Genomic DNA, 56,240 nt, shown 5'->3' with positions numbered 1-56,240 from the left:
GCCCTGGAGCAGGAACGCCTCGCCGCGGGATGCCGCCGCGAGGCGGTCCCGGAGCATGTCGACCTCACCGGCGAACACCAGCGGCGGGAGGGTGGCGAGCTCGGCGGATGCCGCGTGCGCCGCCTCGGCGTCGGGCCAGGACGGCTGCTGCTTGATCGGCAGGGTCCGCCAATAGTCGAGGCCGGCAATCACGGAGGGATCTGCATTCACGACCGGCTCGACGAGCTGTACCACTGGACTGTCCTGAGGGGTTCGGGCGCACACGGCGCGGAAACGAAGCGGGCGCCGCACGTCGCGACGCCGTCGGTCCAGCCTACCGTGACGCGGCGCCGCGTTACCCGCCTGCGGCCGGCGTCGCGCGCTGCTCGCGCACGGTGCTCGCGTAGACGTCGACGTACTCCTGGTCACTCAGCGCGCGGAGGTCGTACACCAGTTCGTCGGTCACCGAGCGGAGGACGAAGCGGTCGCCCTCCATCCCCTCGAACCGCGAGAAGTCGAGTGCCTCGCCGAACACGATTCCCACGCGCCGCACCTTGGGCAGCCGCGTGCCGATCGGCATGATCTCGGCGGTCCCGATCATCGCCACCGGCACCACGGGTACGCCCGCCTCGAGGACCATGCGGGCGACGCCCGTGCGGCCGCGGTAGAGCCGCCCGTCGGGGCTGCGCGTGCCCTCGGGGTAGATGCCGAGGATGCGCCCCTCGCCCAGGACCCGCAGGCCGGTGTTCAGCGACGCCTCGGAGGCCTTGCCGCCGGAGCGGTCGATCGGGAGCTGCCCCGCGGCCTGGAAGAACATGCGCGTGGCCCAACCCTTGAGGCCCCGGCCCGTGAAGTACTCGCTCTTGGCGAGGAACACCACCGGCCGATCGACCACGATCGGCAGGAAGATCGAGTCGATGAACGAGAGGTGGTTCGAGGCCAGGATGACCGGCCCCTCCTTCGGGACGTGCTGGAGGCCGACCACCCACGGACGGAAGATCGAGAGGAGCAACGGCCCCACCACGATGTGCTTCATGATCCAGTAGAACACCCGGGTCCTCCGTCTCGTCCAGCCGCGCCCAGCCTAACGCGGGGCCGCGTCAGGCGTGCTCCTCGGCCCAGACCCGCGCGAGGTCGGCGGCGCCGACGACGCCGGCGTCGTTGACGAGCTCGGCGATCACGAAGTCGGGCTCCGGGTGGTAACCGCGGGCCGGGAGATGCTCGAGATAGGCCTCGCGGATGGGCGCGAGCAGGAGCTCGCCGGCCACGGCCACGCCGCCGCCGAACACGAAGCGCTGCGGGTCGAGCACCGCCGACAGGCTCGCCGACGCCTCGCCGAGCCAGCGGCCGAGCTGGCGGAGGGCCGCCACGGCGCCCGGATCCTCGGCTTCGATCAGGCCGCCGACGATGGTGCCGTCGAGTGCGCCGTGTTGCGCACGCGCACGCGCCAGGCTCTGGCCTATCCCGCCCGCATCGGCGATCTCGTTGGCCATTCGCATGAGCGCCCGGCCCGATCCGTACTGCTCGAGGCACCCGTGCTGCCCGCAACCGCACGCGATTCCGCCCGGCACGAGCCGCAGGTGGCCGAGCTCGGCGCCGGCGCCGAAGCCGCCGCGGAAGAGCCGGTCACCGGCCACGATCGCGCCGCCGACGCCCGTGCCGATGGTGAGCATCACCATGTCGCTCACCATGCGGCCGGCGCCGAAGCGGAACTCCGCCCATCCGGCCGCGTTCGCGTCGTTCTCGATCACGACGTTGCCGCCGACGCGCGCCTCGAGCCGCTCGCGGAAGGGCTCGTTGCGCCAGTCGATGTTCGGCGCGTAGTAGACGGTCGACTGCGCAGCGTCCACGAAGCCGGCGGCGGCCACGCCCACGGCGTCGATGCGACGTCCGTCGCCGAGGCCCTGGATCATCTCGACCACGGCGTCCTCGAGCGCACCGGTATCCGCGGGGGTCGGGACGCGGGCCGCGCTGACGATGGTCCCGAGTTCGTCCACGACGGCGCCAGCGATCTTGGTGCCGCCGATGTCGATGCCGATCGCGTGCACGTCGAAGCCTTTCGCCGGGAAGCAGTGGTGGATACCGCCGGAGTCGTCCCGGCCGCACCGACTAGAGTGTAGTCAACCCGAAAGCCTCGACCGCCCGGGCCCGAACCCCGAGCGTCACTCCCGGTGCCGAAGGAGCTACCGTGACCGAATTCACCACCGCGCCCCTGGTCCCTGCCGACCCGGACGCCAACACCACCGACCTGCTCGTCGAGCGCGTGAAGGCGACGCCCGACTCGGTGCTGTTCTCCCTGCCGACCGCCGATGGCGGATGGAGCCCGGTCACCACCCGGGAGTTCCACGACCAGGTCGTGCGACTGGCCAAGGGGCTCGTCGCCGCCGGCATCCAGCCCGGCGACAAGATCGGCCTGATGAGCAAGACCCGATACGAGTGGACGCTGATCGACTTCGCCGCCTGGTTCGCGGGCGCCGTCCTCGTCCCCGTCTACGAGACGAGCTCGCCGGCGCAGGTGCGCTGGAACCTCGGCGACTCGGGCGCGATCGCGATGATCCTCGAGACCGCCGACCACTTCGCCCGCTTCGACGAGGTGCACCCCGACCTGCCGGCGATCCGGAGCGTCTGGCAGATCGACCTCGGCGACCTCGACAAGCTCATGGCCTCCGGCGGCGACGTCTCGGACGACGAGATCGAGCGCCGGCGCAACCTGGCCGTCGGCTCCGACATCGCCACGCTGATCTACACGTCCGGGTCCACCGGCAAGCCGAAGGGCTGCGTGCTCACGCACTCCAATTTCGTCGAGCTCTGCCGCAACGCCGCGGTCGCGCTCGACGAGGTCGTGCTCGACCCGAACGGGGCGTCCACGCTGCTGTTCATCACGACGGCGCACGTGTTCGCCCGGTTCATCTCCGTGCTGTGCGTGCACGCCGGCGTTCGCGTCGGCCACCAGCCCGACACGAAGCAGCTCCTCCCGGCGCTCGGCACGTTCAAGCCGACCTTCCTGCTCGCCGTCCCGCGCGTGTTCGAGAAGGTCTACAACGTCTCCGAGCAGAAGGCCGAGGCCGGTGGCAAGGGCCGCATCTTCCACGCGGCGGCCGAGACCGCCGTCGCGTACTCGAAGGCGCTCGAGTCCGGCCAGCGGATCCCGCTCGGGCTGCGCCTGAAGTTCGCGGTGCTCGACCGGCTCGTCCTGTCGAAGCTCCGCGCAGCGATGGGCGGCAACGTGAAGTACGCGGTGTCCGGTTCGGCACCGCTGGGCCCGCGTCTCGGCCACTTCTACCACGCGCTCGGCATCACGATCCTCGAGGGCTACGGCCTCACCGAGACCACTGCACCGGCCACGGTCAACCTCGCGCACAAGTCCAAGATCGGCACGGTGGGCCCGGCGCTCCCGGGCGTCTCCGTGCGACTGGCCGAGGACGGCGAGATCCAGGTCAAGGGCGTCGACGTCTTCAAGGAGTACTGGAAGAACCCCGAGGCCACGGCCGACGCCTTCGACGGCGAGTGGTTCAAGACCGGCGACATCGGCCAGTTCGACTCCGACGGCTTCCTCACGATCACGGGTCGCAAGAAGGAGATCATCGTCACGGCCGGCGGCAAGAACGTCGCACCGGCCGCGCTCGAGGACCCGATCCGCGCCAACCCGCTCGTGGGCCAGGTCGTCGTGGTCGGCGACCAGAAGCCGTTCATCTCGGCGCTCGTGACGCTCGACCCCGAGATGCTCCCCGTCTGGCTGAACAACCACCACGAGGATGCCGCCATGAGCCTCGAAGAGGCGTGCGCCAACCCCAACGTGCTCGCCGAGGTGCAGCGCGCCATCGATGCCGCCAACGAGAACGTCTCTCGCGCCGAGTCGATCCGGAAGTTCGTCATCCTGCCGACGGAGTTCACCGAGGCGAGCGGACACCTGACGCCGAAGATGAGCATCAAGCGCAACGTCATCCTGGACGACTTCTCGGACGAGATCGACGCGCTGTACTCGGCTGCACCGGCCACCGAAGGACACTCGGTCATCAGCTGATCGAGCCACGACGAGAACGGCCCCGCGGGAGTTCCCGCGGGGCCGTTCCCCGTCATCGCGTCGCCGACCGCGCGGGGAGTCGTGCGCGCCGGCTCAGAACCAGTCGGACTCGCGCACCGCTCGCATCGCGGCACGGCGCTCGTCCTTCTCCAGCCGGTCGAGGTACAGCATGCCGTCGAGGTGGTCGGTCTCGTGCTGGAGCGCCTGGGCCATGAGCCCCTCGCCCGCCAGCTCGATCTCGTTCCCGTCCAGGTCGATGCCGCGGACCCTCGCGAAGGGATGCCGCGGTGTCTTGTGCCACAGGCCCGGGACGGACAGGCATCCCTCGTCGATGAGCTCCGGCTCACCGGTGACCTCGACGAGAACGGGATTGATGATGTACCCGACATCGCCGTCGACGTTGTAGCTGAACACGCGGAGGTTGACGCCGATCTGTGGGGCGGCGACCCCGGCCCGGCCGGGGACGCGGACGCTGTCGACGAGATCGGCGACGAGCGAGCGGACGCGGTCGTCGACGTGGTCGACGGGGTTCGAGATGGTCTTCAGGACGGGATCGCCGAACAGGCGAATGGGACGTTCCGGCAATGGGGCTCCGTGTTCAGTGCCCGCGCTCGACAGGCAGGCCTTCCACCACGAGGGCGGCGAGCTCGCGGGCCGAGTGCTGGGTCACCGGTCGCAGGTCGCTCCAGTGCACCACCGATCCCGCCGCCAGCTGAGGATCATACGGGATCCGCACGATCTCGCGCACACGGGACTGGAAGTGCGCCTCGATCTCGTCGACCTTGACGAGATGGGTGCCCTGGGTCGCGAGGTTGATCGCGACGACGGCGTTGCGCACGAGCTCGGCGTAGCCGTTCGCCTCGAGCCAGGTCAGGGTCTCGCTCGCGAGGCGAGCCTCGTCGACGCTGCCACCGGAGACGACGACGATCGAGTCCGCGCGCTGGAGCGTGGCTCGCATCACCGAGTGGACGATCCCGGTGCCGCAGTCGGTGAGCACGAGCGAGTAGTAGCGGGCGGCCAGACCCGCGACGACGTTGTAGTCGTCGTCGTCGAAGGCCTCCGAGAGCGTGGGGTCGGTGTCAGAGGCGAGGATGTCGAGCCGCGTCTCGTCGCGCGAGACGAACCGTGAGAAGTCGGTGTACCCGCCGATCGAGGACGCCTTGGCGACCACGTCCCGGACGGTCTCCCGCGTCTGGCGGTCGACCCGTTCGGCGAGCGTGCCGCGGTCGGGGTTCGCGTCGATGGCGATGACCCGGTCATCGCGCGCATCGGCGAGGGCCATGCCGAGCAGGGTGGTCACCGTGGTCTTCCCGACGCCCCCCTTGCGCGTGAGCACGGGGACGAATCGTGCGCCGCCCTCGAAGCGCCGGCGGATCCGGTCGCTCATCGCCTTGTGGGCACGGACCTTGGCGGAGTCGCCGAGGTTCACCAGGTGGAACGTCGCCTCGTAGAGGAAGCGGTTCATGCCGCCCTGCGGTGCGGGGCGGATGGTGCGATTGAGGTCGATGAGCCGGTCCGGCGTGAGGGACTCCGGCGTCTCCGGCACCTCGGCCGGGAGCATCTCACCGCTGCTCTCCTCCACGATCGCCACGTGGGCCCCGGTGTCGGTGGTGATCCGCTCGCGGCGCAGTCTCGCGTTGTCGGCCGCCAGCAGAGCGCCGTACGGCGACGGGTCGCGGCGCGACGCCGACCGGTAGCCTGCGCCCGCGAGCGCCGGGACCACGTCGACCGACGACGTGCCCGCCGTCATCGCGGACAGGTCACCCGGGTCGACCGCGACGTCGTCGATCGCCACGGCGACCTCGTCGTCCGGCATCGCCCGCGGGGCGGCCGGCGGCAAGTCGACGTGCACGTCGACCGAATCGGCCGCGTGCGCACCGCCCGACCGGGACCGACCCGTGCCGGTCTCGTCGGGGCCGGGCCCCGTGTCCTCCGGATGTACGTCGCGTTCTGCCACCGATTTCCCCTCCCCATCAGTGCGGAACTCTGCCGAGTCTAACCCGGACGTACGACGACGAGCAGATCACCCGCCTCCACCTGCTGGGTCTTCGGGATCGCGACGCGCTCGACGATGCCGGCGACGGGAGAGGTGATCGCGGCCTCCATCTTCATCGCCTCGATCGACGCGACGGCCTGTCCGACCTCGATCGCGGCGCCTTCCTCGACCTGGAGCGTGACCACGCCGGAGAACGGCGCCGCGACGTGGCCCGGCTGCGAGGCGTCGGCCTTCTCCGCCGCGCGCGTCTCGACCGTGATGCTCCGATCCCGCACGAACACGGGGCGCAGCTGTCCGTTGAGGACGGTCATGACGGTGCGCATCCCCTTCTCGTCGGCCTCGCCGATCGCCTCGAGGCCCGCGTACAGGCGAACGCCCTTGTCGATCTCGACGACGTGCTCGGCGCCCGGTCGGAGACCGTAGAGGTAGTCCGCCGTGTCGACCACCGAGAGGTCGCCGAACAGCTCGCGGATCTGCTCGAACTGGCGCGTCGGCGCGGGGAACAGCAGCGAGTTCAGGAGGGCCTGCCGCTCGACGCCGGCCTCGGCGAGCCCGCGCCGCTGCGCGTGCGTGAGCTCTGCGACGCCCACGCGGACGTCGCGTCCGGCGAGCACCTTCGAACGGAACGGCTCGGGCCATCCGCCGGGAAGGTCGCCGAGCTCCCCCGCCATGAACCCGATCACCGAGTCCGGCACGTCGTACTTCTCGGGGTTCGCCGCGAAGTCCGCGGGGTCGGCCCGGACGGCGGCGAGGTGCAGCGCGAGGTCGCCCACGACCTTCGAGGACGGGGTGACCTTGGGCACCCGGCCGAGGATCTCGTTCGCCGCGGCGTACATGTCCTCGATGAGCTCGAAGTCGTCGGCGAGGCCGAGGGCGATCGCCTGCTGTCGCAGGTTCGAGAGCTGTCCGCCGGGGATCTCGTGGTGGTAGACCCGGCCCGTGGGTCCCGGAAGACCCGACTCGAATGGGCGGTAGATGCGCCGCACGGCCTCCCAGTACGGCTCGAGGTCCGAGACGGCGTCGAGCGCGAGGCCGGTGTCGCGCTCGGTGTGCGACAGCGCAGCCACGAGGGCGGACGCCGACGGCTGGCTGGTCGTCCCCGCCATCGGTGCGCTCGCGACGTCGACCGCGTCGACGCCGGCACGGCTCGCGGCCAACAGCGTCGCAAGCTGGCCGCCCGCGGTGTCGTGCGTGTGCAGGTGCACCGGGAGGTCGAAACGCTCGCGGAACGCGGCGACGAGCTTCTCGGCAGCCGCCGGACGGAGCAGGCCGGCCATGTCCTTGATCGCGAGGATGTGGGCACCCGCCGACACGATCTCGTCGGCCAGGCGCAGGTAGTACTCCAGCGTGTAGAGGTCCTCGGCGGGGTCGAGGAGGTCGCCGGTGTAGCAGACCGCGACCTCCGCGACCGCGGTGCCCGTGGCCAGCACTGCGTCGATCGCGGGACGCATCTGCGAGATGTCGTTCAGCGCATCGAAGATCCGGAAGATGTCGACGCCCGTGGCCGCGGCCTCCTCGACGAAGGCGTCCGTCACCTCGGTCGGATACGGCGTGTAACCGACCGTGTTGCGCCCGCGCAGGAGCATCTGGATGTTGATGTTCGGAAGCGACTCGCGAAGGGCGGCGAGCCGCTCCCACGGGTCCTCGCCGAGGAAACGCAGCGCGACGTCGTAGGTCGCGCCGCCCCATGCCTCGACCGAGAGCAGCTGCGGCGTCATCCGCGCGACGTACGGCGCGACCGCGACGAGGTCCTTGGTGCGCACGCGCGTGGCCAGGAGCGACTGGTGCGCGTCGCGGAACGTGGTCTCCGTGACCGCCAGCGGCGTCTGCGCGCGCAGGGCTGCGGCGAACCCGCTCGGCCCGAGCTCGAGCAGCCGCTGCCGTGAGCCCGCCGGGGCGGGCTCGGACAGGTCGATGTCGGGCAGTTTCTCGGCGGGGCTCACGGTCGTCGGCGCGGCGCCGTTGGGCTGGTTGACCGTGACGTCGGCCAGCCAGTTGAGGATCTTGGTCCCGCGGTCCTTGGAGACGCGGCCCCGCACGAGCTGCGGGCGTTCGTCGATGAAGGACGTGCTGAGGTCGCCGGCCATGAAGTGCGGGTCATCCATCACGGCCTGCAGGAACGGGATGTTCGTGGACACGCCGCGGATCCGGAACTCCGCGAGCGCCCGCTTCGCGCGGGTGACGGCCTGCTCGTAGTCACGGCCGCGGCAGATGAGCTTCGCGAGCATCGAGTCGAAGTGCGGGCTGATCTGCGCACCGGGGTTCACGGTGCCGCCGTCGAGGCGGATGCCGGCGCCTCCGGGCGACCGGTAGGTCGTGATCTTGCCCGTGTCCGGCCGGAAGCCGGCGGTCGGGTCCTCGGTCGTGATGCGGCACTGCAGGGCGGCCCCACGCAGGTGGATGGCGTCCTGGACGAGGCCGAGGTCGTCGAGGGTCTCCCCCGCCGCGATCCGGATCTGCGCGACCACGAGGTCGACGTCGGTGACCTCCTCGGTCACGGTGTGCTCGACCTGGATGCGGGGGTTCATCTCGATGAACACGTGCTCGCCGGCACGCTCGCCCGCCGTGTCGAGCAGGAACTCCACGGTGCCCGCGTTGACGTAGCCGATCGAGCGGGCGAAGGCGACGGCGTCGCGGTGCAGGGCGGTGCGGACCTCGTCCGAGAGGTTCGGCGCCGGCGCGATCTCGACGACCTTCTGGTGTCGCCGCTGCACGGAGCAGTCGCGCTCGAACAGGTGGACCGTCTCACCGGTGCCGTCGGCGAGCACCTGCACCTCGATGTGGCGCGGACGCAGGACGGCCTGCTCGAGGAACATGGTCGGGTCGCCGAAGGCGCTGTCGGCCTCGCGCATCGCCTCTTCGAGCGCACGGCGGAGGTCCTCGGGCCGGTCGACGCGGCGCATGCCGCGACCGCCGCCGCCCGCCACGGCCTTGGCGAAGATCGGGAAGCCGATCTCGTCGGCCTGGGCCAGGAGCGCCTCGACATCCGTCGAGGGTTCGGTCGACTTCAGCACCGGCACGCCCGCGGCGATCGCCTGCTGCTTCGCGGTGACCTTGTTGCCCGCCATCTCCAGCACCCGGGTGGGCGGCCCGATGAAGGTGATGCCGGCATCGGCGGCCGCCTGGGCCAGCTCCGGGTTCTCGGACAGGAACCCGTACCCCGGGTAGATGGCGTCCGCGCCCGACTCCTGGGCGACGCGGATGATCTCCGAGACGTCGAGGTAGGCGCGCACCGGGTGGCCGGGCTCGCCGATCTGGTACGCCTCGTCGGCCTTCAGCCGGTGCAGCGAGTTGCGGTCCTCGTACGGGAAGACGGCGACGGTCTTCGCACCGAGCTCGACGGCGGCGCGGAACGCGCGGATGGCGATCTCACCGCGGTTGGCGACCAGGATCTTCGTGAACATGCAGGCCTTTCCGAGGGGGGACGAGCGCACAGCGAACGTTTAGGTATCGCGTTCCGAGTAACGGTAACGTATTCGCTCGTGCACGTTCTCTCGGTCAGTTCCCTGAAGGGCGGGGTCGGCAAGACCACCGTCACCCTCGGGCTGGCGTCCGCGGCCTTCGCGCGCGGCGTGCGCACGCTCGTGGTCGATCTCGACCCGCAGTCCGACGTGTCGACGGGCATGGACATCCAGGTCTCCGGTCACCTCAACGTGGCCGACGTGCTCGCGTCGCCGAAGGAGAAGATCGTCCGCTCGGCGATCGCGCCGAGCGGATGGGCCCGGACGAATCCCCAGTCCACGATCGACGTCATGATCGGCAGTCCGTCTGCGATCAACTACGACGGTCCCCACCCCTCGATCCGCGACATCTGGAAGCTCGAGGAGGCGCTCGCGAACGTCGAGTCCGACTACGAGCTGGTCCTCATCGACTGCGCGCCGTCGCTCAACGCCCTGACCCGCACGGCCTGGGCCGCCAGCGACCGCGTCGCCGTGGTGACGGAGCCGGGCCTGTTCTCGGTCGCGGCCGCCGACCGCGCGCTGCGTGCGATCGAGGAGATCCGGCGCGGTCTCTCGCCGCGGCTGCAACCGCTCGGCATCATCGTCAACCGCGCGCGGGTCCAATCGCTCGAGCACCAGTTCCGCATCAAGGAACTGCGCGACATGTTCGGCCCCCTCGTGCTCAGCCCGCAGCTGCCGGAGCGCACGTCGCTCCAGCAGGCCCAGGGTGCGGCCAAGCCGCTGCACATGTGGCCGGGCGAGAGCGCCGAGGAGATGTCCGCGCACTTCGACCAGCTGCTCGAGCGCGTGCTGCGTGCGGCCAGGATCGCCGATCCCGCACCGGGCGCCGTCCCGCACATGGAGCTCGACGCCCCGCAGCGCTGACCCCGGCGGGGACGTCACGCGACGTCACACTCGGCTCGGGGTGGAGGCGCGCGGTCATGCATGCGCGCGGCGACCGCGCCTCGGACCCCGTCCGGATCGCACCGCCGGACGCCGTGCGGGCAGCGAGGTCAGGAGATCTTGCGCGACGTGCGATTCCGGCGCGCGGCGAGCTCGTCGACCGGCTCGGCGGGCTGCGTGTCGAGCTCGACCAAGGTCGACTCCACCTCACGGAGGACCTTGCCGACGGCGATCCCGAAGACGCCCTGCCCGCGGTTCACGAGGTCGATGACCTCATCGTCTGACGTGCACAGGTAGACGCTCGCGCCGTCGCTCATCAGCGTCGTCTGCGCGAGGTCCTCGATGCCCGCCTCGCGCAGCTGCGTGACCGCGACCCGGATCTGCTGGAGGGAGATCCCCGTGTCGAGCAGTCGCTTGACCAGCTTCAGCACGAGGATGTCGCGGAAGCCGTAGAGCCGCTGCGATCCCGAACCTGCGGCGCCCCGGACGGTCGGCTCCACCAGCTGGGTCCGTGCCCAGTAGTCGAGCTGCCGATAGCTGATGCCCGCGGCCCGGGCGGCCACTGCTCCGCGGTAGCCCACGCCGTCATCGTGCTCGGGGAGGCCGTCGGTGAAGAGGAGTCCGAGGTCGTAGCGTGGACGTTCGCTCCGATCCAGCCCGGTCATCCGTTCGCCCCTCTACTCTCGTGAACGCCCCGTGGGGCGGAGTCCACGCTACCCACGGCGGGCATCGGAGTCGAGGACATCGGGCCGAACGTCACGGCGTGTCGCGCGTCAGCGCCCAGGTCGGTCGAGGTTCTGCCGCAGCACCGCGGCGTGGACGACCGAGATCCGATCGGCGAGCTCGCGCGCACGCTCCGCTGCGCGAGCCCGCCCGGCCGGGTCCGGCCGGCGTTCGGGCGCGATCGCCTGCTCGACGAGGGCGGCCTGGCGCTCGGCCGCCGAGCGGAGTCCGCGCAGGTGGCGCGGTTCGATCCCGCTCCCGCGCAGGACCGCGAGCGCCGCGAGCACCTCGCGGGTCTCGGACCCGTAGACCTCGGCCGGCCGGATGAGCGATGCGGCGATGGCCTCGTCGAGCAGCGACGCCGTCGCACCCGCCTCGCGGATGAGCTCGTCCCTGGAGTAGCGGGGCGAGGCGGCCCGGAACGCTGCACCGTCGACGGCGCCCGGCAGCGCCGGAGTCCGCCCGGCGTCGATCTCCTCCAGGTGCGCCCGGATGACCTTCAGGGGAAGGTAGTGGTCGCGCTGCATCGACAGCACGACCGTGAGCCGCTCCACGTCGTCGGGAGAGAACTTCCGATAGCCCGCCGCGGTGCGCGCCGGCGCGACGAGCCCCTGCTCCTCGAGGAACCGCAGCTTCGACGGGGTCAGTTCCGGGAACTCCGGCTGGAGCTGCGCCAAGACCTGGCCGATGCCGAGCAGCGATGGGGCGTGCGCCGGACGCCGCGCCGCGGCGCCCTCGCTCACCCGCCGCCCGTCGGGGCGAGGTCGTGCCGCGAGGCGTAGAACGTGAGGCGGTACTTGCCGATCTGCACCTCGGCACCGTCGCTGAGCAGGGCGGTCTCGATGCGGACGCCGTCGAAGTAGGTGCCGTTCAGCGAGTTGAGGTCTCGCACCTCGAAGGCGGTGCCGTGTCGGACGAACTCCGCGTGCTTGCGCGAGACGGTCACGTCGTCGAGGAAGATGTCGGCGTCCGGGTGCCGGCCGACCGACGTCGCGTCGGTGTCGAGCAGGAACCGGGCGCCCACGTTGGGCCCTCGACGCACGATGAGCAGTGCGGACGCCGATGGCAGAGCCGCGATCGCCTCCTGCTCGGCGGCGCTCACATCGGCGTCGAGCGCGCTGAGCTGCGCCGCCGCCTCACGGCTGAAGCCCATCGTGGTGTCGTTCGCGTGGTCGGCGCGATGCGCCGACGTCTCAGTCGACGGCTCACGCTCCTCGTCGTTCGCACCGGCCTGGGTCATGTCGGAATCCGCCACCGCTAACCTCCCGGCTCCAGCGTATCGGATGCTGGTGGCCCGGACACCCGCGAGGCACGCACGACTCGCGCGGTCTCGATGGCGTAGATGACGCCGGCCCACCAGTAGAGGAACGCACCCCAGATCGTCACCGCCCAGCCGAACGGCTCGCTCACCGGTTGCAGCACCGGGAAGGCGAGCCCCAGCATGATGATCGGCAGCCCGGAGAACAGCGCGAACGTGGCGGCCTTGCCCAGCTGGTGCACCGGAAGCGGGCCGTAGCCGTGGTTCGCGAGGACGACGCCGAGCACGAGGAGCATGAGGTCGCGCGCGATGATCACGACGACGATCCACCACGGCACGAGCCCGTTCGCGGCGAGCCCCACCAGCGCCGCGAAGATGTAGAGCCGGTCCGCCGCGGGGTCGAGCAGCTGCCCGAGCCGGGTGACCTGGTCGAGCCGTCGCGCGAGGTACCCGTCGAGGAGGTCGCTGAGGCTCGCCACCACCAGCACCGCGAGCGCCGGGACGTACGCGCCGACCACCACGAGCACGAGGAAGACCGGGACCAGGAGCAGTCGCAGCATGCTGAGCACGTTGGGCACGGTCCAGACCCGATCCGAGACCCCCGAGCTCTCCCCGCTCACGTGACGATCCTATCGACCGTGCCCGGCCTCGATCCGGGTGCGCAACGCCGGCCAGGCCTCGGCGAACCTCGGATGCAGCGGGAGCGCCTCCACCGAGGCCACCGGCATCCAGCGCAGCGCGATGCTCTCGGGGTCGGCCAGGCGCGGTTCGAAGCGTCGCGACGAATCCGCGACGACGGTGGTGTAGGACCAGAAGCCGAGGTCGAGCACGCTCTCGAAACGCGCGGCGACGAGCCCCTGCGGCAGGCCGGTCTCCTCCGTCGCCTCGCGCACCGCCGCCTGGATCGCGGACTCGCCGCGGTGCCGGGCTCCCCCGGGGATGCCCCAGGTGCCGCCGAAGTGACTCCAGGCCGCGCGATGCTGCAGCAGCACGGCGCCGGCGGGCTCGAGGAGCAGCAGCCCCGCGGCGCCGAAGCGGCCCCAGTACCTGGCGCCGTCCGGGCCTTCGACCCATCCGTCGCCGCTCTCGCCGGTCATGCTCCCAGCATGCCCCACCCGGTCCAACTTTCGGTTGTTCCCCCCTTCGCGGGGCCGCTGCTAGCTTCGGAGCACGACACACGGGTGCGCAGCAATCGCCCGGGCGACGAGGAGGCCACATGCACCGCACGACCGAAACCGTCGAGGACGAGGTGGTGCTGCTGGACGAGTCCGGCACGCCGATCGGGCGGGCGCCGAAGAGCGCGGCCCACGGGCCCGACACCGCGCTGCACCTCGCCTTCTCCTGTCACGTCCTGAACCCCATCGGCGAGGTCCTCGTCACGCGTCGGGCGCTCTCGAAGCAGGCCTGGCCCGGAGTCTGGACCAACTCGTTCTGCGGCCATCCCAAGCCGGCGGAACCCCTCCTGCACGCCGTCCGCCGCCGCGCCGACTTCGAGCTCGGACTCGACCTCGACGAGGTGGAGCTGGCGCTCCCCCTGTTCCGGTACCGGGCCACCGACGCCAACGGCATCGTCGAGAACGAGGTCTGCCCCGTCTACATGGCGACCACCACCGGCGAGCCGGACCCCAACCCGCGCGAGGTGGCCGAGTACCGATGGGTCGACCCCAAGGCGCTCGCCACGGCGGTCCAGGCGACGCCGTGGGCATTCAGCCCGTGGCTGGTCCTGCAGGCCCGTGAGCTGGAGCTCTTCCGTGCCTGAACTGCTCGACGCCGCGATCGACGACGAACTGCGGACGTTCTTCGCCGACGCCCGACGCCGTGCCGGGGCGTACGGCACGCACTACACGGCGCTGTGGGAGTCGATCGAGCAGCAGAGCTCGGGCGGCAAGCGGATCCGTCCCCGCCTCGTCTGGTCGGCGTACCGCGGATTCGGCGGCACGGAACGCGCGCTCGCCACCCGGGTGGCGCTCGCGTTCGAGCTGCTGCACACGGCGTTCCTCATCCACGACGACCTGATCGACCGCGACACCGTACGTCGCGGGGCGCCGAACGTCGCGGGCCGGTTCGCCGCTCGCGCCGAGGAGTACGGCGGCGACGCGGCGACCGGCGAGGTCTGGGCCGCGACGGCGGCGGTGCTCGCCGGCGACCTCGCCCTCAGCCGCGCGCACCGCGAACTCGCGATGCTGCCGGTCGGGCGCGCGCGGCGCGAGGCGCTGCTCGACATCCTCGACCGGGCGGTCTTCGTGTCCGCGGCGGGCGAGCTCGCCGACGTGGTCGCCTCCCTGCGCGACTCGACGCCGGCGCTCGACGGCGTGCTCGCGACGCTCGAGCAGAAGACGGCGGTCTACTCCTGCGAGGCCCCCCTCGCGGCGGGTGCCGTCCTCGCAGGTGCACCGGACGACGCCGTCGCCGCACTGTGCCGCTTCGGCCGGCTCGTCGGCGTCGCGTTCCAGATCACCGACGACGTGCTCGGGGTCTTCGGCGACCCGGGTGTCACCGGCAAGTCGGCCTCCGCCGACCTCCGGGAGGGCAAGCGCACCGCCCTCATCGCGCACGCGGCGACGACGTCCGCGTGGCCGAGCATCCGCGCCCGCCTCGGCGATCCCGCCCTCGACGACGAGGCCGCGCACGAGCTCCGCGAGCAGCTGCGCGACTGCGGCGCGCTCGACGCCGCGGTCGCGTCGGCGGGCGAACACGTCACCCTGGCCCGCTACGAGCTCGAGACGGCCGATCTCCCCGCGGAGCTTCGCGCCGAGCTCGGCGAGTTCGCACAACGGGCGACGGAGCGGGTCCGATGAGCGGCCGCATCGAGCCGTCACTGCTCGAGCGCTATTCCGACGCCGCCGAGGCCAGCTCGGCGACCGTCATCTCGCGCTACTCGACCTCGTTCGGCGCCGCGGCACGGCTGCTCGACCCCGAGGCTCGGCGCCGGATCCGCTCGATCTACGCGCTCGTGCGGGTCGCCGACGAGGTCGTCGACGGCGCGGCCGCCGAGGCGGGACTCGACCCCGACGAACTGCACGAGGTGCTCGACGGCCTCGAGGCCGAGACAGAGCGGGCGATGGCGCGGGGATACTCGACGAACCTCGTCGTGCACGCGTTCGCCGGCGTCGCCCGGGACACCGGGTTCGGCACCGAGCTGACGCGGCCCTTCTTCGCGTCGATGCGGCGCGACCTCGATCCGACGCCGTTCGCGGCGGACGAGATCGACCCGTACATCCACGGGTCCGCCGAGGTCGTCGGGCTCATGTGCCTCGCGGCGTTCCTCGCCGGCGACGACGTCGATCCGGCGCGGCGCGAGCGGCTCGAGCGTGGTGCCGTCCACCTGGGCGCCGCGTTCCAGAAGATCAACTTCCTGCGCGACCTCGCGGTGGACTGGCGCACCCTCGGGCGCAACTACTTCCCCGGTGTCGACCCCGACGCGTTCACCGAGGACGACAAGTCGACGATCCTCGACGACATCGACCGCGACCTCGCGATCGCCGAGGCCTCGCTGCCGGAGCTCCCGCGACGGGCGCGGAGCGCCGTCGCGACCGCGCACGGCCTGTTCGCGCGGCTCACCGCGCGCTGCCGCGCCACACCGGCCGCCGAAATCATCGCGACCCGCATCCGCGTGCCCGACGGCGAGAAGTTCGCCATCGCGGTGCGCTCCGCACTGAGCACCGGAGGTGGACGTCGATGATCGGCGAATCCGAACGCATCGTCGTCATCGGCGGCGGGATCGCGGGACTGGCCAGCGCCGCGCTGCTCGCGCGCGACGGCCACCGGGTCACGCTGCTCGAGGCGCGCGACGAGCTCGGCGGACGCGCGGGCACGTGGAGCCAGGGCGGCTTCCGGTTCGACACCGGGCCGTCGTGGTACCTGATGCCCGAGGTCTTCGACCACTTCTTCCGGCTGTTCGGGACGAGCTCGGCCGAGCAGCTCGACCTGGTGCGACTCGACCCCGGTTACCGCGTGTGGTCGGACGGCTACGACGAGCCGCTCGACGTGCTGCCGACCCGGGCCGAGAACGTGGCGCTGTTCGAGTCGATCGAGCCCGGCGCAGGCGCCGCCCTCGAGCGGTACCTCGACTCCGCGTCCTCCGCCTACGACATCGCGCGGCGGCGCTTCCTCTACACGAACTTCGACGACCCGCGCACGCTGCTCGCGGGCGAGGTGCTCCGGCAGTCCGGGCGGCTGGCGCACCTGCTGACGACGTCGCTCGAGCGCTTCGCCGCGCGATCGGTCCGAGACCGGCGGCTCCGCCAGGTCCTCGGGTATCCGGCGGTGTTCCTGGCCTCGTCGCCGGATGCGACGCCCGCCATGTACCACCTGATGAGCCACATGGACCTCGAGCAGGGCGTGTTCTACCCGCGCGGCGGGTTCGCGGAGCTCATCGAGCGGATCGCCGCCATCGCGGTGTCGGCGGGCGTCGACATCGTCACCGGCGCGAGGGTCGAGGCGATCGAGCTGTCCGCCGCGGGCGCGGGGCCGGCGGTGGCGGGTGCACGCTTCCGGGACTCGTCCGGCCGAACCGTGGTCGCCCCGGCGCACCGCGTGATCTCCGCCGCGGACCTGCACCACACCGAGACGGAGCTGCTGCCGCGCGCCGCCCAGACCTACCCGGAGACCTGGTGGCGGCGGCGCACGTCGGGCCCCGGTGCGGTGCTCGCCCTCCTCGGCGTCCGCGGCGAGCTGCCCGCGCTCGCGCACCACTCGCTGTTCTTCACCGAGGACTGGCACGCGAACTTCGGCGCGATCTTCGGCTCGGATCCGCATGTCCCCGACCCGGCCTCGTTCTACGTCTGCAAGCCGAGCGCCTCCGACGCCTCGGTCGCCCCGGCCGGGGACTCGAACCTCTTCGTCCTCGTCCCGGTTCCCGCCGATCCCGCCATCGGACGCGGGGGCGTGGACGGCACCGGCGACCGCCTCGTCGAGGAGACCGCCGACCGCGCCATCCGCCGCATCGCCGAGGTCTCCGGCGTCGACGACCTGTCGGAGCGCATCGCGGTGCGCCGCACGATCGGCCCGGCGGACTTCGCCGACGACCTGAACTCCTGGCAGGGCGGCGCGCTCGGGCCTGCGCACACGTTGCGCCAGTCCGCCTTCCTGCGCGGCACGAACCGGTCGCGGCGCGTCGACGGCCTGTACTACGCCGGCGGATCGTCGGTGCCGGGGATCGGCCTGCCGATGTGCCTGATCAGCGCGGAGAACGTCCTGAAGCGGGTGCGCGGCGACCGCTCGTCCGGTCCGATCGCGGAGCCGATGCCCACGGACGAGGAGACGCCGGCGCGTCCCCGGCCGACCCGCGCATGACCGCCGTCGCCTACCTCGCGGGGCTGCTCGTCGTCATCGGGTGCATGGCGCTCATCGATGCGCGCTGGAAGCTCGTGTTCTGGCGTGCTCCGCTGGCGGCGACGCTCACGATCACGATCGGCCTGGCGTTCTTCCTCCTGTGGGATGCCGCCGGAATCCTCGCGGGCGTGTTCTTCCGCGGCGATTCCGCGATCGTCACCGGGATCGAGCTCGCCCCGGAGCTGCCGCTCGAGGAACCGGTCTTCCTGCTGTTCCTGTGCTATCTGACCCTCGTGCTCGTGCTCGGCACCGAACGGGTCCTGGCGGCGCGCGGCGCCGGCGGCCGGGACGGGCGCCGACACGAGGAGGGCGCCACCACCCCCGCCCCCGACCCGGAGGGATCCGCGTGACCTACCTGCTGATCAGCGTTCCGTTCCTCGCGCTCGCGGTCGTCGCCGCCGTCGTCGCCGCGCCGCGCGGTCGCGATGAACGCCGCCGGCGACTCGCCGCGACGGCCGTCGCCGTCGTCGTCCTCGCCCTGCTCACGGCGGTCTTCGACTCGGTCATCGTGGGCACCGGCATCGTCGCGTACGACGACGCGCACCGGCTCGGCTGGACGATCGGGCTGGCACCGGTCGAGGACTTCCTCTACCCGCTCGCGGGAGTGCTGCTGCTGCCGGCGACATGGTCGCTGGCGATGCGCGCGCGTCGCGGAGTGCGTGGGCCGGCCGCCGGTACGGCCGGGGCGGACGAGGCGGGCGCCCGGTGAGCGGCGCGGACGCCCGCGACGGGCTTCGACACCGGGCGGGTCAGGTGCTGCTCTCCTCGCGCCCGGTCAGCTGGATCAACACGGCGTTCCCGTTCGCCGCCGCCTACGTCCTGACGACCGGGCGGGTCGATGCGCTGCTCGTCGTCGGCACCCTGTTCTTCCTCGTCCCGTACAACCTGCTCATGTACGGCGTCAACGACGTGTTCGACTACGAGTCCGACCTGCGGAACCCGCGCAAGGGCGGCGCGGAGGGCGCGCTGCTCGATCCGAGCCTGCACCGCACGGTCGTGTGGGCGGGCGTGGCGACCGCGCTGCCCCTGCTGGCCTGGATGCTCTGGCTCGGTGGCACGGGCGAGCCGGCATCGTGGATCGTCCTCGCGGTGAGCCTCTTCGCGGTGTTCGCCTACTCGGTGCCGGGGCTCCGCTTCAAGGAGCGGCCTGTGCTCGACTCCATCACCTCGAGCACGCACTTCACGAGCCCGGCGGTCTACGGCCTCGCCGTCGCCGGCGCGGACTTCACCTGGCCGCTCGTCGCGCTGCTCGTGGCGTTCTTCTTCTGGGGGATGGCGAGCCACGCCTTCGGCGCCGTGCAGGACGTCGTTCCGGACCGCGAGGGCGGCATCGCCTCGATCGCGACCGCCTTCGGCGCCGCCACGACCGTCCGGATCGCGCTCGCGCTGTGGGCGGCGGCGGGTGTCCTCATGCTCGCGACCGAGTGGCCCGGTCCGCTCGCCGCGGTGCTCGTGGTCCCCTACCTCTGGGCGGCGTGGCCGTTCCGCTCGGTGACGGATGCGGCGTCGGGCGAGTCGAACCGCGGGTGGCGGCACTTCATCCTCATCAACTACGTGGTCGGGTTCCTGGTCACGATGCTGATGATCTGGTGGTCCCTCGTTCGCTGACCCGCGCGGCGGCGCGCCGTAGGCTGGTGGGATGGCCGAACTCGAGTCGGCCCGCGTCGACGCGTGGCTCTGGGCGGTGCGCGTCAGCAAGACGCGCTCGGCCGCGACGGCGGCCTGCCGCGCGGGCCACGTGCGCGTGAACGGAGAGCGCGCCAAGGCCGCCCAGCCGGTGCGGCCGGGCGACGAGGTGCGCGTGCGGCTGCACGGGTTCGACCGGATCCTGATCGTGCGCCGGCCGATCGTGAAGCGGGTGTCGGCGGAGCTCGCCGCGGCCGCCGCGGACGACCGCACGCCCCCGCCGCCACCCCGCGAGGCGGTCCCGGCGGCGCCGGTGCGCGACCGCGGCGCGGGACGACCGACCAAGCGGGACCGACGCGAACTCGACCGGCTCCGCGGCCGATGAGCCGCATTGCGCCCGGCGCGGCGTAGCCTTGTGCAGGTGACGAAGGAACTCGCCCACGAACCCGACCTCCGACGCTACGTGCTCCGGGTCGACGGCCAGATCGCGAGCGTGCTCGACTACCGCGAGCTGGGCGACACCGTGGCGTTCGTCCGCACGTTCACGAATCCGCCCTACCGCGGGTGCGGGATCGCGGCGCAGTTGGTCGGCTTCGCGGTCGACGACGTCGAGCAGCGGACCTCGAACCGCATCGTGCCCAGCTGCTGGTACGTCGAGCAGTGGTTCGACCGCCATCCGTCGCGGCGGGCGCTGCTCGATCCTCGGACGGCGTGACCGCGCGCCCGCGGCTGAGCCGCGGGCACCCGCGGCTCAGTACCAGTTGACGGCCTGCGAGTGGCCCCACGCGGCGCACGGCGAGCCGTACGAACGCGCGATGTAGTCCAGGCCCCACTTGACCTGGGTGGCGGCGCTGGTCTTCCAGTCGGCCCCGGCCGTGGCGAGCTTCTCCGCGGGCAGCGCCTGGACGATGCCGAACGCGCCGCTCGAGGCGTTCACGGCCTGGTAGTTCCAGCCGGACTCCTTGGTCCACAGCTGCACCAGGCACTGGAACTCGCCCTCTCCCCAGCCGTACTGCGACGACGCGAGCTGGCGTGCCGTCGCCTGGGCGCCGGCGGGCGTGTTCGCCTGCGCCAGCGCCTCGGCGGCGCGCTGCTCGGCGACCTTCCGGTCGTGCACCGCCGCGGCGCGCTCGGCGGTGTGGATCTGGGCGCGGACCGACGTCGTGAGGTCGCGGACCTCGTCGACCGGCAGGGCCTCGTACGCACCGAGCGAGGCCACTGAGGAGGCCAGCTCGTCGGCGTCGACCTTGCCCTCGACCTCGGCGAGGGTGTCCTCGGCGAGGGTGAGCGTGTCCTGGGCCTCGGCGTGGACCTTCGCCTCGGCGATGCCGGCGTACGCGCCGAGCTGGTCCTTGGCCAGGCCGGTGGACTGGGCGAGCGAGGCGGTCTGCGCCGCTCGCTCCGCGGCGAGCGAGGCGTTGACGGTCAGGCCGGTGCCGGCGACCGCGCCGAGGGCCACGAGGGCGCCGGCGCCGAGGAGGCGACGGCGACGCGACAGGCGGGCGCGGCGGGACGCGCGCCGGGTGGCGGCGTCGGTGCGGTACGGCTCGGGGGCAGGCGTGATCGGATTCGAAGGCTGCATAGCGTTGGGGGCGCTCGGAACCTCTGAGATCGGGGGCCCTCCGAGCTGGGGCATGGACGGGCCCGGACCGACGGCCCGGGCGCACGATCTCCCACGATGCACGACGATTCTGAATGAAACCTCGACTTCGGCTGGGCGAACCATGTCCATGGTGCGCGAGACTGGTCGACATGCCCGACCGCTCGAGCTTCCCGAACCCCGGTCCCCGCGATCGCTGCCCGTGCCTGAGCGGCCAGTCGTACGGCGAGTGCTGCGCTCCCCTGCTGGGCGGCGCCGAGGCCCCGACGGCGGTCCAGCTCATGCGGTCGCGGTACACCGCCTTCGTCGTGGGCGACGCCGAGTACCTGCTCGCCACATGGCATCCGTCGACCCGGCCCGACGACCTCGACCTCGATCCGGACGTCCGCTGGCGCTCGCTCGAGGTCATCCGCACGGAGCGCGGCGGCCCGCTCGACCGCGAGGGCGTCGTCGAATTCGCCGCACGGTACGCGCATGGGGCGGAACGCGGCGTGCAGCGCGAGGTCAGCCGGTTCGTGCGCGACGACCGCTGGCGCTACCTCGACGCCGCCGACTGACGGCATCGGTGCGGCCGCGGGCGCGCCCCGTCATGGCCGGTTCATGGCCGATCCATCGTCATCGCACGGGGAACGCCGAGGCGCCGGACGTAGCGTGGTGGGCGTGACACCGTTCGACGGCCCCCCTCCCCCCGCCCGATTCGCACCGCCGCTGCTGACGGATCGGGCGCGACGCACGCTCGACACGATCGACGGGTCGACGCTCGACGAGATGCGCGCGCTGCGGGACGAGACCGAGCGGTTCATGCAGCGCTACAAGTTCGGCATGGACGAGGTCATCACCAAGCTCTCGATCCTCCGCGAGGAATTCAGCCAGGCGCACGCGTACAACCCGATCGAGCACATCTCGAGCCGGCTGAAGAGCGTCGACGGCGTCGTGGAGAAGATGCACCGCAAGGGCGTCGAACCCACGTTCGACGCCATCCGCCGGACCGTGACCGACATCGCGGGCGTGCGGGTCACGTGCAGCTTCGTCTCGGACGCGTATCGCATCGCCGACCTGCTCACCGCGCAGGAGGACGTGCGAGTGCTCCAGGTGAAGGACTACATCGCCGAGCCGAAGGCGAACGGCTACCAGAGCCTCCACCTGATCATCGAGGTGCCCGTGTTCCTCTCCAGCGGCGCGCACCCGGTCGCCGTCGAGGTCCAGATCCGCACCATCGCCATGGACTTCTGGGCGAGCCTGGAGCACAAGATCTACTACAAGTTCGACCGGCGGGTGCCCGACGAGTTGGTGGCCCAGCTCACGGATGCCGCCAGGACGGCGTCCGAGCTGGATGCACGGATGGAGCGGCTGCATCGCGAGGTGCACGGCCTCCCGCCGCACACGCGCGACGGCCGCACCGCCGTCTGAGGTCAGTCGGGGTCGGGCGTCCGTGCCCGGCTGGGCTGCACCCGGGTGGGCTCGCCCGGCATCTTCGGGAAGTCGGGCGGGAACGGCAGTTCCCCGAGCCCGGCGTCGAGGTCGCGCTGCCACCACTGCAGGAGCGCGTCGATGCGTCCTGGGGCGTCGTGCATGCGGGCCCACGGATCGCCGCGCTGCGCCAGGCGGTCGGGGACGGTGCGAACCGTGAACGCCGCGGGATCGGCGCCCTCGAGCTCCTCCCATTCGAGCGGGCACGAGACCGCCGCGTTCGGCAGCGCGCGCGGGCTGTACGCGCCCGCCATGGTGCGATCCCGATTCGCCTGGTTGAAGTCGACGAACACGCGCTCGCCGCGCTCCTCCTTCCACCAGGCCGTGGTCACGCGGTCGGGCATGCGCCGTTCCAGCTCGCGCCCGAGCGCGATGACGGCATGCCTGACGTCGAGGAACTCGTGCTCGGGCTCGATCGGCGCGAACACGTGGATGCCGCGGTTGCCGGAGGTCTTCACGTACCCCGTGAGCCCCGCCTCCGCGAGGAGCTCGCGCAGCGCGAAGGCGGCCGGGACGGCGTCGTCGAACCCGGTGCCGGGCTGCGGGTCGAGGTCGACGCGCACCTGGTCGGGCAGGTCGGGCGCCCCGGCGCGCGAGGCCCACGGGTGGAACACGATCGTGTTCATCTGGGCGGCCCACACCGCGCCGGCCGGCTCGTCGATCACGAGTTGCGGGTGACTGCGGCCGCTCGGGTAGGTGACCATCACGTCGCGCATCCACTCGGGCGCACCCTTCGGCGGATTCTTGGAGAAGAACGACTCGCCCCCGATGCCGGCGCGGAAGCGCTCGAGCGAGATCGGTCGATCGCCGTTCGCCGCGACGAACGCGGTGCCGACCGCCACCAGGTATTCGGCGAGTTCGAGCTTGGTGATCCCCGGCTCGGGCCAGACCACGCGGTCGGGGCTGGAGATGCGGACCGTGCGGGCGCCCGCAGGGCCGTCGATGTCGATGGTGGTCGCGTCGCGGGCCATGGCGCCGACGCTACCCTGCTCCCCCGACGTGCCCGGTCATGCGCTCAGGGTCGCGTAGCGCTTCGCCGCCCGGGCGCGAGCCTTGGCCGCTTCCACCTCGCGGTCCTTGGGCGGCGCCGAGGTCACGAGGTCGTCGAGCAGGTGCCTGGTGAGGTGGGCGATCTCGTGGACGGCCCGGTCGAACGCCTCCTGGTTGGCGTTGGACGGATGCGTCGACCCGCTGACCTTGCGCACGTACTGCAATGCCGCGGCGTGCACCTCGTCGTCGGTCGCGGCGGGCTCGAAGTTGTGGAGGGTGCGGATGTTCCTGCACATGCGCCGCAGCCTAGCCGCGAGGATCGGGCGCGTCGAGGTCCCCGCGCCCTCAGGCGTCCGCACGATCGGCGTCGGCGCCCGTGACGGCGTCGCGCGCCGCAGCGACCTCCGCCGCCGCATCCTTCGCCCGGCGCTCGGCCCGCTTGAGCCGACGTGCGGCCATCGACGCCGCGCCGTAGCGTTCGGCGACGCGGTCGCGCTCCTCCTCGACGCCCGTGATCACGTAGGCGCTGGCGATGAGGACGACCTGGCTCGACAGGTTCAACCAGATGAGCAGCGCGACGATCGACCCGAATCCCGCCAGGAGCGGGTTGCTCGTCGCGCCGCCCACGAAGAGCCCGGAGAGCACCTGGAGCACCGTGAGCCCCGCGCCGCCGATCAGGGCGCCGGACCAGAGCGCCCGTGCGCTCGGGCGCAGCCCCGAGAGCACCCGGAAGAGGCCCGCCACGACGAGGGTGTCGATGCCGAACACGACGATGATCGACAGCACGCGGGACCCGGTGTCGAACAGCACGCCGCCGAACGGACGACCGAGCCAGGCGACGACCTGGTCCAACGCCCCCGTTCCGAGCACCGTGACGATGGATCCGCTCGCGAGTAGCAGGCCGAAGCCGATGGCGATCGCGAGGTCGCGCAGGAACTGCCAGAGGAAGAACACGCGATCGTCCGGCACGTCCGCGAGCTGGCGAAGCGCGATGCGCAGCGAGCGGATGGCGCCGATCGCGGCGCCGACGACGCCGATCAGCGCGACCGCTCCGGCGATGCTGAGCGAGAGCGGCTGGATGAGGCTGGCCGGGTCGATCGCGGCATCCTCGCCGATCAGGCCGGGGATGACATCGCTCACGGTCGCGACGATGGCGTCGATCGCGTCGGGGTTCCCGGCGAGCCAGATGCCCGCGATCGCGAAGCCGAGGAACACGCCCGCGAAGACCGAGAACAGCGTGCGATAGGTCACGCTGTCGGCGAGCATCGGCCCGTGCTCCTCCTGGTACCTGAGGAACGCCCGCGCGGGCTTGGTGCTGAGCGCCCATTGCACGGTGCGCGTGATCCTCGTGCGGATGCCGCCGGCGGCCGTCTGCCCGGAGTCCTCGGTCATCCCGACAGGCTAGCGAGCACCGGCGCCGCGGATCACGCCCTTGACGGGCGCGCCGACGTCCCCCGGCCGCTCGGCCCCCGAGCCGCGGCCTCGGAACGATCACTCGAGGAGAGCTCCGCCCGCTTCGATCAGGTCGCGGGCAGGGGCGACGCGAACGAGCGCCGCCGACTCGCGACGATCGACGCCGACGAGCGGGCGGCGCTCGAAGAGGTGCTCACCCGGCGGCTCGCGGCGATCGGATCGCCGGACCCACCGGGTGAGCGAGGACCGTCCTGCCGGTCCGGGGGGCCCGGATCAGTACCAGCCGACCGAGACCGAGTGCGACCAGGCGCCGCACGGGGTGCCGTAGCGGCCGGCGATGTAGCCGAGGCCCCAGGTGATCTGCGTCGCGGCGTTGGTGGCCCAGTCGGCGCCGGCGGAGCCCATCTTGCTGCCGGGGAGGGCCTGCGGGATGCCGTACGCGCCGCTGTACGGGTTCTGCGCGTAGACGTTCCAGCCGGACTCCTTGTTCCAGAGGTCGACGAGGCAGCCGAACTGGTCGCCGCCCCAGCCGTACATGGAGGCCATGAGGTCGCGGGCGATCGCCTGCGCGCCACTCGGGTTCGCGGGACCGCTCGGGTACGACGGCGTCGCCGGCGCGGCCGGCTCGGCGGCAGCGGCCTCGGCGGCAGCGGCCTCGGCGGCAGCCTTCTCTGCGGCCGCCTTCTCGCGGGCGGCCTTCTCGGCGGCGGCCTTCTCGGCGGCCTTGCGGTCGAACTCCTTGACCTCGGCGCGGACGTCCGCGGCCTTCTCGGTCGCCTCGCCGGCGAGCTCGAAGACGCGCTCGGGCGCGAGGTAGGAGTAGAACTCGAGGCTCGCGACCGATGAGGCGAGCTCGGTCGCATCCGCCTTGCCCTTAGCCTTGGCGATGGTGGCGTCCGCGAGCTGGAGCGTGTCCTCGGCGCGCTTGACGGCGTGCGCCTCGAGCAGGCCGCCCGCGGCGTCGAGCTGGTCGATGCCGCGATCGGTCGATGCCGCGAGCGCGGCCGTGTCGGCGATGCGCTGCTCGCGGTCGGCCGCAGCCGACTGGATGGCGAAGCCGGAGCCGACGATCGCGCCGACGGCCACGATCGAGCCGGCGCTGAGCCAGGCGGCGCGACGGTTGCGGCGGACGCGGCGGACGCGTGCGCGGGTCTCGTCGAGGGTCGTGGTGGACGTGGGGGTACTGGGGGAAGTGTTCTGCTCGTGCATATGTCTCATCGGGGCCGCGCGGTGCTGTGCGCGCGCAGCCCATGTCTCGTCTCGGTGCAGGAAATCAGGGGGGTCGCCGTGGCGAAGTCGCCAGTCTGCACACTGTTCCTCCACGACCCGTGCCGGTTCCCTGTGAAAGTCATCAGAATCAGTGACTGATGCTCACTTCCGTGTATCGAACGGATTCAGCGTCTGACCGGGGAGAAATCCGGATATCCCTGCCACTCCCCAGGCCCGTGCGACCGCACGAAGGCCTGGTGGACGCGTTCGCAGGCGCCCCGGAGCGTGGTGGCCCACCCGAGCACGCGGCCCTCGAACTCGGCGCGATAGCGGATCGCCCCGTCGATCCGGACGATGCTGACCCGGCCGTACTCGCGGCCGAGCGAGTCCACCAGTCGCCACCGACCCGGTTCGGGTTCGTCGGCGGCGAGGATCGGATGCCACGTGGCCAGTGCTGCTCCCTTCCGAGCGCCCCGGCCGGCGTGATTTCCATGGTACGTCGCCCCCGACGGCGCGCGGGGGCCAACCGGCCGCGCCGGACCGTCGCCGGGCGGGGACGGGCCATCCTCGATATCGTGGCGCGCACGGGCGGTCGGGCGTCCGGAGGAGGCGGCATGGCGACCTGGACGGCTCGATCGCGCGAGGCTCGGCCGACCACCGCCCGTGGGACCTCGATCGTGATCGTCGTCCTGATCGCGGCCGTCGCCGCGATCCTGCGCGCGGCGCCCTTCGCGTTCCCGGAGGCGGTGCTCTGGATCCGGGAGAACGACGACGGCGTCATGTACTCGGGCGCGCTCGCGCTGCTGCGCGGCGCCGCGCCGTACGCCGATTTCGACTACGTGCATCCGCCGGGCTCCCTGCTGCTGCTCGCGCCGTTCGCCGCGCTCGGGTCGGTCACGAACGAGGCGGTCGGCCTCGCGGGCGCGAGGCTCCTCACGATCGCCGTGGGCGTCGCGAACACCGTCCTCATCGGGATGCTCCTGCGACGCTTCGGCAGTGGCGCGATCGTGATCGGCGCCGGCGCGTACGCGGTGTGGGGCACCGCGGTCGCGACGGAGCGGACGTACCTGCTCGAGCCGTACCTGAACCTCGCGCTCCTGGTCGCACTCGCGGCCTTCGCCGCGGGTCGGCGCGGTGCGCCGGTCAGCGCCGGCATCGCGATCGGGCTCGCGGTGGTGGTCAAGTTCTGGGCCATCCTCGACGTGCTGGTCATCGGCGCGCTGGCCTGGTCCCGCTCCGGTCGGTCCGGACTGCTGCGCTACCTCGCCGCGGGGTCCGCCGCGGCCGCGGCGGTGGCGCTTCCGTTCCTGGTCCGCGATCCCGGGGCGATGTGGCGGCTCACCGTGTCGGCGCAGCTCGGCCGGCGCGGCAACGACGTCGACCTCGCCGAGCGAGCCGACGTGTTCTCGCCGTACCTGTCGTTCCCTGCGCTGCGCGAGCTGATCCCGACCACGGCGTCCGCCCTCGGGGTGGCGCTGCTGCTCGCGGTGGCCGCGGTCCCCCTGGTCGCCGCCGCCCGGGCGCGGAGGACGCCACGCGACTGGCCCGACGAGGCGTGGTGGAGCGTGATCACCCTCGCCCACGCGCTCGCGATCGGCCTCAGCGCCATGTTCTTCTACCACTACGCGGCGTGGATCATGGCGCCGCTCGCCCTCTCGCTCGGCGCCGCCGTCGGTCGCCTCCGGCGCAGACGACTGCGGGTGGCGGCGGTCGCCGCGGCCTCGGCCGTCCTCGCGCTGATGGCGGCCGGCGACCTGCGCTCCGCCACCCCGACGCCGTCCGCGAGTACGATCCGGGCGTGGGCGACGAGCCACGACTGCGTGGCCGGCATGCCGTCGGTGCTCGTCGCGGCCGACCACGTCGGGGCGAACCTCGCGGGCGGGTGCCCGATGGACGTCGATCCACTGAGCCTCGGCATGACCCTGCCGGAGGCGGGGAACCTGACCCATCGCGGCCTGATCGAGTCGACGGAGTGGACCGACCGATGGTGGTCGTACGTCGAGGGTGCCGACGGTGCGGCGATCACCGCCGACCAGCGGGAATGGTTCACGCCCGCGCAGCGGGAGCGGTTCGAGGACGAGTTCCGCCTCGACGGCGTGGTCGGTCGGATCGAGCTCTGGAGCCGCGTCGCGCCCTGATCACGTGGCGCACGGCGGTGCGCCGCACATCAGTCGGCGCGGATCGCGGCGCCGATGCGCGCGGCGAGGTCGTCGAGCTCATCGAGGATGTCGTCGACGCCCCAGACCCGATTGCGCTGTCGGGCGGTGACCTGGTGGATGACGCCGTCCGCCTCCAGGCGATCGAGGGCCGTGTAGACACTCGAGAGCGGCGCTCCGGTGAGGCGCTGCGCATCCTCCGCGCCGAGGATGGGGTGCTCGGCGAGCACGGCGAGCAGGGACGCCGCGGCGCTCCCGGCCCGGGGGCGACTGCGTTCGCGCCACCGCTCCGGCAGGCCTGCGAGCCGGTCCGCGGACCGGCCGGCCTCGACGGCGGCGATGCGGGTGCCCCGGGCCAGGTCTGCGACGAACGCGTCGACGTGGCCGTCGCGGTATCCGTTGACGAGCGAGAAGTACCGGTCGCGCTCCGCGAGCATCGCCGAGGCGACCGGCACGACCGTGCGCCGGGTCAGGCCCCGCCGGCGGAGGACGGCGCTGATGAGGGCCCGGCCGATCCGGCCGTTGCCGTCGGTGAACGGGTGCACGGACTCGAACTGGGCGTGCGCGATCGCCGCCTGCGCGACGGGGTCGAGGTCGTCGCGGTTGGCGAACGCGAGCAGGTCGTCCATGTACTCGGCGACGGTGTCCGGCGGCGGCACGTGGACGGCGCCGATCGGCGAGTGGTCGGATCCCCCGATCCAGTTCTGCACGTCGCGCAGGCGGCCGGCGTAGGCCCCGTCGAGCCGGTCGTCGACCATGAGCGTGCGGTGCGCGTCGAGGACGTCGCCGAGGCGCACCTCCCCGCTCTCTCCGGCGCGGTCGATCATGCCGGCCAGGGCGCGGGTCGCGGCCACCATCGAGGTGGCGGACTCGTTCGACCGGATGCCGGCGACCGCGCGCGCGTAGTCCTCGAGGCTCGCATCGATCCGCTCGATCTTGGATGAGGAGACCGACTCGGTGCGCAGCAGCAGCCCGCCGAGCGCGCCGATGTGTCCCCGGGGGTCGGCGTCGAGCGCGATCACCTCCCGAGCGGCCTCGGCGAGCGCGGCGGCGATGTCCGGAGGCGGCGTGTAGGCCCGGGTCGCGATGAACGGCGGCAGCGAGACGGTGACCTCGCGCAGCATCCGGTCGGCGCGGCTGCCGTGCCGGCCGGACTGACGCCAGGGCTGCGTGAGCGCTCGGTGCGCCGGCCAGGCGCCGGTGCCGGAGATCCCGCCCATGGTCGTCTTCCCGTCCGTCGAAGTCGGAACAAGACTAGCGTTATTCCGAGTTATTAGGTCAACCCGGAATACTGCTCCGGTTCATTCCGTGTTCGAGGTGAGCGCGACGCCCGCCGAACGCGCCGGCTCGGCATAGGCGCGTGCGAGGTCGGCGACGCTCGCGTGGGCGTTCAACCCGCTCGGATTCGGGACGACCCAGAGTTCGGCATCGCCGAGCCGCTCGTCCTGCCTCCCGACCGCGGCGCTCGGCCGGACGAAGCCCTGCCGGTAGGCGGTGATGCCGACGATCGCGACGACGGGGGCACCCCATCGCCGGACGTCCTGCTCGAGACGCGCAGCGCCCAGGCGGAGCTCCGCACGGTCGAGTTCGTCCGCGCGTGCCGTGGCCCGGTGCACGAGGTTCGAGATCCCGATCCCGGCATCCAGCAGCATCCGGCGATCCTCCTCGCCGAGGCCGGCCGAGAAGTCGGGCAGCCGCGGGATGATGCCGGCCGCGGCGAGCGCGGGATAGAAGCGGTTGCCCGGGTGGGCGAAGTGGCTGCCGGTCGCGGCCGTCCAGAGGCCGGGGTTGATGCCCACGAACACGAGCCTCGGATGCTCGGGCATCAGGTCGTCGACGGCGGCGCCGCGGAACGACTCGAGTTCGGCCCGGGAGAATCCCATTCCCTGATCATCCCCCGGACGCGGGATCGGCACGACCGGCCCGCGAGGCGGCGCGACGACGCACGCCCGCGAGCAGCCGCCTCGTCGCGAACGCATGGGCGCCGAGGTGGAGCAGCACGACGCGGTACGCCGCGCCCCGCACGCCCGGGAATTCCGCGGAGGTGACCGCCCGGAGGCGGCTCCGGCCCGGCCCGGCCTCGTCGACGAGGAGGGCGAGGGCGTAGTCGGCGAACCGGTGGCGTCCGGCGAGCAGGAGCTCGCTCGGCGCCGTCGCCGCAGCGACGTGGAACCCGGGGACGACGGATCCCGCCGCGATCGGACGCGGCCCGGCCGGGCCGACATCCTCGCACCCGAGCAGCCTCGCGAACCACGCCGGTCCCAGGCGGTCGACGATCTCGAGGACCGCCGTCCAGACCGCGTCCCGGTCCGCGTCGATCAGCGTCGAGTGCTCGTCGACGAACGGGAGCTCGGGCAGGATCCCCGCGCGGCGGAGGTGGTCGACCAGGTGCGTCGTCACCCGGAGTCGTCCGAGTTCCTCGGGCGCGACCCAACGGGCGTCGTCGGCATCGTCGCCGGCCACCGGTTCCGCGCCCCGGCCTCGATCGGTGGCCGCGAAGCCGTGGATCTCGTACTCGCGACCGTCGCCCGTCGGCGTCCTGAGGACCCAGACCTCGCGGCCGACCGCGACCTGGAGTCCCGTCTCCTCGCGCACCTCGCGCGCCGCGGCCTGTGCGAGCGACTCGCCCGACTCGACTCGGCCACCGGGCACCGACCACCGACCGCGCTGCGGATCGCGGCCGCGGCGGACGAGCAGTATGCGCCCCGACGCATCCGTGACGGCGGCGCTCACGGCCCGGATGATCTCCATCAGCCCACCGTAGGCCCCGGGCGCCGCGCGAGCGCCGGAGGGCCGTCGTCAGCCCCGCACGTGGGTGGCGACGATCGGCCACGGGAAGACGCGGAGCCGGGCGACGCCGAGGATCGTGCTCGGGGCGACGAAGGACTGCTGCCACGCGGCCGGGTCGTGCGTGCCCGCGCGCTGGTCGCCGAGCACGAACACCCGGTCGCGCGGGACCGCGAACGAGCCCCGGAAGCTGCCGGATCGACGCGCGTACGGCTCGTAGAGCGGTTGCCCGTTGACCGCGATGCGGCCGTCGGGGGCGACGACGACGCGGTCGCCGGGCAGGCCGATCACCCGCCGAAGGTCCGGCTCCGCACGCTCCGGTGCCCGGTACACGAGGATCTCGCCGCGGCGGAGCCGATGCGGACGCCGGTTGCGGCTCGTGAGCACCACGTCGCCGGGCTCGAGCAGTGGTCGCATCGCGTCGGAGCGGACGACGGTCGGGAATGCGGCGAACCGGTGGACGAGCACGACGATCGCGATGAGCGCGACGACGGCGATGAGGATGGCCGGAGCCGCCGACCCGTTCACGGGACCTGCTCCCGGCTCGGCGTCGCGGTCGCCGGTCGGCCGGCCCGTCCGGACGTGACCGCACGCTCCCCCGTTCGTCGTTCCCGACTGCGGTCCGGACGCTCCTGCCGACGTGCGCTCACCACGCTCCCTCCCGCGTCGCGCCCACGGCGGCGCCGTGCGTCAGGGTACGGGCGGCCGCGACCTTCCCGCGGAGGCTGTCCACAGGGTGCGCACCGTCTGCGTCATCCGGATCGGTCGAGGTCGTGCGCGACGGCGAAGATCGCCGCCTCGGTGCGCGAGTGCACGCCGAGCTTGTCGAAGATGTTGCTCACGTGACGGTGCACGGTGCGCTCGCTGACGTAGATCTCCTCGGCGATCGCCCGGTTGGTCCGCCCCTCGGCCAGGAGCGCGAGCACCTCCCGTTCGCGCGGGCTCAGCCCGTAGGCGCCGCGCTCCTCAGTGCGGGACTCGGCGGCGAGCCGGAGCGCCCGGACCCGGTCGCGCTCTCGGACGGCGCCGATGCGTTCGCACGTGTCCTCGGCCGAGCCGAGCTCCATGAGCTCCGCCTCGCGGTCGCCGAGGTCGCGGCAGGCGGCCGCGATCAGCACCTGGGTGCGCGCGGTCTCGAGCGGGTGCTCGAGACCGCGCGTCGTCCCGGCCGCGCGCCGCAGCTCGGGGAGCGCCCGGTCCGGTCGGCCGTCGGCGAGCGCGAGCTGTCCGCGCGCCCGGGAGAGCTCAGCGTCCATGATCGAACTGCCGACCTCGGCGGCGACGGACTCGAGTTCGTCGATAGCCCGCCGCGCCTCGTCGAGGTCCGGTCGTGCGGCGTCGGCGGCCGCCGCACCCGACGCGTCGTCCGGCCTCCCCTCGGCCAGTGCGACCGACACGAGCGCGGGGAGCAGGCGCGCGCGCTCCATCGGCCGGGTCGCCTCGGCGAGCGCGCGTCGAAGCCCCTGCAGCGCGGCCTGATGCGCCCCCTGCTCGAGACGCAGCAGCGCGAGCCCCGGATGCACGGGATGCCCGAGCGCGGCCGCCGTGCGGTACGCGGCGTCGGCCTCGACGTGGTCCCCCCGGTCGCGGTGGGTCTCGCCGAGCTCGTACCACGCATGGCCCTCGACGTGCACCGAGTGCTCCTGGTGCAGCGTCGCCGCGGCCGCCTCGAGGTCCTCCAGCGCACCGGACAGGTCGCCGCTGCGCCGTCGCAGGATGGCCCGGTAGACGCGGCAGTTGCCGAGCAGCGCACCGCTCGGCGGGGCGGGAAGCGCCGCCATCCACTGCTCCATGTGCCGCGACCAGTCCTGGGCGCGCACCACGTCCCGAGCCTCGGCCTCGCACGTGCCGATCGCCGCGCAGTAGATGGTGCTCGTCAGCCGCGGCGAGAGCCGTCCCGCGAGGACGCGGATCATCACGTCGTCGAGGATCGCCACCCCGGGTTCCCGACGACCGTCGAGGAGCAGCGATCGTGCGGTGAGCAGTTCCGCCATGGACTCCAGGTCGAGGTCCCCGCCCGTGCGGCCCTCGGTGACCGCCGGCCCCAGCACGCCCCGCGCCTCCTCGAACCTGGCACGGCCGAGGTACCCGTAGGCCTCGGCGACGCGCGCCCACCCCGGCTCGGGTTCGGCCAGCTCGTCGGCGAGTCGGCGCGCCCGCCCGATCCACGCCATGGCCAGTGCCGGTTCGCCCGAGTACAGGTGGGCGCTGAAGATCCAGAACGCGTCCGTCGCAGCGCCGGGCAGGTCGCCCTGACCGCGCGCGCCTCGAACGCTCGCTCGAGGCATCGCACGGACTCGGCTTGGCGCGCCGTCATCTGACCGGCCTCGGCCCATCGTTCGAGGTCGTCGACCGGAAGGGCGCCCTCGTCGTCGGCGGCGCGGAACGCGTCGCACGCCTCGCGCCACTGCGCGTCGGCGTGCAACCGCCTGGCCAGTTCGATCGCACCCACGGTGGACAACTCCCCTGTGGCGCGATTCTCCCACAGCGACGATGGCCCGAACCACCCATTCCGGCCGGACGACACGGCCCGGCCTGCCGATGCCGCCCGACCTCGACCGGACGGAGCATCGGGGCGTGCCCGCACGGGGCACCCCGACCGAGGAGACATCATGGACGCGCCGTTCATCTACATCGCCACCTACCCGATCACGCCGGGACACGCTGACGGAGCCGTCGAGCACGCGACGCAGGTCGCGCGGACGGTCGAGGAGCAGGAACCTCGGATGCTCGGCTTCTACTTCTTCGTCGACGACGCTCGACGCAACGCGATCGTCGTGCAGGTCCATCCCGACCCGGACTCGATGGTCACGCACATGCACGCCATCGCCGAGCACCTCGCGGCGGCGGGCGAGCACCTGGACCTCGCACGCGCGACGACGTTCGCGCTCGGCACGCCGCCGCGGCAGGTCACCGACTACTGGGCCGACTACGAGGACGGGATCCGCATCTTCCCTGAGGCGATCGCCGCCGTCACGCGAACGGGCCGCTCCGAGGAGGTGCCGGGCTGAGCACGCGGCCCACGGTGGACCCGCCCGGGACGCCGCCGGTTCCCTTGCCGGCGGCGTTCCCGCATGGGGGTCGAGGTCGCGTCGCCGAGAGCGCTCACGCGGCGGCGAACGCGGCCCCGAAGAAGTCGACGAGCTCGGCACCGACCGCGCGGGGATGGGTCAGCGGGCCGATGTGCCCGGCGCCGGGGATCGCGTGGAGGCGCGAGTCCCGCACGTGCCCGGCCACGTGACGCGCACTGGCTGCGAAGAACGGCGACGTCTCCGAACCGTGCAGCACGAGCACGGGGGTGTCGATCGCCCCGAGGACCGCCGGGTCCTCGGGCATCGCGCCCTCGTACTCCGCGACCTGCTGGAAGACCCTCAGCACGTGCGGGGAATAGCCGCCGGTGGCCTCGAAGTACCCGGCGGCGTCCGCGGATTCGAGATCCTCGGCGGTGAACGGGTGCTCGGCGATCGCCCGCATCCCGCCGGGCAGGTCGCCCTGCGCGACCAGTTCGCCGCCGCGGACGAGGGCGCCCAGCAGGGCCGCGCGTTCCTCGTCATCCATCAGCATGCCCGCCATCGGCTCGTACGCGGCGGTCGCCCGCACCGCGGCCGAGCGCGACGCCACGGCGAGCGCATGGCCCGCTCCGGCGGACCAGCCGACCAGTCCGGCCGGCTCGCCCAGGCTCTCGACGTACGTCTCGTAGTCGGCGCCGATCCGGTCGATCCGGAGGTTGGGATGGTCCCCGCTGCGGCCCCGTCCGCGCATGCTCGGCAGGTGGCAGGTGAATCGGCCGGCGACGTGCGGCACGACGGCCGCCCAATCCAGGTCGCCGTCTCCCATCACGCCCTGCAGGAACACCACCGGCGGGCCCTCGCCCTCGACGGTCGCACGGATGGCGACGCGGTCGTCGGTGATCACCTCGTGGGCTCGCTGTGCGCGCACGGCTCCGCCCTCCCCCTCGTTGGACCCCGATCGGGCCCATGCCTCGACCCTGCACCCGTCCCGGCGCCGCCGCAATGGCCCCGGCCGCGGTGGCGAGGCATGCCGTTTTCGATGCGTGAGCGCGGGCCGAGGCCGAGTGCGCCGAGTGCCCGGACCGACGCGAAAGCCCCGGAGACTCGTGCGAGTTTCCGGGGCTTCGTCGGTCGGGCTGACAGGATTTGAACCTGCGACCCCTTGACCCCCAGTCAAGTGCGCTACCAAGCTGCGCCACAGCCCGATGCCCCCGGCTCCGGAGGCAACTCGACAATCATAGCGGGTTCCGGAGAGGTGCTCGACCACGCGCGGACGCCGCGGCGCGGGTCAGGCGCCCGCGATCCGGCCCGACGAGCGGCGCGCCGCGGCTCGGCCCGCGTCCGCCGCCTCGGCGAGCTCCCGCATCCGGCCGGCGACGGCGTTCATGCCGCGTACGAACGCGGCCCGGTCGGCGGAGTCGACCGCGAGCAGGAGCACGGAGGTGAGCTCGGCGTGGTCGCGTTCCATCTCGTGCATCAGGCGTTCGGCGTCGTCGGTCAGCGTGACGAGGACGGCACGGCGATCCGAGGGATGCGGCGAGCGCGTGACGTAGCCGGCGGCTTCGAGCGCGTCGACCAGGCCGGTGACGTTGCGGGGGCTGACCTGGAGCCGTGCAGCCAGCGCCTGCTGCGTGGACGGGCCGCTGCGGGCGAGCCGTCGCAGCAGCCGCATCCGCGCCGTGCTCAGCGAGCTTCCCGCGAACTCGTGCTCGAGGTCGCGCTCGAGGAGGTCGGCGATCTCGAGGATCCGATCGAGCGGGGAGGGCTGGCCGGACACATCGTGATGCTACTTCACGATTCGGCCGGTTCACGGAACCGTCGCCCGCGCGCCCGTGAACAGCCCTGCGACAGCTCGGCGACAACCCGCCAATAGGCTGGCGGCATGGCGATGAAGAAGCCCGGACCCCTGCTCGCCTGGTTCTACCGCGCGCCGTCGTCGCTGTACCGCGCCCGGCTCGGCTGGATGATGGGCGGCAGGTTCCTCATGCTGAGCGCCATCGGCCGTACGAGCGGCATCGAACGGCAGACCGTGCTGGAAGTGGTGCGTCGGGACGTCCCCGCGTCGGGCCCGCCGACCCTCTGGGTGGTCGCGAGCCGCGGTCCGAAGACGGACTGGTACCGGAACGCGATCGCGCACCCGGGCGTGCGGGTCGACTGGAGGTCGCAGCGCTACGCCGCCACCGCGATCGACCTCGACCTCGACGGTCGGATCGAACTGCTCGCCGACTACCAGCGCCGCTACCCGAAGGCGGCTGCGATGCTGGGCCGGGCGGCGCTCGGGGAGTCGTTCACCGCGGATCCGGACGACCTGCGCGTACTCGCGGAGGACCTGCGCGCCCTTCGCCTCGACCCCGCGCGCGCCGAACCGGGCGCGGACGCACGGGGCGGGACGGATGTCGCGGGCTCGCGGTAGCGTCACCGCATGACCGAGACCCCATCCGGCCGATCGAGCGAGGTCGACGCCGGTGCGTTCCGGGTCGTCCCCGCGAACACCGCCCCGTTCGTCGACGTCGAGGCCGTGTTCGGGACCCGCGGCGATCCCGCCACCTGCTGGTGCCAGTGGTACAAGCTGCGCGGCGCGGCGTTCGACGGGTCGTCCGCCGGCGAACTGCGATCGCGGCTCGCGGAACAGCTCGCAGCGCCCGGGCCGGGGCCGGGGCTGCTCGCCTACGAGGGCGACACCCCGGTCGGCTGGTGCGCCGTCGAAGCACGTGCCGACCTGCCGCGGCTTCCGTTCAGCCACGTCGCCTCGGCCTCCCCCGACGGCGACTTCGGCGCGTCCGACGTCTGGGCGGTCTCCTGCTTCGTCGTCCCGCGCCGATTCCGACGACGTGGCGTCGCCGCGGCCCTGGCGGCGGCCGCCGTCGAGACGGCGCGCGCGCACGGCGCGCGCGTGCTCGAGGCGTACGCCGTCGATCCGGCGGCCAGGTCCACGCCGCCGGCCGCCGACCTGTTCCCCGGCACCGTGTCGATGTTCGCTGCGGCGGGGTTCGTCGAGGTGGCGCGTCCGAAGCCCCACCGCGTCATCATGCAGCGCGAGCTCGCCGGCTGAACGCGCTCGACCCGACGAACGGCCGTGCCCCGGATCGGCGTGCGGATGCGTCGCCGGCCGGTCCCGCGGACCCCGCCGGTCGGGTTCAACGCCTCCGCCAGGCCGCGGCCGCGTGCCTGAGCTCGACCACCGCATCGTCGAGCTCGCGGAGGTGTCGCGCGGCCCGTCGGTCCGCCGCTCCGGCCAACGCCTCGAACGCCGCAGCGGGCTCGCCCGCGTGGGCGGCGTGCGCACCCGCCCGCCGGACGTGCTCGGCGAACAGGACCTCGTCGCGGTGGTCGCCGAGCACGTCGTGCAGCCGTTCGCCCGCCTTCGCGAGCCGCATCGCATCGGTCCCGAACATCGCGATCGGCGGCGCCGCGACCGACTCTGCGGTGTAGCGCAGTCGCCGGCCGGCCTTCCGCACCGCATGCAGCGCGGCGATCTCGGGGTCGCTGCGGAGGCGCTTCGCGCGCTTCACCGCCCGCCGGGCCTCGCGCTCGACCAGGGCGCCGAGCACCTCGCGGGGCGGTCCGGCGGCGTCCGGCGCGAATCGGGGTGCGCGGAGGAACTCCGCCAGCGCGGCGCGGCGCGCCTCGGCCCGTGGCATCCGCTGACGTTCCACGAACCGGGCGTGGGCGAGCCGGTGCGCCTCGACCTGTGCATCGACGAGCCGTTCGCGGAGCGCGGCGAACTGCTCGCGAGACCCCGCGACGTCCTCGGCCGGGTCGCGCTCGCCGGCGGCCTCCAGTGCGTGCTCGGCCACCTGGATGCGCACCTCGAGGTCGCGCACGGCCCCGAGTTCCCGGCCGAGTTCGCGGAGCCGGCGCCGCAGCATGCGCGTGGCCGAGGGATCGAACAGCGGTGCGTACGCAGCGAGCAGGCTCCGCAGGCGCCGGACGTGCGTGCGCAGCTGGTGCACCGCATCGGGTTCGTCCGCCTCCGCCGCCGGCTCGAACTCGGACATCCGCTCGGCGACCGCCCGGATCGCAGCGAGGGCGGCGCCACCGGCGTCCGCGTCGCCCGGGTCACCGCGAGCGTCGTCGGCCGGAGCGGCCTCGGTCGTCGGCGCGGACATGCGCCCATGCTATGCGGGCGCTGCCGCCTCCCCCGGGACCGACGGCCCCTGCGACCGAGGCTCGCAGACCACCACCGGGATCTCGCGACGGGTGCGCTGCTGGTAGCGCGCATACCCCGGGTAGGCGGCCGTGATCCTCGGCCAGAGAGCGGCACGCTCGTCGCGCGTCGCGGTGCGTGCGCGCATCCGCCGGACCGAGCCCCGGAGTCCGACCTCGACGTCGGGGTCCGCGACGAGGTTCAGGTACCACGCCGGGTGATGGTCGGCGCCGCCCTTCGACGCGACGAGCACGATGCGGTCAGGTTCGAGGATCGGGGCCGAGAGGATCGCCGACCTCGGCCGACCCGAGCGCCGACCGGTCGTGTGCAGCTCCACGGTCGGCATCCGGCCGATGCGCCATCCGACCCGTCCGCCGGTCACGGAGATCAGCCATCGATGCAGGCCCGACATGATCGCGAGGCCGCGATCGCCGAGGATGCCGCCGTCCGAACCCATGCGTCGAGGGTACGCCCGTGACATCGGCGGGCCCCGGACGCGAGGATGGGGGCGTGCACGGCAACCCGACGACGCCTCCGCCGCTGCCCGGCCGCCGACTGGTCGAGCAGCACTGGCGCGATGTCCTCTTCCTGCACTGGCGCGTCGACCCGGCGCGGGTCGCGCCCCTTCTCCCGCACGGGACCCGTCCGGACGTCCTCGGCGACGCCACCTGGGTCGGGCTCATCCCGTTCGTGCTCGCGGACACCCGCTTCCCGCCGGTGTCGCCCATGCGGCGACTGGGGACGTTCGTGGAGGTCAACGTGCGCCTCTACTCGCGCGACGACCGGGGCCGGCACGGCGTGGTGTTCCGCACGCTCGAGGCCGGGCGCCTGCTGCCGGTCCTCGTCGCGCGCGCCGGATGGGGCCTGCCGTACCACTGGGCGCGCTCGAGCGTGACGAGGCGGACGGATGCCGCGGGGGTCGAGCTCGACTTCCGGAGCCGCCGGCACGGGCCCGGCGGCCCGTCCACGCGCATCAGCGCCCGACTCGGCGGCCCGGTCGCCGCGAACGCGCCCGACGCGGAGCTCGCGAGCTTCCTCACGGCGCGATGGGGCTACCACGAACGCCATCTCGGGCGGACGTGGTGGGCGCGGAACACGCACGAGCCGTGGCCGCTGCAGCGCGCCGAGCTCCTCGAGCTCGACGACGAGCTGCTCGCGGCGAGCGGGCTCCCCGAACTGGCCGGCCGAGCGCCCGACTCGGTGCTGGCGTCGACGGGCGTGCGGACCGCGTTCAGTCGGCCGCGCCCCGTGTCGGCGACCGCGTGGCGATGGCGGCCGGCGTGGTCCGGCGGCGTGGTGCCCGCGTGAGCTCGCCCGTCCGCCCTCGGTCCTACGGCCGGGGGCGCTTCTCCCGCACTCGCATGTTCAGCACGATCGGCGACCCGGCGAAGCCGTAGATCTCGCGCAGGCGGCGCTGGATGAACCGGCGGTAGCCCGCGTCGAGGAATCCGGTCGTGAACAGCACGAAGGTCGGCGGACGCGTCGCCGCCTGCGTCCCGAACAGGATGCGCGGCTGCTTGCCGCCCCGGAGCGGGTGGGGGTGGGCCTGCACGAGCTCGGTGAGGAAGGCGTTGAACTTGCCCGTCGGGATGCGCGTGTCCCACGACTCGAGGGCCGTCTCGAGGGCCGGGACGAGCTTCTCGAGGTGGCGCCCGGTCTTCGCGGAGATGTTCACCCGCGGCGCCCACGCGACGTGGTGCAGGTCCTGCTCGATCTCCCGCTCGAGGTACCGGCGACGATCGTCGTCGAGCAGGTCCCACTTGTTGTAGGCGAGGACGAGCGCGCGACCCGACTCGAGCACCAGGTCGATGATGCGGACGTCCTGCTCGGAGATCGGCTGCGAGACATCGAGCAGCACGACGGCCACCTCGGCCTTCTCGAGTGCGGCCTGCGTGCGCAGCGACGCGTAGAAGTCGGCGCCCTGCTGCAGGTGGACCCGGCGACGGATGCCGGCGGTGTCGACGAACCGCCAGACCCTGCCGCCGAGCTCGATCTGCTCGTCGACGGGGTCGCGCGTGGTGCCCGCGAGGTCGTTCACGACCACGCGCTCCTCGCGCGCGGCCTTGTTCAGCAGGCTCGACTTGCCGACGTTCGGACGACCGAGGATCGCGACCCGGCGGGGCCCGCCGAACTCCTCCTTCGCGACCGCCGAGAACTGGGGCAGGACGCGGAAGACCTCCTCGAGCAGGTCCGCGACGCCGCGGCCGTGGAGCGCGGAGACCGGGTGGGGCTCGCCGAGGCCGAGGTTCCACAGCGCGGCGGCCTCGGGCTCCTGACGCGCGTCGTCGACCTTGTTCGCCACGAGGAAGACGGGCTTCCTCGTCTTGCGGAGCAGCCGGACGACGTGCTCGTCGGTCGCGGTCGCGCCCACGGTCGCGTCGACGACGAACAGCACGACGTCGCACAGCTCGATCGCCACCTCCGCCTGCGCGGCGACCGACGCGTCGATGCCGCGCGCGTCGGGCTCCCACCCGCCGGTGTCGACGAGCGTGAAGCGGCGGTCGAGCCACTCGCCCTTGTACGACACGCGGTCGCGCGTGACGCCGGGCGTGTCCTCGACGACCGCTTCACGGCGACCGAGGATGCGGTTCACGAGCGCCGACTTGCCCACGTTCGGCCGACCGACGATCGCGATCACCGGCAGGGCCGGCAGGGTGCGGATGCCCTCCTCGCCCTCGTCGGAATGCTCGAGCAGGTCGAGGTCCTCGACGTCCAGCTCGTAGTCGTCGAGGCCCGAGCGCAGGGCGGCCGCGCGCTGGTCGGCGAGGTCCTCGTCGACGTCGGCGAGGCGTTCGGCGAGGTCGTCGTCGGGGGCGTCGAACTCGACGTCGCGATCGGTCATGGCAACTCCTGGGTGGTCTCGGGGTCGCGCGCGCGAGCGCACAACCGCTCTATTCAACCAGTTCGAACCTGAGCGTCCCGGATGACGTCGAGCACGGCCTCGACGGTCTCGTCGAAGTCGAGGTCGGTCGAGTCGACCGTGACGACGCCGTCCGCGGCGTTCATGAAGTCGACCACCTTCGAATCCGCGGCATCCCGCGCCTGCAGCTGCGCGCCGGTCGCTGCGGCCGACTGGCCCACGAGCTCGGCGGATCGACGAGCCATCCGCACCTCCTCGGAGGCGGTGAGGAGGATGCGCGCCGGCGCGTCGGGTGCGACGACCGTCGTGATGTCGCGGCCCTCGACGACGATCCCGCCCCGCGGTTCGGCGGCCATGATCGCCCGGAACAGCTCGATGAGGTGCTCGCGCACCTCGGGCACTCGCGCGACGCGGCTGACCACGCCCGAGATGCCGGGCTCGCGGATCGCCTGCGTCACGTCGGTGGCGCCGACGTGGACCGCGTACCCGGTCGGGTCGGTGCCGATACGGTACGCGAAGGAGTCCAGGCACGAGACGACCGACGGGGCGTCCTCGGTGTCGACCCCCGACGCCTCGGCGTGCCAGGCGAGGGCGCGATAGGCGGCGCCGGTGTCGAGGAAGCCCCAGCCGAGGCGCCGGGCCACTTCCTTCGAGACGCTCGACTTGCCGCTGCCGGCGGGGCCGTCGACGGCGACGACGAACGGAAGGACTGGGGGGTGGGTCATGTTCATCCTGCGATCCGCCAGCCGCGTTCGGCCAGCTCGGTGGTCAGTCGGTCCGCCGCCTCGGGAAGCACGGCGATCTCGGCCAGGCCGACCTGTCGGCCGGGCGAGTGCTCGAGGCGGAGGTCCTCGAGGTTGACGCCGATCTCGCCGATCTCGGCCAGCAGCCGGGCGAGCTGCCCCGGCCGGTCGTCGATCATCACGATGATCGTCGTGAAGCGCTTGTCGGTGCCGTGCTTGCCGGGCAGCCGGGCGACGCCGGTGTTGCCCCCCGTGAGCTCCTCGGCCACCCTCCGTCGGGCGCCCGGTGCGGCCGGGTCCTCGAGCGCGTCGATGAAGCGGTCGAGGTCGTCCCGGTAGGCCAGCAGGATCTCGCGGACCGGCGACGCGTTCGCCCCGAGGATCTGCACCCAGAGGTCCGGGTCGCTCGCGGCGACGCGGGTGACGTCGCGCACGCCCTGCCCTGCGAGGCCGAGCGCGGCGTTCGGGGCGTCGATGAACCGGCGCGCCATGATGCTCGACACCACCTGCGGCACGTGCGAGATGAGCGCCACGCCCCGATCGTGCTCGTCGGGCGTCATCTCGACGAGGGTCGCTCCGAGGTCGAGGATGAGGTCGTCGATCGCCCCGGCCCGCTGGTAGCTGATCGCGTCGTGCGCCGCCACCACCCACGGTCGTCCGGCGAAGAGGTCGGCGCGCGCGGCGAGTGGACCACCCCGCTCGCGGCCGGCGAGCGGGTGCGAGCCGACGTACCGCGAGACGTCGGCTCCCGTCGCCGCGAGCTCGGCGAGGACGCCCGCCTTGACGCTCGCGACATCCGTCACGATCGCGTCCGGGAACGCGTCGAGCTCGGCGGCCACGACCGTCGCGGTCACGTCGGGCGGCACGGCGACGACGACCAGCTGGGGCGCGTCGTCATCCGCGGCCGGACGGCCGGCGCCGAGGTCGACCGCGATCGCGACGTGCGTCGGCGAGGCGTCGGCGAGGGTCACCTCGATCCCGCGCGCCCGGAGCCCGAGGGCGACGCTCGTGCCGAGCAGTCCGGCGCCCACGACGCGGACGGGCCCGATGAGCCGTGACTCGACCACGTCAGCCCTTCCCCTTCCGGCCGGCGTCCGCCGCACGGGCGATGGTCAGCAGCTGGCCGACTTCGATCCTAGACAACTCGCGCACGGCGCCCGACCGGAGCGTCCCGAGGTGCAACGGGCCGAACTGTCGCCGCACGAGCTCGACCACGGGATGCCCGACGGCGTCGAGCATGCGCCGCACGATGCGGTTGCGCCCGGAGTGCAGCGTCACCTCGACCATCGTGTGGCGATCGCCGGCCTGCTGCTGGAGGATCTTGCCGCGGTCGATGCGGATGGGGCCGTCGTCGAGCTCGATGCCGCGCTTGAGCTGCTGCAGCGCCTGCGGCGTCATCCGGCCCGTGACCTTCGCGACGTACGTCTTCTCGACGCCGAACGACGGGTGCGCCAGCACGTGCGCGAGTTCTCCGTCGTTGGTGAGCAGCAGCAGGCCGCTCGTGTCGCCGTCGAGCCGGCCGACGTTGTACACGCGGACGTCGAGCGGGTCGGTGAAGCGGCGCAGGTCGGGCCGACCCTGCTCGTCGCGCATCGAGGAGACCACGCCACGCGGCTTGTTGAGCATGAAGTAGCGCTTCTCCTGGTCGAGCTGCACGGCGGTCCCGTCCACGGCGACCCGGTCGTTGAGGGGATCGATGCGGGTTCCGAGCTCCGTGACGACACGGCCGTTCACCTCGATGCGACCCTCCACGATGAGGTTCTCCACGACGCGGCGGCTCGCGACGCCTGCGGCGGCGAGCGCCTTCTGCAGGCGCACGCCCTCGGGCGCGTCGCCGGCGGCTCCGGTCCGGTCAGACGAGGTCACGTTCGAATCCCTCCTGGCCGCCGTCGAGCAGCGGCGAGATCGGCGGCAGCTCGTCGAGCGACGAGATGCCGAGGTTCGTGAGCAGCAGTTCCGTGGTGCCGTAGAGGATCGCCCCGGTCTCCTCGTCCGTGTCGACCTCGGTGATGAGCCCGCGCCCGAGCAGCGTGCGGACGACCGAGTCCACGTTCACTGCGCGGATCGAGGCGATCGAGGACCGGGAGATCGGCTGCTTGTAGGCGATCACGGCGAGCGTCTCGAGCGCGGCCTGGCTGAGCCTCGTCGAGGTCTGCGCGAGGACGGCGCTCGTGATGAGCGCGTCGTACTCGGAGCGCGCGTAGAAGCGCCAGCCGCCGCCGACCTCGCGCAGTTCGAACGCGCGACGGATGCCGCCCTCCACGGCCCGCTCCCCCGTGTCGGTGCGCGGCTCGCCCGATGCCGCCCCGCCGTCGTAGTCCGCCCGGAGGCGGACGATCGCGGCGCGCACCTCGGCGATGGGCCGTGCGACGGCCGCGGCGAGGTGCACGAGGCTCTGCGGCTCGTCGGCGATGAACAGCAGCGCCTCGATCGCGCGGTCGAGGTCCAGGCTCGGCTGGCCGGGAACGTCCAGCGGCGCGGCGACGGAGAACTCAGGGCCGGAGGCGGGTGTGGCCTCGGTGCCGCCATCGGGCTCGGTCGCCGGTTCCCGCGTCACCGCATCCTCCGTGTCACTCGTCATAGTCGGCCCCCAGGCTGTCCAGTCGGTCGTCGGACCAGTGTTCGTTCTCGGCCCACCGCAGCGTCAGCTCGCCGAGCGGTTCGAGTTGCTCGAACCCGATGGCCGAGTGGCGGTAGAGCTCGAGCACCGCGAGGAACCGGGCGACGACCACGCCCGGTCGGTCGACTCCGGCGATCAGGCGCCGGAACGTGATCGGCTCGCCGCGACGCAGCACCGCGACCACGTGCGCCGCCTGCTCCCTGATGGAGACCAGCGGTGCGTGCAGGTGGTCGAGGCCGACGGTCGGGATCTCGCGCGGCGTGAGCGCGAGCGTGGCGAGCGCGGCGAAGTCCGCGGCGTCCACCGTCCAGCGCAACTCCGGCACGCGCTGGCGGAACCGCTCCTCGAGTCGGACGCTCCTCGGATGACGCAGCGACTCGGCCGCGATGCGCCCGCCGAACCACTGCGCGGCCTCCTTGAACGCCCGGTACTGCAGCAGCCGGGCGAAGAGCAGGTCTCGCGCCTCGAGCAGCGCCACGTCCTCGGCGTCGACGAGTTCGCCCTGCGGCAGGAGTCCCGCGACCTTCAGGTCGAGCAGCGTCGCGGCGACGACGAGGAACTCGCTCGCGCGGTCGAGGTCCTCGTCGGTCTCGATGCCGCGCAGGTACGCGATGAACTCGTCGGTGACCGCCGACAGCGACACCTCGGTGATGTCGAGCTCGTGCTTGGCGATCAGCGAGAGCAGCAGGTCGAACGGACCCTCGAAGTTGGACAGCGCGACGCGGAACTCCGGCTCGACGTCGGGCTCGGGCGCGTCCTGCGCCTCGGAGGTCGGTGCCGCCGCGTCCGGCTCAGGCGACCGCGCCACGGTCGATCAGCTCCCTGGCGAGCTGACGGTACGCCCGGGATGCGGGGTGCTCGGGTGCGAACTCGGTGATGGGCGTCGCGGCGACGGTGGCATCCGGGAACTTCACGGTCCGCGTGATGACGGTCTCGAGCACGCGATCGTCGAACGCGTCGACGACCCGCTCGAGCACCTCGCGCGAGTGCAGCGTGCGCGCGTCGTACATCGTCGCGAGGATCCCGTCGAGCGTGATCGCCGGGTTCAGCCGGTCGCGCACCTTGTCGATGGTCTCGATCAGCAGGGCGACGCCGCGGAGCGCGAAGTACTCGCACTCGAGCGGGATCACCACGCCGTGGCTGGCCGTCAGCGCGTTCACGGTGAGCAGGCCGAGCGACGGCTGGCAGTCGATGAGCACCACGTCGTAGTCGCCGGAGACCTTCCGGAGCACGCCGGCGAGGATCTGCTCGCGCGCGACCTCGGTCACCAGGTGCACCTCGGCGGCGGACAGGTCGATGTTCGCGGGGATGACGTCGAGCCCGTCGACGCCCGTCGTCTGGATGGCGTCGGCGGGGGCGACGCCGCGACCGAGCAGCAGGTCGTAGATCGTCGGCACGTCGTGCGTCTGCACGCCGAGCCCCGCCGACAGGGCTCCCTGCGGGTCGAAGTCGACCGCGAGCACCCGGCGCCCGTCGTCGGCGAGCGCCGCGCCGAGGTTGATGGTGGTCGTCGTCTTGCCGACCCCGCCCTTCTGGTTGCAGAGCGCGATGATGCGGGCCGGACCGTGCGAGGCGAGCGGAGGCGGTTCGGGGAATTCTCGATGCGGACGGCCGGTGGGACCCAGGTCCGACGACTCCAGCGTGGCGGTGCCGTCCGCCGGGTCGTGTTCGTAGGTCACGTCGTGCTCTCTCCCGATCGAATCCGGAATGCTTGATCGATTCTAACGAGCACGGGGGTGCGCGACCGTGTACATCTCACGGAGTGTATCGGCCGTGACCAGCGTGTAGATCTGCGTCGTGGCGACCGACGCGTGGCCGAGGAGCTCCTGCACCACCCGGACGTCGGCACCGCCGGCGAGCAGGTGGGTGGCGAACGAGTGTCGGAGGGTGTGGGGCGACACGGTTGCCGCGACGCCGGCGCGCTCCGCGGCATCCTGCAGCGTCTGCCAGACCGCCTGGCGCGACATCCGACGTCCGCGGACTCCGAGGAACAGCGCCGGGGTGGCGGTCCCCCGCGCGGAGAGCACCGGCCTGGATCGGACGAGGTACGCGTCGAGCGCGGCACGCGCATAGCTGCCGACCGGGACGATGCGCTGCGTCCCGCCCTTGCCGAAGAGCCGGATGACGTCGTGGTCCACGAGGTCGTCGACGTTCAGCGCGGTCGCCTCGGAGACGCGCGCGCCCGTGGCGTACAGGAGCTCCAGCAGCGCGACGTCCCGCAGCGCGACGACGTCGTCGCCGAGTCCGGCAGCCTCGATGATCGCCGCGACGTCCTCGACCGGGATCGCCTTCGGCAGGCGCATCGGCGACTTGGGCGGGCGCAGCTCGCGTGCGGCGTCGTGGTCGACGCGACCCTCCTCGGCGAGGAAGCGGTGCAGCCCGCGCACCGCGGAGAGCACGCGGGCGATCGACGCGACGGCCAGCGGCGGCGTGCGCTCACCGCCGAGGTGACGCAGGAACGCGGAGAGGTCCTGCTCGGAGGCGTCCTCGGGGCCGCCGATGCCCTCCCGCTCCAGCCAGTCCAGGTAGATCGCGAGGTCGCGCCGGTAGGACGCGAGGGTGTTGCGCGCGAGGCCGCGCTCCACCGTCAGGTGCCGCAGGTAGTCGTCGACGGCGCGCGATCCGCTCACGGGTCGGCGGGCCTCCGGCCCGGGTGCGCCGGCCACGGTGCGTCGGCCGGCGCGAGCGACGACCAGCCCCGGGCGCGGGCGGCGGCGGCGGCGAGCACGCCGATCGTGAGCGACGGGTTGCCGGTACGGCGGGCGAGCACGGCGTCGACGCAGTCGTCGAGCGCGACCCATCGGCGCTCCATGTCGGCCTCCTCGTCCGTCCGGTCGTGCACCTCGGGCGCCGCGGACAGCCCCCGGGCGAGGAAGATGCGGATCGCCTCGTCGCTGCCGCCGGGCGTGGTGTAGAAGTCGGCCAGCACCGCCCAGTCGGAGGCCACGAGGTCGGCCTCCTCGGCGAGCTCGCGACGTGCGGCCTCGACCGGGGGCTCGCCCGCCACGTCGAGGAGCCCCGCCGGGATCTCCCAGTCCCTGGCCCGCACCGGGTGCCGGTACTGCTTGATGAGGAGCGCGCGGTCCTCATCGTCGAGTGCGAGGATCGCGACCGCACCGGGATGGGCGACGTAGTCGCGCACGATGCGCGCGCCGCTCGGACCGTACTCGAGCGTGTCCCGGCGGAGGTCCCAGATCAGGCCCTCGAACACGGTCTCGCGCTCGAGGACCGGAAGGTCGACGTACGCGTCGACGGGCAGGTCGCCCGGCCCGTCGACGGCATCGGTCACGTCAGGCGTCCTCGACGTCGTCGAACAGCAGGCTGGCCTGATGCCGCTGCAGGGCCGCCGCGACGAGGCCGCGGAAGAGCGGGTGCGCGTCGTTCGGGCGGCTGCGGAGCTCCGGGTGCGCCTGGGTGGCGACGTAGAACGGGTGCACGTCGCGCGGCAGCTCGACGAACTCGACGAGGTGCCGGTCGGGCGACATGCCCGAGAACACCAGGCCGGCGTCGGCGATCCGGTCGCGGAACGCGTTGTTCACCTCGTACCGGTGGCGGTGCCGCTCGCTGATCTGGGACGCGCCGTACAGCTCCTCGACGATCGACCCCTCCGCCAGGGCGGCCGGGTAGAGCCCGAGGCGCATGGTGCCGCCCAGGTCGCCGCCGGCGATGATCTCCACCTGCTCCTCCATGGTCGCGATGACCGGGAACTCGGTGTCGGGGTCGAACTCGCTCGACGAGGCGTCGGCCAGGCCCACGACGTTGCGCGAGTACTCGATCACCATGCACTGCAGGCCGAGGCAGAGCCCGAGCGTCGGGATCCCGTTCTCGCGGGCGAAGTGCAGCGCGCCGAGCTTGCCCTCGATGCCGCGGACGCCGAAGCCGCCGGGCACGCAGATGCCGTCGAGGTGCGAGAGCTTCTCCTTCGCACCCTCGGGCGTGCGGCACTCGTCGGACGGGATCCACTCGATCCTCACTCGCGTGTCGTTCGCGAAGCCGCCGGCGCGGAGCGCCTCGGTGACCGACAGGTAGGCGTCGGGCAGGTCGATGTACTTGCCGACCAGGCCGATCGTGACCTCGTGGTCGGGGTCGTGCACGACCTTCAGCAGGTCGGACCACGCCGACCAGTCGACGTCATCGGCCTTCCCGTCCAGGTCGAGCGCGTCGATGAGGTAGGCGTCCAGGCCCTGCTCGTGCAGCATCGTGGGGATGTCGTAGATCGACGGCACGTCGACGGCGTTCACCACCGCGCCCTCGTCGACGTCGCACATCAGGGCGATCTTGCGCTTGTTCGCCTCGGTGACGGGCCGGTCGCTGCGGAGCACGAGCGCGTCGGGCTGGATGCCGATGGAGCGGAGCGCGGCCACGGAGTGCTGGGTGGGCTTCGTCTTCTGCTCGCCCGATGCGCCCATGAACGGTACGAGGGAGACGTGCACGAAGAAGACGTTCCTGCGCCCGAGTTCGTGGCGCACCTGGCGCGCCGACTCGATGAAGGGCTGCGACTCGATGTCGCCGACCGTTCCGCCGATCTCCGTGATGATCACGTCGGGCTTCGGCGTCTCGGACGCCTGCAGCCGCATCCGGCGCTTGATCTCGTCGGTGATGTGCGGGATGACCTGGACGGTGTCGCCGAGGTACTCGCCGCGCCTCTCCTTGGCGATGACGCTCGAGTAGATCTGGCCGGTCGTGACGTTCGCGGCTTGCGACAGGTTGATGTCGAGGAAGCGCTCGTAGTGCCCGATGTCGAGGTCGGTCTCGGCACCGTCGTCGGTGACGAACACCTCGCCGTGCTGGAACGGGTTCATCGTTCCCGGGTCGACGTTCAGGTACGGGTCGAGCTTCTGCATCACCACCCGCAGGCCCCGCGCCGTGAGCAGGTTGCCGAGGCTTGCCGCCGTCAGGCCCTTGCCGAGAGAGGAAACGACACCGCCGGTCACGAAGATGTGCTTGGTCACGTCGTTCGTGAGTTCAGTGTTCGAAATGTCTGCGCCGCGATCATCCACCACGGGCTTGTAGTCTATCCGACTCCCGGCTGGGAATGCCCCGACACCGATGGGCACGGCGCGTCGTGAGCGCTCATCGCGGGTGATTCGGGGCTGGGAACGCCCGCGGAACCGGCTGGCCCCGTTCCGGGCCACCGGTGCAGGCCGGGCGTGTCGCGGGCCTGGGCGCGGTGCGTGTCGACCGCAGGACCTTCGAGCATCGAGGCCCGGACGCCCGCAGCGACTCAGGCCGCGTCGCGATCGGCGATCTCGAGCAGCTCGCGCGCATGCGCGAGGCCGGACTCGGAGTCGGCCAGTCCGGAGAGCAGGCGCGCCATCTCGGCTTCCCGCTCGGCACCGTCGAGCTGCCGGACGCTCGACGCGGTCACCCGCCCGTCGGTGCCCTTGACCACGCTCAGGTGGTTGGTCGCGAACGCCGCGACCTGGGCGAGGTGCGTGACCACGATCACCTGCGACCGCTCCGCGAGTCTCGCGAGGCGCCGCCCGATCTCGATGGCCGCCGCACCGCCGACACCGGCGTCGACCTCGTCGAACACGAACGTGGGAACGGGGTCGGTGCCCGCGATGACGACCTCGATCGCGAGCATGACGCGCGAGAGCTCGCCGCCGGACGCCCCCTTGGCGACGGGTCGAGGCTGGCTGCCGGGATGCGGCCGCAGCAGGATCGACACCTGGTCGCGGCCGTGGGCGGCGGGTTCGGCGGTCGGCTCGACCGAGACGGCGAGCTCCGCGTCGGGCATGGCGAGCGCCGAGAGCTCGGCCGTCACCGCGCCGGCAAGCCGCTCGGCGGCCGCGGAGCGCAGCTCGGTGACCCGCCCGGCGAGGGCCTCCACGGCGTCGGCATGCGCGGCGACCCGTTGTTCGAGATCGACGATGCGGTCGTCGTCGCCGTCGAGCTCGACGAGGCGGAGGCCGCCGTCGTGGCGGAACGCCAGGGCGGCCTCGAGCGAGCCGTGCCTCCGGACGAGGCCCGTGAGCACCGCGCGACGCTCCTGCACGGCCTCGAGCTCAGCGGCGCCGTCGGCATCGAGCCCCGCGAGGTAGCTCGAGAGCTCGGTCGCCGCGTCCGCGAGCGCGAACCCCGCACTCGCCATCGTCTCCACGATCGGCGCGAGCGCCGGGTCGTGCGCGACGACCCGGTCGACGTGTCGGCGTGCGGATTCGACCAGCGTGATCGCGTCGGGCGTGTCATCGCCCGCGGTCTCGGCCGAGACCAGCTCGCGCGCCTGGGCGGCGGCGAGCCGGAGCTCCTCGAGGTTGGTCAGGCGATCGGCTCGCTCCTGCAGCGCCGCGTCCTCGCCCGGCTGCGGATCGGCGGCCTCGATCTCGTCGAGCGCGAGCCGGAGGTCGTCGGCCTCGCGCACGCGCTCGTCGTGCTGCTCCCGGAGCGCCGTCAGTTCGGCCGAGTCGTCGCGCCATGCTCGGAAGGCCGCTCGATACTCCCCCATGACCGAGGCGAGCTCGGCGCCGGCGAACCGGTCGAGCGCCTCGCGCTGCGCGACTGAGGAACGCAGCCGCTGCTGGTCGGCCTGGCCGTGGACGACCACGAGGTGATCGGCGAGCTCGGCGAGCACGCCCACCGGCGCGCTGCGGCCGCCGACGATCGCCCGGCTGCGACCCTCGGCCGAGACCGAGCGCCCGAGCAGCAGCTCGCCGGCGTCGATCTCGCCGCCGGCGTCGGCGACCCGCTCGGCGACGGGATCGGGGTCGGCGAGCAGCCATCGCCCCTCGACCCACGCCTGCTTCGCGCCGGCGCGCACGGTGCCGGCGTCGGCACGCGCGCCGAGCAGCAGCCCGAGCGCGGTCACCACCATGGTCTTGCCCGCACCGGTCTCGCCCGTGACCGCGGTGAAGCCCGGTCCGAGCGGCAGCGCGGCCTCGGCGATGACGCCGAGGTCGCGGATCCCGAGTTCCTCAATCACCGGCGACGGGTCCCTTCCATCCGTTCACGGGCAGCTGGAACTTGTTCACGAGCCGGTCGGTGAACGGCGCCTGGTGCAGGCGGGCCAGCTGCACCGGAACCGGCGAGCGGCGGACGATCACGCGTGCGCCGGGCGGCAGCTCGAACATCCGCCGGCCGTCGCACCAGATGACGGCCGACGTCTCGGTGCGCTGGAGCAGCTCGACCGCGAGCGAGGACTCGGGCCCGACCACGAGCGGTCGAGCGAACAGTGCGTGGGCGCTGAGCGGGACGAGCAGCAGCGCATCGAGCGCCGGCCAGACCACCGGGCCCCCGGCCGAGAAGGAGTACGCCGTGGAGCCGGTCGGCGTGGACATCACCACGCCGTCGCATCCGAACGACGACAGCGGCCGGCGATCGACCTCGATCACGACCTCGATCATGCGTTCGCGCTCGGCCTTCTCGAGCGTCGCCTCGTTGAGCGCCCACCCTTCGTACACGACCTCCTCGCCGACCTTCGCGCGCACCGAGAGCGTCATCCGCTCCTCGACGGTGTAATCGCGCGCCAGCGCCCGGCCGACGGTGTAGCCGAGGTCGTCGCGCTCGCTCTCGGCGAGGAACCCGACGTGACCGAGGTTGACCCCGAGGAGCGGGACCGGATGGTCGCGCGTCAGCTCCGCGCCCCGGAGGATGGTCCCGTCGCCGCCGAGCACGATCGCGAGCTCGATCGCCGACGGCGAGACCTCCTCGAAGCGCTTGACGACCCCCTCGAGCTCGGGCAGCGCCGTCATCACGTCGTGCCACTGCTCGGCGGCGACGACCGGCACCGCGCCGGCCGCGGCCAGCTGACCGCACACGTCGGCCGTCGCCTCCAGCGCGGAGGTGCGACCCGTGTGGGAGACCACGAGGAAATGCCGCGCATCGCTCACGCCGTGAGCCCTCCTGTCGCTTCTGTGACCCGACCCGACCATTCTGACGGATCGGCTCCCCTCACCGCGCTCAGGAGCACGAGCACCTCGCGGTTCCCGTGGGTGCCGGCGATCGGGGAGGACAGGACGCCGGCCGTGCGCAGGCCGAGGTCGTGGGCGGCCGACAGCACATGCATGACCGCGTCCGCGCGAGCCGCGGCGTCGCGCACGACGCCCTCGCGGGTGCCGCTGCGACCCACCTCGAACTGCGGCTTCACGAGCAGCACGAACTCCGCGTCGTCCCGTGCGGTCGTGCGCAGCGCCGGAAGCACGGTCGTCAGCGAGATGAATGAGAGGTCCGCCGTCACCAGCGACGGCGACTCCGCCACGCCGGTCAGTCGCGCCAGGGTGGGCGGATCGAGGTGCCGCACGTTGCAGCCTTCGACGAGGACGAGCCCGCGCGCGCCGTGCAGTTCAGGTGCGAGCTGGCCGTGGCCGACATCGACGGCGAGCACGGTCGCCGCGCCGCGTTCGAGCAGGACCTGGGTGAACCCGCCGGTCGAGGCGCCGGCATCGAGCACGATCCGGCCGTCCGGATCGACGCGGAACGCATCGAGAGCGGCGATCAGCTTGTGCGCCGCTCGGCTGACGTAGTGATCGGCGCCGGCGACCTCGATCACGGCGTCGTGCGTCACGCGATGGGACGGCTTGGTCACCGGCGCTCCGTCGACGCGGACCGCACCGCCGGCGATGAGCGTGGCGGCGTGCGAACGGGAGCGCGCCAGCCCCCGTGCCGCCAACGCCGTGTCGAGTCGCTCCTGCGCCACCGATCAGCCCGCGGGACGCGCCGGATCCGACCGCTCGAGCTCGCGACGCAGCTGCTCGGCCAGCGCATCGAACCCTGCGGCACGCTCCTCGAGCGGCGCGGCATCGATCGACGCCAGCGCGTCGGCCGAGGCGACCGCAAGGTCGACGGGACTCTCCATCGGCTCGTCGACGTCGAGGTCTCCTGTACTCACCCCTCCACGCTACCTGCTCCCGCCGTCATGGCCGGTGGGCACGCCACGGTGGCGGCGTCAGCGGTACAGACGCTCCGGGACCTCGAGGGCGTGGATCGCGGTTCCGCACTCCCAGATCGCCACGCATGCCGCACGCAGCAGGTCGAGCCCGTCGTCGCCGTCCCGTTCGATCACGACGCGACGCCCGTCGACGCGGACCTCGGCGCGGCCCACGCGGACCGAGCCGCGCCGCCGCCGGACCTCGGGGTAGGGCTCGTGCAGGCCGGCCAGGTCGCGGACGATGAAGTCGGGTCGACTCGCGGCGTCCGCGGCCAGCGCCTGCTTCGCGCGGTCGATGCCCGTCAGCACGAGCAGCGAGGCGACGCCCGCCCGGTTCGCTCCCCGGATGTCGGTGTCGAGCCGGTCGCCCACCATGAGGGGGCGATCCGCGCCGAAGCGTTCGCGCGCCTCGTCGAAGATGGGCGCCTCGGGCTTGCCTGCGACCTCCGGGAACCGTCCGGCCGCCGTGTGGACGGCGGAGACCAGCGTGCCGTTGCCCGGCGCGATGCCCCGGTCGACCGGGATCGTCCAGTCCATGTTGGTCGCGATCCACGGGATGCCCCCGGGCTCGCCCGGTCCCCCGTGCGCGTTCAGCGCGAACGCGGCTTCGGCGAGCTGCCGCCATCCGACGTCCGGATGGAATCCCTGCATCACGGCGTCCGGCGAATCGTCGGCGGACCGCGTGACACGGTAGCCCCCGCGCTCGAGCTCGGCGATGATCCCGTCACCGCCGACGACCAGCACCAGGGATCCCGGTGCGACGGATGTCGACAGCAGCCGCATCGCGGCCTGCGGGGACGTGACGACATCGCGCGCAGCCGGTGCGAGTCCCAGCGAGGAGAGGTGCGCGGCGACCTGGTCGTCGGTGCGCGACGCGTTGTTCGTCAGGTACGCGACGGGCATCGTCTCCGCGACCCGGTTGAGGCTCTCGACCGCGTGCGGGATCGCGTGCGCACCCGCGTAGACCACGCCGTCGAGGTCGGCGAAGACCGCGTCGATCCCCTCGAGGGGCGTGGGCGTCGACCGACCGGGTCCGAAGACCGGACTCATGCCCGCTCGGGGTCGCCGGCCGGTCCGTCGGCGTCGTCCAGGTCGGCGGTCTCCTCGAGGATGGCGGCCACCTCCGGTTCGATCGCATCGGCGGGGTCGGATGCCTCCGGCGCACCATCCTGCATGGGAGGCGCGGCCGTATCCGCCTCACGGTCGGACTGCGGCGAGTCCTCGGCCGGCCCCTCGACGGGCGCCGCGGATTCGTCGGACGCGTCGGCGTCCGCGTCCGGCGCGTCGGCGTCGGGCATCGAGATCGGCGCCTCGTCGTCCTCGAGCTCGAAGACCTCGATGAAGTCGGGCCGGGCGCTCTCGAGCGCCGCCTCGGCGCGCTCGGACAGCTCGCGCCAGCGCGCGGCGTCCTCCGGCCGGTTCAGCTCGGCCAGCACCTCGGCGTACGCGGAGAACAGCGCGGGGCTGTAGGAGAACGCGCGATCGGGGTCGAGCTGCGGCACCTCCAGCTCGGCCAGGGCGAGGTCGGCCTGGCCCAGGTCCAGACGGGCGCCCGACATCGCGATCGCCAGCGCGGCCTGGACGGCCGCCGGCAGGGATGCGCGATCCACCGAGCGACCGAGTTCGAGCGCGCGGTCGGGGCGGCCGACGCCGCGCTCGCTGTCGACCATGAGCGCGATCTGGTCCTCGCGGCCGGACAGGCGACGGTACGTCCGCAACTCGCGGAGCGCGAGCGCGAAGTCCCCGGTCGCATACGCGGTGATCGCGAGGGTCTCGCGCACCACGGCGACACGGCCGGCACGCCGCGACGCCGACAGCGCGTGCCGGTGTGCGAGCGCGGGATCGTCCTCGAGCGCCTCGGATGCCGCGACGAGATGCCGCGCGACCCAGTCGGCGTTCTCCTTCGACAGCGTCTTCAGCTCGGCTCGCGCGGCGGAGTCGAGGTCCTTCGGGTGGATGCGCTCCGCCACGGGCGGGTCGTCTTGACGCGGACGGACGGCCAGCTCGGCAGCACCGTACCCCGGCTCGCGTGCGGCGCGCTCACGCCCGCGATCGCCTCCGCGAGCGTCGGGTCGGCCGGCGATGCGCCCACCGTGGCGAGGTTCGCGCGAGCCGCCGGGACGCTCGCCACGGCGCGGCGCGCCCGCGCCGCGATCCCGCCGGTCGTCGTGGCCGCTGCGCGCTCGGTCGCCGTCGCGACGGGAGCCGTACGAGCGATCGCCGTAGGAACGGTCGCCGTCCCGACGCGAACCGTAGGAACGCTCGCCGTCTCGCGAACGGTCGGAGGATCCACCGGAGCGCGAACCGTAGGAACGGTCGCCATCCCGGCGCTGACCGCCCCTCGAGTCGCGCGAACCGTAGGAACGGTCGCCGTCTCGACGCGCGCCGTACGAGCGGTCGCCGTCTCGCGAGCGGTCGGAGGATCCACCGGAGCGCGAACCGTACGAACGGTCGCCATCCCGACGCGCACCGTACGAGCGGTCGCCGTCCCGACGCTGACCGCCCCTCGAGTCGCGCGAACCGTAGGAACGGTCACCGTAGGAACGGTCACCGTCCCGACGCGCACCGGACGAACGCTCCCCGTCTCGCGAGCGGTCGGAGGATCCACCGGAGCGCGAACCGTACGAGCGGTCGCCATCCCGGCGCTGACCGCCCCTCGAGTCGCGCGATCCGTTCGCGCGCCCGCGGTCGTCGCGGTCCGACCGTGCTCCGCCGTCGCGGGATCGGTCGGACCGATACCCCCCGCGGGGTCCGTCCGGGCGCCCGCCGTCACGACGTGAGTCGGCACCTCGCGGGCGATCGGGTCGTCCGCGGCGATCGTCGTCGCGGCTGTTCCGGCGCTCGCCGGGATCCTGCGTGGAATCGCTCACGGTGTACCTGTCGTCCTGCCTGGGAGTCCTACGGACTCAACCGTACTCTCGGGCCGTCGGAGACCCGCTGTTAACGAAGAATGGCCACCCGTCTTCGGGTGGCCATTCTCCAATGAATGTCCGGCGGTGTCCTACTCTCCCACAGGGTCGCCCCTGCAGTACCATCGGCGCTGCGAGTCTTAGCTTCCGGGTTCGGAATGGGTCCGGGCGTTTCC

At 72.7% G+C, this 56,240-nt stretch carries 59 protein-coding genes, 1 tRNA gene and 1 rRNA gene (1 of these 61 running past the window's edge); 18 read left to right on the top strand and 43 right to left on the bottom strand.

Annotated elements, in window-relative coordinates; genetic code table 11:
- From ABME01_RS14390 to ABME01_RS14380, 3 genes are all read right to left on the bottom strand, one after another.
- Window positions 1-234, bottom strand: the beginning of a protein-coding gene (locus ABME01_RS14390; protein ID WP_436407442.1) for a class II 3-deoxy-7-phosphoheptulonate synthase. Its footprint begins 1,137 nt before the window's first position; 234 of the gene's 1,371 nt are visible here — the first part of the coding sequence; its start codon is at window positions 232-234; its stop codon lies beyond the left edge, outside the window.
- 100 nt (window positions 235-334) lie between these two features.
- Entirely contained in the window at window positions 335-1,030 is a 696-nt protein-coding gene (locus tag ABME01_RS14385) for a lysophospholipid acyltransferase family protein (protein WP_353829113.1), read from the bottom strand.
- Window positions 1,031-1,079: 49 nt separating this feature from the next.
- A complete protein-coding gene (locus tag ABME01_RS14380) occupies window positions 1,080-2,027 on the bottom strand; it encodes an ROK family glucokinase (RefSeq protein WP_353829112.1) in 948 nt (315 codons plus the stop codon).
- Between the two features lie 140 nt (window positions 2,028-2,167).
- On the opposite strand from ABME01_RS14380, the gene ABME01_RS14375 reads away from it, so the two are divergent.
- A complete protein-coding gene (locus ABME01_RS14375; RefSeq protein WP_353829111.1) occupies window positions 2,168-4,003 on the top strand; it encodes an AMP-dependent synthetase/ligase in 1,836 nt (611 codons plus the stop codon).
- Between the two features lie 93 nt (window positions 4,004-4,096).
- On the opposite strand, the gene def is transcribed toward ABME01_RS14375, so the two are convergent.
- From def to ABME01_RS14360, 3 genes are read right to left on the bottom strand one after another with little or no spacing between them, the layout of a single operon-like run.
- Entirely contained in the window at window positions 4,097-4,588 is a 492-nt protein-coding gene (gene def, locus ABME01_RS14370) for a peptide deformylase (protein ID WP_353829110.1), read from the bottom strand.
- A 13-nt stretch (window positions 4,589-4,601) separates the two neighbouring features.
- Window positions 4,602-5,960, bottom strand: a complete 1,359-nt coding sequence (locus ABME01_RS14365; protein WP_353829109.1) for a MinD/ParA family ATP-binding protein — start codon at window positions 5,958-5,960, stop codon at window positions 4,602-4,604.
- 38 nt (window positions 5,961-5,998) lie between these two features.
- A complete protein-coding gene (locus ABME01_RS14360) occupies window positions 5,999-9,403 on the bottom strand; it encodes a pyruvate carboxylase (RefSeq protein WP_353829108.1) in 3,405 nt (1,134 codons plus the stop codon).
- A 78-nt stretch (window positions 9,404-9,481) separates the two neighbouring features.
- Between ABME01_RS14360 and ABME01_RS14355 the strand changes: the two genes are divergently transcribed.
- Window positions 9,482-10,324 carry a ParA family protein gene (locus ABME01_RS14355; RefSeq protein WP_353829107.1) on the top strand — a complete coding sequence of 281 codons (843 nt, stop codon included), beginning with the start codon at window positions 9,482-9,484 and terminating at the stop codon, window positions 10,322-10,324.
- A gap of 128 nt (window positions 10,325-10,452) precedes the next feature.
- Here ABME01_RS14355 and ABME01_RS14350 read toward each other — a convergent pair whose 3' ends face one another.
- From ABME01_RS14350 to ABME01_RS14330, 5 genes are all read right to left on the bottom strand, one after another.
- Window positions 10,453-11,007: a MerR family transcriptional regulator gene (locus ABME01_RS14350; protein WP_353829106.1), complete on the bottom strand. Its 555-nt coding sequence runs from the start codon at window positions 11,005-11,007 to the stop codon at window positions 10,453-10,455.
- Between the two features lie 108 nt (window positions 11,008-11,115).
- Complete coding sequence (gene ftsR / locus ABME01_RS14345; RefSeq protein WP_353829105.1) at window positions 11,116-11,808, bottom strand: transcriptional regulator FtsR; 693 nt, start codon at window positions 11,806-11,808, stop codon at window positions 11,116-11,118.
- On the bottom strand, window positions 11,805-12,305 hold the full coding sequence (locus ABME01_RS14340; protein ID WP_436407441.1) for an FHA domain-containing protein: 501 nt from the start codon (window positions 12,303-12,305) through the stop codon (window positions 11,805-11,807). Before ABME01_RS14340 ends, ftsR begins: the two co-directional genes overlap by 4 nt.
- 17 nt (window positions 12,306-12,322) lie before the next feature.
- Window positions 12,323-12,943: a CDP-alcohol phosphatidyltransferase family protein gene (locus ABME01_RS14335; protein WP_353829104.1), complete on the bottom strand. Its 621-nt coding sequence runs from the start codon at window positions 12,941-12,943 to the stop codon at window positions 12,323-12,325.
- Window positions 12,944-12,952: 9 nt separating this feature from the next.
- Window positions 12,953-13,420, bottom strand: a complete 468-nt coding sequence (locus ABME01_RS14330; RefSeq protein ID WP_353829103.1) for an NUDIX domain-containing protein — start codon at window positions 13,418-13,420, stop codon at window positions 12,953-12,955.
- Window positions 13,421-13,539: 119 nt separating this feature from the next.
- On the opposite strand from ABME01_RS14330, the gene idi reads away from it, so the two are divergent.
- Genes idi through ABME01_RS14285 form a run of 9 tightly spaced genes read left to right on the top strand, consistent with a single transcriptional unit; the run spans window position 13,540 to window position 19,998 of the window.
- Window positions 13,540-14,082 carry an isopentenyl-diphosphate Delta-isomerase gene (idi, locus tag ABME01_RS14325; protein WP_353829102.1) on the top strand — a complete coding sequence of 181 codons (543 nt, stop codon included), beginning with the start codon at window positions 13,540-13,542 and terminating at the stop codon, window positions 14,080-14,082.
- Window positions 14,075-15,121, top strand: coding sequence for a polyprenyl synthetase family protein (locus ABME01_RS14320; protein WP_353829101.1), 1,047 nt, complete (start codon window positions 14,075-14,077; stop codon window positions 15,119-15,121). The genes idi and ABME01_RS14320 overlap by 8 nt, the downstream gene beginning before the upstream one ends.
- A complete protein-coding gene (locus ABME01_RS14315; protein ID WP_353829100.1) occupies window positions 15,118-16,005 on the top strand; it encodes a phytoene/squalene synthase family protein in 888 nt (295 codons plus the stop codon). Before ABME01_RS14320 ends, ABME01_RS14315 begins: the two co-directional genes overlap by 4 nt.
- A complete protein-coding gene (gene crtI / locus ABME01_RS14310; RefSeq protein WP_353829099.1) occupies window positions 16,002-17,618 on the top strand; it encodes a phytoene desaturase family protein in 1,617 nt (538 codons plus the stop codon). The genes ABME01_RS14315 and crtI overlap by 4 nt, the downstream gene beginning before the upstream one ends.
- Window positions 17,615-18,007 (top strand): lycopene cyclase domain-containing protein, encoded by a 393-nt coding sequence (locus ABME01_RS14305; RefSeq protein ID WP_353829098.1) that lies wholly within the window; start codon window positions 17,615-17,617, stop codon window positions 18,005-18,007. The genes crtI and ABME01_RS14305 overlap by 4 nt, the downstream gene beginning before the upstream one ends.
- The gene (locus ABME01_RS14300; RefSeq protein ID WP_353829097.1) at window positions 18,004-18,366 is read left to right on the top strand and encodes a lycopene cyclase domain-containing protein; all 363 of its coding nucleotides are present in this window, start codon (window positions 18,004-18,006) and stop codon (window positions 18,364-18,366) included. The genes ABME01_RS14305 and ABME01_RS14300 overlap by 4 nt, the downstream gene beginning before the upstream one ends.
- Entirely contained in the window at window positions 18,363-19,265 is a 903-nt protein-coding gene (locus ABME01_RS14295) for a prenyltransferase (RefSeq protein WP_353829096.1), read from the top strand. Before ABME01_RS14300 ends, ABME01_RS14295 begins: the two co-directional genes overlap by 4 nt.
- A 31-nt stretch (window positions 19,266-19,296) precedes the next feature.
- The gene (locus ABME01_RS14290; protein WP_353829095.1) at window positions 19,297-19,668 is read left to right on the top strand and encodes an RNA-binding S4 domain-containing protein; all 372 of its coding nucleotides are present in this window, start codon (window positions 19,297-19,299) and stop codon (window positions 19,666-19,668) included.
- A 36-nt stretch (window positions 19,669-19,704) separates the two neighbouring features.
- Window positions 19,705-19,998, top strand: a complete 294-nt coding sequence (locus ABME01_RS14285) for a GNAT family N-acetyltransferase (protein WP_353829094.1) — start codon at window positions 19,705-19,707, stop codon at window positions 19,996-19,998.
- A gap of 36 nt (window positions 19,999-20,034) precedes the next feature.
- On the opposite strand, the gene ABME01_RS14280 is transcribed toward ABME01_RS14285, so the two are convergent.
- Complete coding sequence (locus tag ABME01_RS14280; RefSeq protein WP_353829093.1) at window positions 20,035-20,865, bottom strand: aggregation-promoting factor C-terminal-like domain-containing protein; 831 nt, start codon at window positions 20,863-20,865, stop codon at window positions 20,035-20,037.
- A 170-nt stretch (window positions 20,866-21,035) separates the two neighbouring features.
- Between ABME01_RS14280 and ABME01_RS14275 the strand changes: the two genes are divergently transcribed.
- Window positions 21,036-21,440: a YchJ family protein gene (locus ABME01_RS14275; RefSeq protein WP_353829092.1), complete on the top strand. Its 405-nt coding sequence runs from the start codon at window positions 21,036-21,038 to the stop codon at window positions 21,438-21,440.
- Between the two features lie 211 nt (window positions 21,441-21,651).
- Window positions 21,652-22,293, top strand: coding sequence for a GTP pyrophosphokinase (locus ABME01_RS14270; RefSeq protein WP_353829116.1), 642 nt, complete (start codon window positions 21,652-21,654; stop codon window positions 22,291-22,293).
- 2 nt (window positions 22,294-22,295) lie between these two features.
- Here the strand turns inward: ABME01_RS14270 and ligD are convergent, their stop codons facing one another.
- The 4 genes from ligD to ABME01_RS14250 form a co-directional block, all read right to left on the bottom strand.
- The gene (gene ligD, locus ABME01_RS14265; protein WP_353829091.1) at window positions 22,296-23,324 is read right to left on the bottom strand and encodes a non-homologous end-joining DNA ligase; all 1,029 of its coding nucleotides are present in this window, start codon (window positions 23,322-23,324) and stop codon (window positions 22,296-22,298) included.
- Between the two features lie 36 nt (window positions 23,325-23,360).
- Entirely contained in the window at window positions 23,361-23,639 is a 279-nt protein-coding gene (locus tag ABME01_RS14260) for a DUF2277 domain-containing protein (protein WP_353829090.1), read from the bottom strand.
- Window positions 23,640-23,688: 49 nt separating this feature from the next.
- Entirely contained in the window at window positions 23,689-24,735 is a 1,047-nt protein-coding gene (locus ABME01_RS14255; protein ID WP_353829089.1) for a YihY/virulence factor BrkB family protein, read from the bottom strand.
- 294 nt (window positions 24,736-25,029) lie between these two features.
- Window positions 25,030-25,965, bottom strand: a complete 936-nt coding sequence (locus ABME01_RS14250) for an aggregation-promoting factor C-terminal-like domain-containing protein (RefSeq protein WP_353829088.1) — start codon at window positions 25,963-25,965, stop codon at window positions 25,030-25,032.
- 614 nt (window positions 25,966-26,579) lie between these two features.
- Here ABME01_RS14250 and ABME01_RS14245 point away from each other — a divergent pair.
- Window positions 26,580-28,103 carry a glycosyltransferase 87 family protein gene (locus ABME01_RS14245; RefSeq protein ID WP_353829087.1) on the top strand — a complete coding sequence of 508 codons (1,524 nt, stop codon included), beginning with the start codon at window positions 26,580-26,582 and terminating at the stop codon, window positions 28,101-28,103.
- Between the two features lie 29 nt (window positions 28,104-28,132).
- Here the strand turns inward: ABME01_RS14245 and ABME01_RS14240 are convergent, their stop codons facing one another.
- The 5 genes from ABME01_RS14240 to ABME01_RS14220 form a co-directional block, all read right to left on the bottom strand.
- Entirely contained in the window at window positions 28,133-29,341 is a 1,209-nt protein-coding gene (locus ABME01_RS14240) for a Fic family protein (protein ID WP_353829086.1), read from the bottom strand.
- Between the two features lie 81 nt (window positions 29,342-29,422).
- Complete coding sequence (locus ABME01_RS14235; RefSeq protein WP_353829085.1) at window positions 29,423-30,004, bottom strand: mismatch-specific DNA-glycosylase; 582 nt, start codon at window positions 30,002-30,004, stop codon at window positions 29,423-29,425.
- A gap of 7 nt (window positions 30,005-30,011) precedes the next feature.
- Window positions 30,012-30,872, bottom strand: coding sequence for an NUDIX hydrolase (locus ABME01_RS14230; RefSeq protein ID WP_353829084.1), 861 nt, complete (start codon window positions 30,870-30,872; stop codon window positions 30,012-30,014).
- Window positions 30,873-30,920: 48 nt separating this feature from the next.
- The gene (gene lepB / locus ABME01_RS14225) at window positions 30,921-31,436 is read right to left on the bottom strand and encodes a signal peptidase I (RefSeq protein ID WP_353829083.1); all 516 of its coding nucleotides are present in this window, start codon (window positions 31,434-31,436) and stop codon (window positions 30,921-30,923) included.
- A 224-nt stretch (window positions 31,437-31,660) separates the two neighbouring features.
- Window positions 31,661-33,196, bottom strand: a complete 1,536-nt coding sequence (locus tag ABME01_RS14220; protein WP_353829082.1) for a LuxR C-terminal-related transcriptional regulator — start codon at window positions 33,194-33,196, stop codon at window positions 31,661-31,663.
- 324 nt (window positions 33,197-33,520) lie between these two features.
- Here ABME01_RS14220 and ABME01_RS14215 point away from each other — a divergent pair, with 324 nt between their 5' ends.
- A complete protein-coding gene (locus ABME01_RS14215; RefSeq protein WP_353829081.1) occupies window positions 33,521-33,919 on the top strand; it encodes a hypothetical protein in 399 nt (132 codons plus the stop codon).
- A gap of 94 nt (window positions 33,920-34,013) precedes the next feature.
- Here the strand turns inward: ABME01_RS14215 and ABME01_RS14210 are convergent, their stop codons facing one another.
- The 3 genes from ABME01_RS14210 to ABME01_RS14200 form a co-directional block, all read right to left on the bottom strand.
- The gene (locus ABME01_RS14210) at window positions 34,014-34,847 is read right to left on the bottom strand and encodes an alpha/beta fold hydrolase (RefSeq protein WP_353829080.1); all 834 of its coding nucleotides are present in this window, start codon (window positions 34,845-34,847) and stop codon (window positions 34,014-34,016) included.
- A gap of 203 nt (window positions 34,848-35,050) precedes the next feature.
- Window positions 35,051-35,124, bottom strand: a tRNA-Pro gene (locus ABME01_RS14205).
- 83 nt (window positions 35,125-35,207) lie between these two features.
- Entirely contained in the window at window positions 35,208-35,696 is a 489-nt protein-coding gene (locus ABME01_RS14200; protein ID WP_353829079.1) for a MarR family winged helix-turn-helix transcriptional regulator, read from the bottom strand.
- Between the two features lie 105 nt (window positions 35,697-35,801).
- On the opposite strand from ABME01_RS14200, the gene ABME01_RS14195 reads away from it, so the two are divergent.
- On the top strand, window positions 35,802-36,332 hold the full coding sequence (locus ABME01_RS14195) for a nitroreductase family deazaflavin-dependent oxidoreductase (protein ID WP_353829078.1): 531 nt from the start codon (window positions 35,802-35,804) through the stop codon (window positions 36,330-36,332).
- A gap of 9 nt (window positions 36,333-36,341) precedes the next feature.
- Window positions 36,342-36,971 carry a GNAT family N-acetyltransferase gene (locus tag ABME01_RS14190; protein ID WP_353829077.1) on the top strand — a complete coding sequence of 210 codons (630 nt, stop codon included), beginning with the start codon at window positions 36,342-36,344 and terminating at the stop codon, window positions 36,969-36,971.
- An 85-nt stretch (window positions 36,972-37,056) separates the two neighbouring features.
- Here the strand turns inward: ABME01_RS14190 and ABME01_RS14185 are convergent, their stop codons facing one another.
- Both ABME01_RS14185 and ABME01_RS14180 read right to left on the bottom strand, forming a co-directional pair.
- Window positions 37,057-38,028, bottom strand: a complete 972-nt coding sequence (locus tag ABME01_RS14185; RefSeq protein WP_353829076.1) for a CHAD domain-containing protein — start codon at window positions 38,026-38,028, stop codon at window positions 37,057-37,059.
- Window positions 38,029-38,037: 9 nt separating this feature from the next.
- Window positions 38,038-38,523 (bottom strand): nitroreductase/quinone reductase family protein, encoded by a 486-nt coding sequence (locus tag ABME01_RS14180; protein ID WP_353829075.1) that lies wholly within the window; start codon window positions 38,521-38,523, stop codon window positions 38,038-38,040.
- Between the two features lie 53 nt (window positions 38,524-38,576).
- Here ABME01_RS14180 and ABME01_RS14175 point away from each other — a divergent pair, with 53 nt between their 5' ends.
- Window positions 38,577-39,374, top strand: coding sequence for a YqjF family protein (locus ABME01_RS14175; RefSeq protein ID WP_353829074.1), 798 nt, complete (start codon window positions 38,577-38,579; stop codon window positions 39,372-39,374).
- A gap of 22 nt (window positions 39,375-39,396) precedes the next feature.
- On the opposite strand, the gene der is transcribed toward ABME01_RS14175, so the two are convergent.
- The 17 genes from der to rrf form a co-directional block, all read right to left on the bottom strand.
- Complete coding sequence (gene der / locus ABME01_RS14170) at window positions 39,397-40,908, bottom strand: ribosome biogenesis GTPase Der (protein ID WP_353829073.1); 1,512 nt, start codon at window positions 40,906-40,908, stop codon at window positions 39,397-39,399.
- Window positions 40,909-40,961: 53 nt separating this feature from the next.
- Window positions 40,962-41,651, bottom strand: a complete 690-nt coding sequence (cmk, locus tag ABME01_RS14165; RefSeq protein WP_353829072.1) for a (d)CMP kinase — start codon at window positions 41,649-41,651, stop codon at window positions 40,962-40,964.
- A gap of 2 nt (window positions 41,652-41,653) precedes the next feature.
- Window positions 41,654-42,736 (bottom strand): prephenate dehydrogenase, encoded by a 1,083-nt coding sequence (locus ABME01_RS14160; RefSeq protein ID WP_353829071.1) that lies wholly within the window; start codon window positions 42,734-42,736, stop codon window positions 41,654-41,656.
- A 1-nt stretch (window position 42,737) separates the two neighbouring features.
- Window positions 42,738-43,535, bottom strand: a complete 798-nt coding sequence (locus tag ABME01_RS14155) for a pseudouridine synthase (protein ID WP_353829070.1) — start codon at window positions 43,533-43,535, stop codon at window positions 42,738-42,740.
- Entirely contained in the window at window positions 43,522-44,250 is a 729-nt protein-coding gene (scpB, locus tag ABME01_RS14150; RefSeq protein WP_353829069.1) for an SMC-Scp complex subunit ScpB, read from the bottom strand. Before scpB ends, ABME01_RS14155 begins: the two co-directional genes overlap by 14 nt.
- Complete coding sequence (locus ABME01_RS14145) at window positions 44,240-45,097, bottom strand: segregation and condensation protein A (RefSeq protein WP_436407440.1); 858 nt, start codon at window positions 45,095-45,097, stop codon at window positions 44,240-44,242. Before ABME01_RS14145 ends, scpB begins: the two co-directional genes overlap by 11 nt.
- Entirely contained in the window at window positions 45,081-45,968 is an 888-nt protein-coding gene (locus tag ABME01_RS14140) for a ParA family protein (RefSeq protein WP_353829068.1), read from the bottom strand. Before ABME01_RS14140 ends, ABME01_RS14145 begins: the two co-directional genes overlap by 17 nt.
- Window positions 45,969-46,010: 42 nt before the next feature.
- Window positions 46,011-46,919, bottom strand: a complete 909-nt coding sequence (locus tag ABME01_RS14135) for a site-specific tyrosine recombinase XerD (RefSeq protein ID WP_353829067.1) — start codon at window positions 46,917-46,919, stop codon at window positions 46,011-46,013.
- Window positions 46,916-47,578 (bottom strand): NUDIX domain-containing protein, encoded by a 663-nt coding sequence (locus ABME01_RS14130; protein WP_353829066.1) that lies wholly within the window; start codon window positions 47,576-47,578, stop codon window positions 46,916-46,918. The genes ABME01_RS14135 and ABME01_RS14130 overlap by 4 nt, the downstream gene beginning before the upstream one ends.
- Before the next feature lies 1 nt (window position 47,579).
- Window positions 47,580-49,241: a CTP synthase gene (gene pyrG, locus ABME01_RS14125; RefSeq protein WP_353829065.1), complete on the bottom strand. Its 1,662-nt coding sequence runs from the start codon at window positions 49,239-49,241 to the stop codon at window positions 47,580-47,582.
- A gap of 272 nt (window positions 49,242-49,513) precedes the next feature.
- On the bottom strand, window positions 49,514-51,211 hold the full coding sequence (gene recN, locus ABME01_RS14120; RefSeq protein WP_353829064.1) for a DNA repair protein RecN: 1,698 nt from the start codon (window positions 51,209-51,211) through the stop codon (window positions 49,514-49,516).
- Complete coding sequence (locus tag ABME01_RS14115; RefSeq protein WP_436407439.1) at window positions 51,204-52,160, bottom strand: NAD kinase; 957 nt, start codon at window positions 52,158-52,160, stop codon at window positions 51,204-51,206. The genes recN and ABME01_RS14115 overlap by 8 nt, the downstream gene beginning before the upstream one ends.
- On the bottom strand, window positions 52,115-52,924 hold the full coding sequence (locus tag ABME01_RS14110; RefSeq protein WP_353829062.1) for a TlyA family RNA methyltransferase: 810 nt from the start codon (window positions 52,922-52,924) through the stop codon (window positions 52,115-52,117). Before ABME01_RS14110 ends, ABME01_RS14115 begins: the two co-directional genes overlap by 46 nt.
- 3 nt (window positions 52,925-52,927) lie before the next feature.
- The gene (locus ABME01_RS14105; protein WP_353829061.1) at window positions 52,928-53,116 is read right to left on the bottom strand and encodes a hypothetical protein; all 189 of its coding nucleotides are present in this window, start codon (window positions 53,114-53,116) and stop codon (window positions 52,928-52,930) included.
- 57 nt (window positions 53,117-53,173) lie between these two features.
- Window positions 53,174-54,205, bottom strand: a complete 1,032-nt coding sequence (locus ABME01_RS14100) for an HAD-IIA family hydrolase (RefSeq protein WP_353829060.1) — start codon at window positions 54,203-54,205, stop codon at window positions 53,174-53,176.
- Entirely contained in the window at window positions 54,202-55,125 is a 924-nt protein-coding gene (locus tag ABME01_RS14095) for a hypothetical protein (protein WP_353829059.1), read from the bottom strand. The genes ABME01_RS14100 and ABME01_RS14095 overlap by 4 nt, the downstream gene beginning before the upstream one ends.
- A gap of 1,018 nt (window positions 55,126-56,143) precedes the next feature.
- A 5S ribosomal RNA gene (gene rrf, locus ABME01_RS14090) occupies window positions 56,144-56,240 on the bottom strand; the annotation flags it as partial.

The organism is Agromyces litoreus (genome assembly GCF_040496015.1).
GTDB classification, from domain to species: domain Bacteria; phylum Actinomycetota; class Actinomycetes; order Actinomycetales; family Microbacteriaceae; genus Agromyces; species Agromyces litoreus.
The sequence above is the reverse complement of the archived record's forward strand: the minus strand, read 5'-3'. Positions and strand labels throughout refer to the sequence as shown.

Coding starts and splice junctions, on each gene's coding strand:
- ABME01_RS14360 (WP_353829108.1), bottom strand. CDS start 9,403: ATGTTCACGAAGATCCTGGTCGCCAACCGCGGTGAGATCGCCATCCGC.
- ABME01_RS14350 (WP_353829106.1), bottom strand. CDS start 11,007: ATGACCGGGCTGGATCGGAGCGAACGTCCACGCTACGACCTCGGACTC.
- ABME01_RS14340 (WP_436407441.1), bottom strand. CDS start 12,305: ATGACCCAGGCCGGTGCGAACGACGAGGAGCGTGAGCCGTCGACTGAG.
- ABME01_RS14330 (WP_353829103.1), bottom strand. CDS start 13,420: ATGACCGGCGAGAGCGGCGACGGATGGGTCGAAGGCCCGGACGGCGCC.
- idi (WP_353829102.1), top strand. CDS start 13,540: ATGCACCGCACGACCGAAACCGTCGAGGACGAGGTGGTGCTGCTGGAC.
- ABME01_RS14315 (WP_353829100.1), top strand. CDS start 15,118: ATGAGCGGCCGCATCGAGCCGTCACTGCTCGAGCGCTATTCCGACGCC.
- crtI (WP_353829099.1), top strand. CDS start 16,002: ATGATCGGCGAATCCGAACGCATCGTCGTCATCGGCGGCGGGATCGCG.
- ABME01_RS14305 (WP_353829098.1), top strand. CDS start 17,615: ATGACCGCCGTCGCCTACCTCGCGGGGCTGCTCGTCGTCATCGGGTGC.
- ABME01_RS14290 (WP_353829095.1), top strand. CDS start 19,297: ATGGCCGAACTCGAGTCGGCCCGCGTCGACGCGTGGCTCTGGGCGGTG.
- ABME01_RS14280 (WP_353829093.1), bottom strand. CDS start 20,865: ATGCAGCCTTCGAATCCGATCACGCCTGCCCCCGAGCCGTACCGCACC.
- ABME01_RS14275 (WP_353829092.1), top strand. CDS start 21,036: ATGCCCGACCGCTCGAGCTTCCCGAACCCCGGTCCCCGCGATCGCTGC.
- ABME01_RS14270 (WP_353829116.1), top strand. CDS start 21,652: ATGCGCGCGCTGCGGGACGAGACCGAGCGGTTCATGCAGCGCTACAAG.
- ligD (WP_353829091.1), bottom strand. CDS start 23,324: ATGGCCCGCGACGCGACCACCATCGACATCGACGGCCCTGCGGGCGCC.
- ABME01_RS14260 (WP_353829090.1), bottom strand. CDS start 23,639: ATGTGCAGGAACATCCGCACCCTCCACAACTTCGAGCCCGCCGCGACC.
- ABME01_RS14255 (WP_353829089.1), bottom strand. CDS start 24,735: ATGACCGAGGACTCCGGGCAGACGGCCGCCGGCGGCATCCGCACGAGG.
- ABME01_RS14250 (WP_353829088.1), bottom strand. CDS start 25,965: ATGCACGAGCAGAACACTTCCCCCAGTACCCCCACGTCCACCACGACC.
- ABME01_RS14245 (WP_353829087.1), top strand. CDS start 26,580: ATGGCGACCTGGACGGCTCGATCGCGCGAGGCTCGGCCGACCACCGCC.
- ABME01_RS14240 (WP_353829086.1), bottom strand. CDS start 29,341: ATGGGCGGGATCTCCGGCACCGGCGCCTGGCCGGCGCACCGAGCGCTC.
- ABME01_RS14235 (WP_353829085.1), bottom strand. CDS start 30,004: ATGGGATTCTCCCGGGCCGAACTCGAGTCGTTCCGCGGCGCCGCCGTC.
- ABME01_RS14230 (WP_353829084.1), bottom strand. CDS start 30,872: ATGGAGATCATCCGGGCCGTGAGCGCCGCCGTCACGGATGCGTCGGGG.
- ABME01_RS14220 (WP_353829082.1), bottom strand. CDS start 33,196: ATGCCTCGAGCGAGCGTTCGAGGCGCGCGCGGTCAGGGCGACCTGCCC.
- ABME01_RS14215 (WP_353829081.1), top strand. CDS start 33,521: ATGGACGCGCCGTTCATCTACATCGCCACCTACCCGATCACGCCGGGA.
- ABME01_RS14195 (WP_353829078.1), top strand. CDS start 35,802: ATGGCGATGAAGAAGCCCGGACCCCTGCTCGCCTGGTTCTACCGCGCG.
- ABME01_RS14190 (WP_353829077.1), top strand. CDS start 36,342: ATGACCGAGACCCCATCCGGCCGATCGAGCGAGGTCGACGCCGGTGCG.
- ABME01_RS14185 (WP_353829076.1), bottom strand. CDS start 38,028: ATGTCCGCGCCGACGACCGAGGCCGCTCCGGCCGACGACGCTCGCGGT.
- ABME01_RS14180 (WP_353829075.1), bottom strand. CDS start 38,523: ATGGGTTCGGACGGCGGCATCCTCGGCGATCGCGGCCTCGCGATCATG.
- der (WP_353829073.1), bottom strand. CDS start 40,908: ATGACCGATCGCGACGTCGAGTTCGACGCCCCCGACGACGACCTCGCC.
- cmk (WP_353829072.1), bottom strand. CDS start 41,651: ATGACCCACCCCCCAGTCCTTCCGTTCGTCGTCGCCGTCGACGGCCCC.
- scpB (WP_353829069.1), bottom strand. CDS start 44,250: ATGACGAGTGACACGGAGGATGCGGTGACGCGGGAACCGGCGACCGAG.
- ABME01_RS14115 (WP_436407439.1), bottom strand. CDS start 52,160: ATGGTCGGGTCGGGTCACAGAAGCGACAGGAGGGCTCACGGCGTGAGC.
- ABME01_RS14100 (WP_353829060.1), bottom strand. CDS start 54,205: ATGAGTCCGGTCTTCGGACCCGGTCGGTCGACGCCCACGCCCCTCGAG.